The organism is Myxococcus sp. AM011 (genome assembly GCF_013372595.1).
Classification (GTDB): Bacteria; Myxococcota; Myxococcia; order Myxococcales; family Myxococcaceae; genus Myxococcus; species Myxococcus eversor.
Map to the genome: position 1 here is coordinate 1 of NZ_JABXEM010000040.1, position 53,827 is coordinate 53,827.

A 53,827-nucleotide genomic window follows, 5' to 3' on the forward strand; every position below is an offset into this window, starting at 1 on the left:
CTCTTCCCCCAGCCCCCATCCCCTCGCACACGGTCATCAACGCGCGGGCACAGGGTGAGCGACTTTCCGCGCAACAATTCCACCTCGTCCTGCTGGACACCGAGCGCGCCGGCACCGTCTTCCCGCTCGCCACCGAAGCGCTTCGCGTGGGCAAGGCGCCCGACAACGACGTCGTCATCGACCACCCCACGGTGAGCCGCAACCACCTGGTGGTGCGTCGCCAGGGCGACCGGTTCCTGGTCCAGGACCTCGGCTCCACCAACGGCACCTTCCTCGACGGTGCCCAGGTGCGCGAGGCGTACCTGCGCCCCGGCGCGCTGCTCGAAGTGGGCGACGTGCGCCTGCGCTTCAGCCCCCAGCTCGCCCCCGTCCAGGTGGAGCCCACGCTGGAGGACCGGCTGGGAGACCTGGTCGGCCGCAGCCTGCCCATGCGGCAGATTTTCGCGCTGCTCCAGCGCATCGCGCCCACCGACTCCACGCTCCTGCTCGTGGGCGAGACGGGCTCCGGCAAGGGCGCCGCCGCCAAGGCCATCCACAAGTTGAGCCCGCGCGCGCCCGGGCCGCTCGTCGTCTTCGACTGCGCCAGCGTCTCCGACTCCCTCATCGAGAGCGAGCTGTTCGGCCATGAGAAGGGCGCCTTCACCGGCGCCGTCAGCCAGCGCATCGGCTGTCTGGAGCGCGCCAACGGGGGCACGCTCTTCCTGGACGAAATCGACGACCTGGCGCTGGACCTCCAGCCCAAGCTCTTGCGAGCGATTGAAGACCGCGAGTTCCGGAGGCTCGGCGCGTCCACGCCCATCACCTTCGACGCGCGCATCGTCGTCGCCAGCAAGAAGGACCTCTGGTCGGAGACGCAGGCGGGCCGCTTCCGCGAGGACCTCTACTTCCGCCTCTCCGTCTTCACCGTGAACCTGCCGCCCCTGAGAGATCGCAAGGAGGACATCCCCCTCCTGGTGGACGCGTTCGCCGGAGAGGGCCTGTGGCTGCGGCTGCCGGAGAAGATTCGCGAGCAGTTCAACGGGCACACCTGGCCGGGCAACGTGCGCGAGCTGCGCAACGCGCTCGAGCGCGCCCGGCACATGGTGGATATCCCGGAGCTGGCCGGGGACACGCTGCTGCGCGAGTTCACCCGCGAGCCTCCCGCTCCCGCCGGTGACTTCCTCCCCGCCGAGTTCACCGGGCCCTTCAAGGTCTGCAAGGACGAGCTCATCCGCGCCTTCGAGCGCGAGTACCTCACCCGCCTGCTCGGCCGGGCCAAGGGCAACATCGCCCGCGCCGCGCGAGAGGCCGAGCTGGACCGCAAGCACCTCTACTCGTTGCTGCACAAGTACGGCCTGGTGCAGAGCGAGGGCGACTGAGCGTCACCGCGCCGGAGCACACGCGGCGTCCAGCAGCTCCGGCCGGTATTCGAAGTGCATCGTGTCGTAGTGGTACCAGCGCCCGCCCCAGATGAAGCCCTCCGCCTCGAAGGCGTCCACCAGCGCCTGGGGCACCGCGTTGCGCCAGCGCACCGGCGTCCGGGGCCGCTGCCATTCCCAGTAGTGCGAGCGCGCGGTGTTGAGGTCGATGGACACGCCATAGGAATGCGCGCTCCGCCGCGTCGTGTTCGCGATGTTGCGCCAGGCGAAGGTTCCGCCCACGCCCTGGAGGAAGGGCGCGAGCGAAGGGTCCTTCGCCACCAGCGCCTCCAGTCTCGCGGCGAGCCGCTCGAAGGCCGGAGCCACCTTGCGGTGCACCTTGAGCCGCTGGCCGAGGAACACGAGCGGCACCACGTCCACCTTCTCCTTCGCGGCGCCATACGTGGCCTCGAACAGCGGCTCGAAGCGGATGCGCCCGGGGTCCTCGTCCTCGCGAGTCACGGGCGCAATGGGCACCGCGCGGTAGGCGATGGAGAGCGTGTCCTCCAGGTCCGGGGCCTCCAGCTTCCGGGAGAATGACTTCTGCTGTCCGTCGTCGAACGGGAAGGAGCGGCCGTCCGGCAGCGTGAAGCCCCAGCCCGTGTCGAGCCGCACCGGCGTCAGCACCGGATACCACTTCGCGAGACAGGTCAGCGCGGCGGGTGGCGCTTCGACAGGGGGAGCGGCCTCGGACGGCGTCGCCGCCTGGGACAGGAGCCCCATCACCCAGGCTCGCGTGAAGAAGTGGACGAGAATCACCCGGGCATCCTCGCACCCCAGGGTCGACCGAGTGGTGAGCATCGGACGGGGAGACGAACGGGGCGCCGCCGCGAAGACCCGACGTGGCATGGTGGGTCCGCCTTCGCAGTCCTTCCATCCTCCCGAGGAGGGTTCATGATGAAGCGTCCGTCTCCGTGGCTCGCCGTGCTGTGCGCCGGTTTCATCTCCATGCACACGACCGGGTGCTTCGGCAGTTTCAAGCTCACGCAGAAAATCTGGCAGTTCAACAAGAACATCTCAGGTCAGAAGTTCGTGCAGTGGCTGATGTTCCTCGTGCTCGTCATCATCCCCGTCTACGAGATTGGGACGCTCATCGATGCGCTCATCATCAACAGCATCGAGTTCTGGAGCGGCAACAACCCCGTGTCGAGCGCGGACGGAGGCGACGGCGACACGCGCGTCGTCCGGCTGAGCCCCACGGACGTGCTGCGCATGTCGCGCGACGCGGAGAGCGGCATCATGAAGCTGGAGCTGGAGCGCGAGGGGAAGGAGACCCTCATCCGCTACTTCGAGCCGCTGGAGAACGGCATGGCCGTGCGCGACGACGCGGGCGCGCTGCTCGTCCGCGCGGAAGGCGCCGCGGACGGCGCGGTGGCGGTGACGGACGCGACGGGCACCACGCTGACGGTCCACGGCTCGGAGGCCGTGGCGCTCGCGCGGCGCATCTACGAGGAAGGTGGCACGACGGCGCTCGCCCGGCACACCGTGGCCCAGGCCACCGTGTCGCGAGGGCTGGCGTTCAACACCTGCGCGGTGCCGTAGGCCTTGCTCCACACGGAGGAGGGCGGTGTCCCTCCTTCGTGGCGGCTCGCGCTTCGAAGCCAGCGTGGTGACGCCCGAAACTCCAGGCGTCACCCCGGGGACACTCGCGCTACGGGACGACGACGCTCCCGTCGAGCGGCTCACCCTCTTCCGGGCCGAAGCCCGCATCCAGCGCCTCGGAGGAGAACGTGCCCTCCAGGCTGCGACCGGCGCCGTAGCCGTCGCCCTTCTTGAAGGACATGGAGAAGTCCCCGCGCGTCTGCTCGCCGGGGTTGCCTCCGGACTCCAGTTGCAAGTCCCCCTTCTCCACCGGCGCGAAGACGCGCGACGGCTCGCCCGCGTTGAGGTGCACCACCGTGGCGCGCGCCAGCCCGGAGGGCGTGTTGCCCGCCAGGTTGATTTTCGCGCCCGGCCGCAGCTCCAACCCTTCCGTGGACACGGTGAGCCGCACCACCAGGTCCACGTCCAGGTCGTTGTTGCGGAAGTAGCTCACCTGGAGCGCCTCCGCGTTGCGGAGAATCTCCACGCGCGACACCTCCAGCGGGAAGAGCTCCGACACGCTGCCGGACAGCGAGTTGTCCGGACGGCTGCACGCCACCATTCCGGCGCCGGAGGCGAAGCCCGCCAGTGTCAGCGCCGCCAGGGCGCGGACCGCATTTCTCATTGCTCCACCGCGAGCGTCAGCACGCCCTTCCTGGTGAGCGCCGCCACCGGGATGCGGTACAGCACCACGCGCTTGCCCGTGGAGAGGAAGCCCAGCTTCGGCGACCAGCCGCCGTTGGTGTCCACCACCGTCTCACGCCAGTTGCCGGCGATGCGCGCGCTGATGAGGAGCTGGTCCTCGTTCGGGTTGCAGCTCGTGTCGTTGCGGCCCGTCTCCGACGAGCAGAGGTAGTGGGCGATGTGCGGCTCGTGGTTCACCGGGTCGAACGCGAGCGACGGATACCAGCCGCCCGTGCCCCGACCAAACACCGGGTCCGGCGTCGACCACTCGCCCGTCGTCGCGCAGCTCGTCGCGCTGGGGCTCGGGCAGTCGTAGTACTGCAACACGTCGCCCCGGGAGGAGCCGCGGTTCTGCACGGCGATGCCGAAGCCCTCCGTCGAGTCGTACGCGATGGACGGGCCCAACTGCGTGTTGCCCACGCTCTCCGCCGTGGCCACCTGCACCGGCGGCGTCCAGGCCGCGCCGTCCGCGTTGCGCCGCTGGAAGACGATGCCCGCGCCTGTCGCCTGCGCGCCTTCCTTCACCTGGTCATGCACCACCGCGGGCTGCGCGCCCGCCATGATGAGGCCGATGTGGCCGCCGTAGCCCGCCTTCGTGTCGCCCGACGAGGCCAACATGCGGAACGTCCAGCTCGTGGGCCCGCCGCTCGCCAGCTCCAGGTCCGCCGACTCCCAGTCCTGCCGACCGAAGTTGCCGTTGTGTCCGTCGCGATACGCGACGAGCGCCTGATTGCCGGAGAAGACCATGGACGGGTTGAGCCCGATGAGGAAGCCCACGTCGCTCAGCGGGTTGCCGATGGGCGCCGCGTTGGAGCGCGTGGCGACCACGCGCTGCGTCCACGCGCCCGCCGCCGAGCGGAAGGAGACCGCCAGGTCACTCTGGAGCCAGAACGTGGAGTCGTCCCTGTCACCGCCCAGGTACGTCACCGCCGGCTGTCCATCCGGACCGAAGGCGAGCGACACGCCGTACACGCGCTGCACGGTGACAATCTTCTCCACCGGCCCGAGCACGCCCGCGTTGAACTCGCGGTAGCGCAGGTCGTAGTTCACCACGCTGCCCGTCATCGTCCCGTTGTTCACGAAGTACGCCATGCCGATGCGGTCCTCGGGACCGATGGCCATGGCGATGTTGGAGATGGGGTTGAACTCGCTCGGGTCCGCGTCCACCTCCAAGCGCGTGAAGCTCGAATCCGTGGGTCCCGGCCCGGCATCCGGGCGACCCGCGTCCGGATTGTCCGGATTGGAATCCTTCCCGCATCCCAATGCCAGCGCCAATCCCAGTGCCCAGACATGCCGTCTCATCTTCAGTCTCCTTGCGTTGTCGGCCCTGCACATCGTCGTTTCATCCTACGTCACCACCACGCCCGAGGAAGCAGGCGAGCCATGCATCCCGACGCGGCGAAGCGCCGCGCGCTGGGTTACGCTCGCGCACCTATGCCCCGTGCGCGTCCCCCTCGTCAGCGCCTGTCGCGGCGCTCCTTCATCCGGCGGCTGACCTTCCTGGGCGGCGGTGTCGTGCTGCTCGGACCGCTGGCCTGCAAGCGCTCCTCCGAGGAAGCCCCCAAGCCCGCGGTGGACCCCGGCCCCCTGGGCACCGCGCCCGGCGGGCAGCGGACCCACACCTTCTCCTCGTTCGAGCTGGCCGTCGTCGCCGCCGCCGCCGAGCGCATCCTCCCGCGCGACGAGGACCCCGGCGCGCTCGACGCCGACGTGCCTGTCTACATCGACCGCATCCTCCAGACACCGGAGATGCAGCCCATGCGCGACGACTTCCTGGAGGGGCTCGCCGCGCTGGAGCGCCGCTCGCAGCGCATGTTCCAGAAGGGCTTCTCCGCCATCACCCCCGCCGAGCAGGACGAACTGCTCACGCTCTTCAAGGACAGTCCACCCCGGAGCGGCGAGGCGCACTTCCTGGAGCTGCTCACCGTGCTGACGCTGGAGGGCTTCCTGGGTGACCCGTCCTACGGCGGCAACAAGGGCAAGGTGGGCTGGCGGCTGATGGGGTTCGATGCCGTGGGCACCATCGCCATGGCGCCGCCCGAGGGCTACGACGGACCGAAGTGCCTGCGCGAGTGCGGGGTTCACAAGTGAGCCTGCCCCAGGTCGACATCTGCATCATCGGCAGCGGCGCGGGCGGCGCGCCCATGGCGCTGGAGCTGGGCCGCGCGGGCTTCAAGGTCGTCGTGCTGGAGAAGGGCCCCCACTACCGCCCCCAGGACTTCGTCCACGACGAAATCCTCAACAGCCGCCGCAACTTCTTCATGCCGCTGCCCTGGGAGGAGCCGCACCTGGTGCGCAAGGGCGCCAAGGGCAAGTACGAGCGCAGCACGGCGGCGTGGACGGCCAACTGCGTGGGCGGTGGCACCGTGCACATGAGCGGCTTCTTCTACCGCCTCAAGCCGGTGGACTTCCGGCTGCGCAGCACGCTGGGCGCGGTGCCCGGCAGCACGATTGCCGACTGGCCCATCTCCTACGAGGAGCTGGCCCCCTTCTACGACAAGGCCGAGCAGGAGCTGGGCGTGTCCGGACAGGCGGTGGCCCACCCCTTCGCGGAGCCGAGAAGTGGCCCCTACCCGCTGCCGCCCCTGGACGTGCACCCGGTGGCGGGGGAAATCGACAATGCGTGCAAGGTGATGGGCTGGCACTCGCTGCCCACCGCGCGCGGCATCATCAGCCGTCCCTACAAGGGCCGGGCACCGTGCGCGTACTGCGCGCTGTGCGGCAGCTACGGCTGTGAGATGGGCGCCAAGAGCGGCACGAACGCCAGCCTCATCCCCGCCGCCGTGGCCACCGGCAACGTCCAACTGCGGCCGGGTTGCATGGCGCGCACCGTGGAGGTGGACAAGAAGGGGCGCGCGCGCAGCGTCATCTACGTGGACGCGGACGGCGTCACCCAGGAGCAGCCGGCGAAGGTCATCATCGTGTCGTGCACGGCGGTGGAGAGCGCGCGGCTCCTGCTCAACTCCACCTCCAGCCGCTTCGCGAGCGGCCTGGCCAACGGCAGCGGGCTGGTGGGCAAGAACCTCATCTTCAGCTCCTTCGGCGAGTCGCAGGCGACGTTCCGGATGTCGAAGCAGGCCGAGAAGCGGCCGTGGCTCAAGGACCCGGGCCCCTTCGTCAACCGCAGCATCCAGGACTTCTACCTGATGCCGGACGAGCGCTTCGGCTTCCGCAAGGGCGGCACGCTGGGCTTCATGTGGACGCACCCCAATCCCATCCATGCCGCCACGGGGCTGGCCGGCAGCGGCGCCTCCGCCGTCTTCGGCAAGGCGCTGAAGGACCGGATGCGGGCGTACCGCGACTCGCGCATCCTCCAGTTCGAGGTCTACGGGGAGTTCCTCCCCACGCCCGGCAGCTACGTCGGCGTGGAGGGCTCCGTGAAGGACAAGTACGGCATCCCCGTGGCCGCCATCACCGTGGAGCGCCACCCCACGGACCTGGTCGCCACGCGCTTCCTCGTCGAGCGCGGCGAGGAGGTGCTCCTGCGCCTGGAGCCGGACGAGCTCAAGCGCACCAGCACCTCCGGCGAGACGACCATCCTCCAGCACGGCACCTGCCGCTTCGGCGACGACGCCGCCACGTCCGTGCTGGACAGGAATTGCCGCGCGCACGAGGTGCCCAACCTCTATGTCGTGGACGGCAGCTTCATGCCCACCGGCGGCAGCGTGCCCTCCACGCTCACCATCGCCGCCAACAGCTTCCGGGTGGCCAGCCACCTTGTTCGCGCGTTGAAGCAAGGCGTCGCCTCCGGCGGTTAGCGATTGCGCAGGGGCGTCACGTCGACCTTCACGGCGTAGCGCGCCTGCATGTCGGACTCGAACTCGATGAGGTGGTCGCCCACGCCGGTGACGTCCGCCTCCTTCGTGAAGACGCTGAACTTCTCCATCGAGTCGAGCACCGCGCGCCCGTCCGCCGCCAGCCGCGTGCGGGCCCGGCACCCCTCCTCGTGGAAGATGACCACCGTCTCCTCGCCCGCGGCGGTGACCTCGTCCAGGTAGAAGCTCACCTTGACGTGCGACGCCTCCGGCACCTGGACGATGAACTTGCTGCGACCAGGGAAGCGACCCTCTGTATAGCCTTCCGCCCCGAGGATGCAGCCGGCGACGCTGCCACACACGGGCCACGTCTCATCACAGGCATCCTTCACACGCGGGCCAATGAAGTCGTCGCGCGTGTCGCCACAGCCCACCAACGACAACATGAGCAGGAATGCACCGGCGCTCTGGGCCTTACGACAGAACACTGTTACAACATTCATCATCTTCGACCCTCTAGCGAGGAGTGAACGTCCATGCGACTGCGCACCCCGTGGCTCCCCATTCTCTTCTTCTCACTCGCGGCCTGCGGTGAGAGCGCCGACCCACTTCCCAAGGCCCCGCAGCTCATCACGGACCGCGACGAGATGTCTTTCGACCGCGAGTTCAACTCTGGCACCTTTGTCGGAACGAGTGGCTTCAACTCGGTCCAGGTGACGAACCAGGGAGAGGATACGCTGGAAGTCACCGACATCACCCTCAACGCTCCGTCCGTGTTCACGATGAAGGTCTCCAATGACTACACGGCCGGCACGCCCCTGCGGGTGGAGTCGAAGAAGCGCTTCTTCATCGAGGTGACCTTCAAGCCGCGCGAGGCCCAAGCGTATCAGGGCACCCTCACCATCAAGTCCAACGCGGCGAACCTTCCCGACAAGGTCGTCGCGCTCAACGGACTGGGTGTCGCGCCTCCGGCTCCCTGAAGCTCCCCCGGGTGGAGGGTGACGGGCACCACCCGCCACCCCACCCAAGTGGGTGTCATCCGCTCGCCCGCCCGCTGTGTCTCGCGGGCAATCACACACATCCAGCCAGACAGCGGGCGACGGCCCTTTGCAAGCCGGGTCTCCCCGCACCAGCCACCCACGCCGAACCAGGTGGCCGCGCCTCACGCGGGCCACCCTGCTCCCCTGAAGACTCAGGGCTGACGGGTGAAGACGCAGCCCCCGCGCGGCGCGACACCACCGTCCGGCGTGCCCGCGTCGTCCAGCCCCGGGCACTGCGTCGCGACGCCGCCATCCCGCGTGTACGACTGGGGATAATCGCCGTAGCCGGTGCGCAGCGTGTACTCCACCTGCTCGTAGGACGTGCGCTCGGACGCGGACACCTCCACGCGCATCTTCCCGCCACGGATGAAGCGCGGCTCCAGGCAGCCGCACGCGTACGGCGCCAGGGTGACGACGGTGGAGCCAGGGCGCTCCTCCAGCGTGTACAGCGGCTGGAGGCTGCTCACCGAGGCGTTCGCCGACGTGTGCCAGGCCCGCAGCGCGTCCGAGCGGTAGCCCAGCGTCAGCGACTGGTTGCGGCTGCCCGCCCTCACCGCCACGCACCCCTCGCCCATGCCGCTGTCCGGCACCGTGCCTCCATCGGCGCCCGCGACGGCGTCGCCATCACAGAAGGTCAGGTCCAGCGCGAGGCCGTGCACGGAGCCACCGTCCTGCTGCTTCGCCACCTCCCACTGCACCAGCCACGCGCGGTCTTCCGGCGCCGGCACGGAGGGGAGCTGGAACAGGTAGGAGTCCACGTCCGACGGCACCGCGTCGTAGTCCATGGGGCCGCGCACGCCCCGGCCGTTGACGCGGTCATCGCCGTTGCGCAGCCGCCCGTAGCCATGCGACAGCCGGCCGGTGACGGTGTACTCCGCCGTGTCCGGAGGCGACGGGTAAGCCGAGGTGGAGGCCAGGGGCTTGGAGACGGGCGACTCCGTCGACGTCCCACCAAAGCGGCTGACCTCGTCCGCGTCCTCCGCCTCCCAGGTCACGTCCAGCCGGTAGTCCTTGTCATCCGCCCAGTTGGTGCCGTCGTCCTGGACGTTGAAGTAGTACGTCGCCGTGGCCGCGTGCGGGGGCACCGGGATGACGCCCTCGAAGTTGCTCAGGTTGGTGAAGCGCGGGTTGTTGGCCGGCTCCTCGCGCAGCGAGTGCAGGCACATGGGCGCCGGCAAGTCCTGGCGCTGGCAGTAGCCCTGCACCAGCGCGACGATGTCCGGATTCTCTCCGTAGCCCTTGGGGCACGCCGTCGCGTCGTTGGTGCACGAGGTCCGCCACTCCTCCAGGTTCGCCCCCTTCGTCACCAGGGTGAACACGAGCACCTGGCGGTCCGGTGTGTCGGGCAGCGGCGGGAAGCGGCCGCCGGTGGCCAGCGGCGCCATGCGGTAGTGCAGCCGCGTGGGCACGGTGGAGGCAGGCAACTGCACGGCGTACCAGTCCTGGTCCCCGATGTAGCCAATGCGTCCCGTGAAGGACGTGGACGACGCGGGCGACGGGGTGGCCAGGCCTCGCTGCAGCGCGTCCGCGACCTTGTCGTTGCCAGGCGCCGTCTGGTCCTGGGCGTCCGCCTCGTCCAGCACGCGGATCTCCACGTCATACCCCTGGCGCACGTCCCCCTGCGACGTGTCCCGGTCGCTGATGCCCCGGTAGCCGCGCACCACCAGCATCCACTTGCCCGCGTGCTCCGCCTTCACCTTGCGCGCCGTCGCCAGCACGCCCGGGCGCACCTGCGGACGCACCTCGCCCTCGTCCTCCTTCTCCTCCTTGGTGAGGAAGCCGGGGCGCAAGAGCTGGTACGACAGCCGCCAGTTGGGCACGAAGCCCAGGTCCGGCGCCGTCACGCTCACGTACGCCACCTTCCCCGTCGGCAGGTCGAAGGTGTAGCGGTCCACGTCGTTGTCCGTCGCCAGGAAGCCCGACACCGTCCCCACCTGCACGCCCGCGCCCTGCGCCACCAACGGCAGCGGCGTGGCGGCGGTGATGGCGTCGTTGGGCTCGTGCGTGTCCGGGTTCTCGGTGATTTGCAGCGTCAGCCGGTAGGGGTTGCGCGCATCGAACTTGGGCTGGGAGACGACGTCCGGCGCGTCCTGCACCAGCACCAGCAGCGTCTTGCCCTTCAGGTCATCGCGCAGCGGCACCACCATGTCCACCGGCTTCGGCGCGCCCTGGCCGTGCTTGTCGTCCTTCTTCGCCAGCGAGCCTTCCGTCCCGTCAGGCAGCGGCCCCAGCACGCTGATGGACAACTGCACCGCGGTGCTGGAGGCCACGTAGAGGCCGTTCAGGTTGAGCAACGTGCGCGCGCTGGTGTTGGCGGGCAGGACGATGCGGTACCAGTCCTGGTCGCCCTCGCGCGTCGCGCCTTCCTTGACGAGCAGGCGCTCCAGCGGGACGCCAGGCTTCAGCTCGCACTCGGCCAGCGTCAGCGCCTCTTCCCGGCTGTTGCAGAGGTCCTGCACCTGGGGCGTGCCCGCGTCATCCTTGTCATCGCCCCCGGAGGAGCAGGCGGCGAGGGCGAGCAGCGCGAGCGACAACAGTCGGACTTGGGTCTTCATGGGAGCGTCGATTCTCACGGCGTCGGAAGCGAGACGTCGGCGCGGCCGGGGCAGCCGTCGACGAAGTCCTCGGGGGCTACGCGGATGATGCCGTCGGAGGGGGACTTGATGCCGCCCACCGGGTAGCGCACGGTGTCCACGCGGAAGGTGCGCACCAGGGTGCGCGCGGTCGGGTCGTCCGCGGGCACCATCGCCACGGACAACGCCACGTTGTTGAAGCCCGCGCCGCGCGTGACGATGCCCGCGTCATCCGCGGCGGCGATGGTGGGCGCCAGCAGCACGTTGTCCACGCGCAGCGTGTAGCACTGCCGGCCCAGCTCATCCGGAGGGCCGTCCGCCTCGAAGGCGTACCGGTAGCCCTCCGCCGCGAGGTTCGCGGTGTCCACCTCCAGCGGGCGGGTGTGCAGGCGCAGCTCCTGGCGGCTGGTCAGCCCGTCGTTGTCCGGGTCCTCGTCCAGGTCGTTGCTCGCGCCCTGCGTGCCGCCGCGCCACTCGATTCCGTCCGGCACGCCGTCGCGGTCGCTGTCCGCCAGCGTCGCGTTGGTGCCGATGAACTGCTCGTCGCAGTCCAGGAGTCCGTCACAGTCGCTGTCCGAGGCGCGCAGGAGCGGAGGACAGCCCTTGTCCAGGCCGCCACCGTCCGGGTCCGCCACCTGCGTCGGGTCGAAGTCCACGCCGCGGTCGCGGAAGTAGACCTCCACGCCGTCGCTGAAGCCGTCACCATCGGTGTCCATCAGGTTGGGGTTGGTCCCCACCTCGGCCTCGCGCGCATCAGACAGGCCGTCCCCGTCCGTGTCCGCCTCGTCCAGCGGGCTGCCCGGCGGCGCGGAGAAGTTGGTCGCGATGACCTCCTTCACGATGAACGTGCGCCGCACCTGCCCGAAGGAGAAGTCCAGGAAGTTGATGGGCTCGTTGTTGCGGAAGTCGCGGAAGTTGCCACCGCCCAGCGCGGCCATCTTCTCCAGCCGGTCCGCGTTCTGGTTGATGATGAGCAGCGGGCAGCCGCCGTCTCCGGACAGGTCACACACCGACGACACCGGCTGCGTGGGGTTGAAGACGTGCACGGTGTTGACGCGAACGTCCTCCACCAGGTCCCGGAGCTGCCGGATGCGCACCACCGCGTCACCCTGGAGCAGCTCGTCGTCCTGGTCCGTGGTGGGACGGCCGTCCGACAGGAACACGAGCGAGTAGCGCGCCTGCGCCAGCGCCTGCTGCCCGCCCGGCTCCAGCCGGCTGCGCGCGATGTCCGTGTTGATGAGCGAGTAGATGTCCGACAGCGGCTTGACGAAGTCCGTCGAGTCCCGGTTCGGGGAGTTGTCCGGGTTGCGGAAGGTGAGCAGTTGCTCGGTGAGCTGGCGCAGCCGGGCGTCGTCCATGGAGGACACCTGCACGAAGCCATCCTCCGGCGGGTTTCCCGGCGCCTGGGTGAGGAACGCCGTGGTGCTGCCGGCGAAGAGCACCACCGCCAGGTAGACCTCCGGGTCTCTCGGCAGGTTCTGGATGAGGTCCACCAGCGCGGTGGCGCGCGTGCCGTCCGGGTCGCTCACGCGCATGGACTGCGAGGCGTCCATGGCGATGATGAGCTTGATGGGGCGCACCACCTCGTTGGAGCCGACGGTGCAGAAGCGGCCCTGCAACGAGATGGCCCGGTCCACGGGGACTTCCACGTCCCGGCGCGGGTCATACAGATACGAATCGGAGCAGGCCACCACCAGCACGAGGGCGACGAGCAGGCCCGCCAGGACACGTCCAGCCACACTCACGGGGTGAATCCTCCCTGCTGGCCCGCGGGCGGCGAGCCCACGCATCGACCCTGGTTCTCCCAGGGGTTGCCCATCTCCGTGGGCACCATGAAGTTGTCGTTCGTCAGCGTCAGCTCCGGGCCCACCGGGACGCGGATGCTCGGCGGCGCGTACTGGGACCAGGCACAGGCCGAGCGCCACACACCGTAGTCGGTGGCCACGCCGCTCTCCGGCGCCTCCGCGAACCACAGCTTGAAGAGGTTGAAGCCCTGCTTCGCCCCCACGCGGTCCGGCGTCGTCACCATCTGGAGGTTGGTGACGGTGTAGTCGTAGCAGATGCTGCCGTTGGGCAGCACCTCCGCGATGCGCGTCTCATACTGGAAGCCGTTCTTCTCGAAGAAGGACCTGTCCCGCCGCGTGGGGTCCGTGCCCGCGCGCAGCTCCACCTCGTCCGGCAGGCCGTCACCATCCGTGTCCAGGCCCGCCACGCTGGGCTCCAGCGGGTTGAGGCCCCAGCGCGCCTCGATGCTGTCGGGGATGCCGTCGCCATCACTGTCGACGATGGTCTCCCGCGTGCGCAGGTACCCTTCCGCGAACTGCGACAGGCCATCTCCGTCCGTGTCGCGGCACGTGCAACGCGGCGTCAAGGGAGAGTCCGGGTTGCACCCGCGCGCGTCCAAATCGTTGGCCGGCTTGAAGCCCTGGTCCTCGCGGCGATGCTCGAAGCCGTCGCTCAGGCAATCCCGGTCGCTGTCGGCGTTGAACGGGTTGGTCTTCAGCGTGAAGGAGTTGTCGATGTCGTCCGGCACGCCGTCGCCGTCGCTGTCCACCACCCGCGAGTCCAGCCCCGGTCCGGAGCTGAGCGGCTCCACCAGCAGCGTCTTCATCACGTTGCGCGACGCGAAGGACGAGTAGTCCAGCGCGCCCAGGCCCAGGTTGGAGATTTCGGCGGTGTCGTTGAACTCCTGGTACACGCCGTTGCCCATCTCCGCGAAGCGCGTCAGCAGCCAGGAGGCGATCTTCTTCGCCGCCGCCGGGTACTCGGCCTGCGGCACGCCCGGGTAGATGCCATAGATTTCCTGGCAGATGGGGCCACACGCGCGCACGGCCTCCTGGTTGAAGAGCAACACCGTGTGCATGCGCACGTCACCCACGTTGTACTGGTCCTTCAGCTCCATCAGCCGGCGCACGTAGCTGAAGAGCTGGTAGTTCTGGTTGCGGTCCGTCCCAATCTCGAAGCCGTCAATCTGGTCCGTCGTGTTCGTCGCGTTGCAGAAGCTCACGATGGAGTCCGCCCACGTCAGGTCCGGGTTGTCCGGGTTGGCGTAGACGCTGAGGTTGTCGGTGGCGGAGCAGCGCGGATACGGCGTGCCGTCGGTGAGGAAGACCACGACGTAGCGGGTGCGCGGCAGCACTTCCGGGTTGGACAGCGAGACGGCGTTGATGTCGCTGGCGATGAGGCTGTAGGCGTACGACAGGGCGCCCTGGTAGTCGGTGCCCTTGCCCAGCTGGCTCTGCAGGCCGTCGATATAGGTGTCGATGTTGGTGTCCGGCCGGGCGAAGCGGTCACCCGTCGTGGCGGGGGGCCAGACGTTGCGGACGTTCGTCTCGAAGGGGGCGACGGACACCTGCACGTTGCCGCCCGCGGCGTTGACCTGCCGGAACTGCGCGACCAGGCGCTTGAGGGCGCGCACGCGCGCGGGCTCGGTGACGCCGGGAGGGATGATGGCCTGGACCGCGGCCTGCTGGCAGAAGCCGCTGTCCAGCTGCGCGCCGGGCGGGTCGGAGATGCACATGCTGCCCGACTCGTCGAGCACCACCACCACCTTCACGGGGAAGCCGGCGGGGTTGGGCGGGCGCGTGCAGACGCGCCCCTGGAGCATCACCCGGTCATCGACGTGGTTCTGCAGTTCCGTTCGAGGCTCGAGCATCGAGTCGGTACAGGACAACAGTCCCGTGGCCAGGAGGCCCGCCGCGAACAGCGGGTAACGAAGAAGGCGGCGCATAGGGGAACGACCTCCTGGCAACACAGACAGCGGGATTTACTGCTCGCGGCGACGACGGCGCATCAGCACGCCCAGCAGCGCGGCGCCAAGGGCCGTGGCGCTGAAGCCCGCGGGCACGGAGCTGCAGTTGGAACCCTCGTCATCACCCTTGCCCACCGTCAGCACGAGGGTGGAGGTGGCGACGCGGCTGTCCGGGAAGACGCGGTCGGCGAAGGCCAGGCGGGCCTCCACGGTCAGCTCGTACGTGCCCTCGGTGTCCGGCACGAAGTTGGGGACGCTGCCGTCCACGTAGGTGTACTGCCAGTTGCGGCTGAGCGTCACCGCGCCCTGGGGATTCTCCACCACGGCGTTGGAGCCGTCGGGGCGCCTGGTCACCGTCCAGCGGTACTCCATGGCCGCGCCGTTGCGGTTGGCGAACAGCGGCGGACGCAGCGTGTCGCCCGACTTCTCCAGGCGCATGGTGCCACCGGCGCTGACCGTGAAGGGCGACTTCGGGTCCAGGCACTTGTCCTTCTGGGTCGGGTCCACCACGAGGCAGTAGAGGCTGTCACACGCATCGCCCAGGCCGTCGCGGTCGTCGTCCGCCTGGTCGCGGTTGGCCACGTCACGGCAGTTGTCGGCCTCGTTCAGGATGCTGTCGTCGTCGATGTCCGCGTCGCACGCGTCGCCCAGGCCGTCGTTGTCCTTGTCGGACTGGTCCGGGTTGGCGATGCCGGGGCAGTTGTCACCGTTGTCGGAGATGTTGTCGCCGTCCGCGTCCACGCGGCACTGGCTGCCATCCGCCGGCATCACCTGGTCCGGGTTGGCCAGACGGGGGCAGTTGTCCGCGCCGTCCGGCACGCCGTCGTTGTCGTCGTCGGGGTCACACACGTCGCCGAGCGCGTCGCTGTCCAGGTTGGACTGGTCCCGGTTCGGAATCAGCGGGCAGTTGTCGGCCGCGTTGGCCACGCCGTCGTTGTCCTGGTCCGGGTCGCAGTCGTCGCCCACGCCATCGCCGTCCGCGTCGCGCTGCTGGAAGTTGGAGAGCCCCGAGCAGTTGTCACAGACGTTGCCGACACCGTCGCCGTCACTGTCCGTCTGGTCGCGGTTGGACGCGAACGGGCAGTTGTCGCGGTCGTCCGCGCGGCCGTCGCCGTCCGCGTCGTCCGTGTAGGCCAGCGTGTCGCCGTCATCCGTGTAGTTCACCCACACGGAGCCTCCGCAACCACAACCACAACCTCCTCCCTCCTCCTGAGGGCGGCCGCAGCTATCGCCGAGGCATTCCGGGTTGTCCGGGTTGTCGTTGGACTGCGCCTGAGCGGTGCTGGGGTTCACGACCAGGAAAGCTCCGAGCAGCAGCGCGGGAGCAAGACGAACGAGTGACATGGTGACTCCTTTCAGCCCCGGGCCATTAGCAAGAGACGATCCGCACCTTTGCCCGAAGCGAACTCCAGTGGTTTCAGGCATTTGTGCACGGCGCATCAGGGTGAGGACCGGGGGTGTGGGGGGAACGCCCCAGTCCAAGCGAGGGGCAGACCCCCCACTTACGGGTGGATCACGTTCCGAGGATGAAGGCCTCGGGGTCGAGGGGAAGGATGCCGGAGGGGGTGCGTCCCTCGTCCTTGTCGTACTGGATGGGCTGGATGAGCAGCGAGCCGATGCCGGCGCCGCGCGGGTCATTGTCCCGGCCGGCCTGGAGGTAGAGGTAGATTTCGTTGGTACCCGCGGGGATGACCTCGCCCGGGATGAGCGGGTGGGGCCGCTCGCGCGTCGCGACGAGGGAGACGTTCTCCACGCGCGTCGCGTAGCAGGTGCGGCCGTCAATGGTGGGGTCCGTCTCCACCAGGTCGTAGCCGTAGCCGCGCTCGCGGTGGAAGTCGAGGTCGGCGCTGAGCGGATCGCCGTGGGCCTCAATCTCCGCGATGTTGGTCAGCCCGTCGCGGTCCGAGTCGAGCAGGTCCTCCGGCACCAGCGGGTTCAACTGGGACAGCGCCTCCACCAGGTCCGGGATGGTGTCGCCGTCGGTGTCGCCGATACAGGGGTTGGTGCCCAGCACGCGCTCCTCGCAGGTGTTGAGCCGGTCGCCGTCCTCGTCCAGGGAGATGCTGCAGCCGTTGATGACGTCGGGGACGAGTGGATCCAACCCCACCCGGACCTCGATGCCATCCATCAGCCCGTCCTGGTCCGTGTCGAGCAGCAACGGGTCCGTGCCGAGCGCGTCCTCGTCCACGTCGGGAAGGCCGTCACCGTCGCTGTCGACGAGCAGCTGGCCGGCGCGCACCACCACGTTGCGGTTGAAGGCGAGGAAGCGCTTGAGCTTGAGGGTGTTCGTGCGCGCCGAGTACCTCAGCCCGCTGAGCGTGGGGGACAGCCCCACCGCGTCCGTCTCGATGACCTGGGTGCCGCCGGCATGGGCGATGGCCGCGACATGCGCGCGCGTGGAGGGGTCCGCCACGGCGCCACGGACATAGATGGGCTGCACCACCACCTCGCCCGCGCCGTACTGCTGGGCCAGCGCCTTGATTTCGCCGGTGACGGCGGTGAGCTCGCACTCGCTGCAGGCGATCTTGTCCGTCAGCGCGTTGCAGGCCGCGTCCAGGCCGATGTTGAAGGCCGGGTTGGAGCAGCTCGTATCCTGGCTGCGTACCACGACGACCACCATGTAGCGCGTGCGGGCCACCTCGCCGCGACACGCCGTCTGCATGTCGCCGGACAGGAGCGTCTTCGCCAGCCGCAGCGAGGAGCGGACGCTGATGGGCCCCGTCTCTTGATAGGTGGCGAAGCGCGGCAGCGCGGCCTGGAAGTCCGCCGCGTCGGAGAAGCCGCCGAGGATTCCGGTGGCCACCGAGTGGTAGGCGACGAGGCCGAACTTCACGAACGGGCCGGAGAAGCGACTGGAGAGCGTGGACAGGCCATCCGTGGCGTAGCCCACGATTTCCGTCTCCACGCCCTCGCCGCCCTGCAGCGCGAAGAGGACCTTGGTGGGAAACGCGTCGCCGCCCGCGAGCGGGACACAGACGGTGCCGGAGAAGTTGGCGCGGTCACCACGGTTGGCCCCACGCCCGTCGATGGCATAGAGGCCCGCGTCGGAGCAGGACAGGAGCAGGATGGGGAGCAGCGGCCACGCGGAGCGCGGAAGGGGGCGCATCGGATGGATTGTAGACCGCAGCCCCCCACGACAACGCAAGTGACAGCGGCGTCCGCGTCGAATTCTTCAGATGCTTGCACACACCGCGGGCCGTAATTTCGCCCCGCCACGGAAAGCCGGACGCGCGGAGTTCCGGCGCGCGCTCACAATGTGAGCAGGAAGGCGAGCACGTCGTCCCGCTCCTCCGCGCTGAAGGCGCGAGCATCACCGTGCGCGGGTCCGGCCGTCTCCAGCACGGTCCTCAAGGGGAAGCGCGTGTCCACCACCAGCCGGCCATCCTTCACCGCGTAGCCCGCGGTGGCACTCGTGAGCAACGGCCACATGTCCCACGTGCCCACCAGCGAAGGCGGCGCCGCGCCCACCATCAAATCCTGGAGCTCGATGCGCAGCGGCAGCGCCACGGGAGTGCCCACATCCAGGTACTGGCCTCGCGTCGCGGGGTCCTGGTCCAGCGTGTAGAGCGGCGCGGGATGGCACGCGAGGCACCCGCCGCGTCCCTCGAACAGCGCGCGCCCGCGAGCCGGACGCCCCACGTGTCCATCCGGGAGCGTCACCGTCTCCAGCGGCGCGCCGTCCTCGCCCCGGTACGGGTTGGGTGGGGTCGCCATCAGCGACGTATAGAGGGTGAGCGCCTCCACCTCTGAAGGAGAGGGGTCCGGATTGTGGAAGCGGTTTCGCGCGCCCACGAAGCTCGCCGTCTCAGCCAGGCTGTGCTGGCTGGCGGGCGTGAAGAAGGGCGGCGTGTCGCGGCTGCCCAGCACCGTCGGTGAGCGGTAGATTCGGTTGGGCTTCGTCTTTTCATAGAAGACGCCGCCGGTGTGCCCCTCGATGTGACACCCATCGCAGGTGATGCCCGTGCGGCCCAGGTCCGCGTAATAGAGGACCTGTCCCAGCCGGCGCTTGGCCTGCGCGCGCGACTCGACGATTGGCAGCCGCCGCGTCACCGCCAGCGGCCGTTTCCTGCCCGCGTCGCGCACGTCCACCACCGCCACCTCGTGGGTGAAGCGGTTGAGGACATAGAGGGTGGCGCCGTCGGGCGAGAGCACCAGCGAGCGCGGCCCCGAGTGCAGCTCCTCGCCCGCACGTCCCTTCGTCGCGAAATCCTCCGCCGGGCGGATGCGCGGCGTCCCTTCCGGAGGCATCAGCGAAATCTTCTGGAGGACGGCGCCGCGCGCCACCGTGTCGTCGCCGGAGATGAGCGCCCGGGCGTCAATCACCCGCACCCAGCCGATTCCTACATCCGCCGCGTAGAGCAGCCCGGTGGCCTCGTCGAGCGCCAGCCCCTCCGTCACGCCCGCGCCGAAGCCCCGGTGTCTCACATAGTCGCCACGCGCCGGGTCGATGACGGCCACGCCGCTGTTGTTGCTCACCTCCATGCGCTGCGGGTTGGGCCCGACATTGGGGCCCAGGCTCGCCATGAAGAGGCGGCCCAGCTTCTCGCTCGCGATGACCGTGCGCGGCGCCTTGCCTCCCATCACCTGGGCGCGGAAGCGCTCGGTGTTGCCTCCGACGATGGCCACGCCCGGCCCGGGCACCACCGTGAAGACGCGCGAGCCGTCCTTCTGACGCAGCAGCTCCAACTGCCCCGTCTGGAGGCTGCCCACCGCGAGCACGTCCTTCCACCGGGCGAGCGCGCGCGGATTGGGGTCCACCGGCACGGCCCACTTTTCGCGACCGTCCTCGAGCGACAGGGCCCGCACGGTGTCCCTCACCTGCTCCGCGACGAAGGCCACGCCCTTCGCGCCGTCCACCTCCAGCCCGGAGGCGCCCAGGGGCGCGGGCAGCACCCGCGGCTCGCTCGCGGAGTCCAGCGCGAACACCCGCAGCTCCGGCTGGTAGCGGTGGACGACGCCCAGGAAGGACTGGCCGCGAGCATCCTTCCACGTGGCCAGCGCGGAGGGCCCGTCCCCCACGGCGAGCCGCTCCACGCGGCCCGTGCCTACATCCAGCGAGTACACCGTGTCCGTGGGCGGCGAGACGATGAACAGCGTGCGCCCATCCGGCGACGCCACCATCCCCGTCAGGTCGGGGAAGGCACGGTCATTCACGATGGTGAGCCAGGCGCTCCCTTCGAGGAGAGTCCCTTCGCCGGGAGCCCCCCCGCCCGACACCAGCCGGGCCTCCACCAGCGCCTGGGGCATGTCCTCCGGCAGCGTCACGTCCGAGGGCAGCCGGGTGAAGGCATGGCTCGAATCCACCACCGTCAACGGCAGCTCGCGTGACAGGGGTGGACCGAGTGACAGACGCAATCCCGCTACCAGCCGCGCGCCATGGACGGACAGGGGCTGCGAGGTCTCATTGCTGGTGAGCCGGGGCCCTACCGCCTCCAGCCTGGGCGCGGTTCCCGAGGAGGCCGACGCAGCGGCGTTCGGCGAGGAGGCCCGCTCGCCGCGCGTGCTCAGGCGATAGCCCACGACCCCCGCGGCGCTCCACAGCACCACGCCCACCGCCAGCACTGCCCCTCTTCGCGCCGCGCTCGTCAATCGTGTCCCGGTGCCTTTCGCGAGGAGCATCCTCCCACCTCCGGCGCGAGGCCACGACGATTCTCCTGGTGCTTGCCCGGTTGGGCACCGACTTCAGACACGGAGCGGCACGACATCTTTCCGTTCGGCCGGCAACGAGCAAGTGCTGTCGTGGAGAACGCGCCCCACATGGGGTGGAGTGCCCCCCACACCTGTTGACCCACGTCTCACGAACAGCCCTGGAGTGTGCGTTGACAGGTCCATACACGCATCGCTTAACCTGTTGATGATGCGACGCTTCCTCCTCTGCATGGCCGTCGCCCAGCTCCTCGGCATCGGTACGCTGTTCATCCCGAGCGACGCCTGGGCCCAAGGCCGCGGCCGTTCCGCGAAATCGGCGAAGGCGAAGGCTGGCAAGAAGGCCAGCTCCAAGACTCCGCCCAAGATTGAAACCAAGGGCGCGCCCGTGACGGACCCGGTGACGGGCGAGTCGGACGCCACCGCTTCCTCGGCGCCGCCGCAGCGCGGCCCGTCCCGCATCGACTTCGACGACCGGCTCATCCAGGGCCAGACGAACAAGTCGGGCGCCGTCTATCTCTATGACCGCAAGGAGCTGAAGACGCGGTCGATGATCCGCGAGCGCGACAGCTTCCGCGCCGAAACGCTCGCCACGGTGTACGACCAGTAGGGCAGCACCGCCCACCAGCCCTTGAAGGGAGCGTCACCGTTGAGCGGCCAGCCCAGCGTCCTGCAAGTCGTCATCCTCCGCGACGGACTCCTCGTTGGGACGGAAGTCTTCGTCCCCGGCACGTATGCGCTCGGTTCGGACCCGTCCTCGGACCTGAGGCTGGAAGACCCGGCCGTGGAGCCGCGCCACGCGTTGCTCTACTTCCAGAATGGCCGCGCGGCCATCCAGGACGCGGGCACCACCACGGGCCTGTTCGTCAACGGCCACCGCGTCACCGCGTGTGAGATCCGCTCGGTGGACGAGGTGCTGTGCGGCCCGTTCGTCCTGAAGACGCGCGTGCTCGCCCAGAAGCCGCAGGAGGCCAAGCCGCAGCCGCCGCCAGAAGTGGCCGCGCTGTTCGGCACGCCGCAGCCCGCGCCGCCGCAGCCCATGGCCCCCGCGCAGCAGCAGGGCGCGCCCGTGCGCCAGTTGCGCCCCAACGCTTCGCCCGCGCAGCCGCTGGCCACCACCGTGCCCGCGATTCGCGCCGTGCCGTCGCCGCAGCATCACCCCGCGCACGCGGCGACGCAGGCCAGCTTCCCGCAGCAGTCCGCCGCGCCCGCGATGGTGCCCCTGCCGGCGCCCGTCGCCCACGCGCCGCAGGCCTCCATCAACGCCCAGGCCCACGTGGCCGCCGCGCCCCAGCCCGTGCCGATGCAGGCCCCCCAGCCCGTGCCCGCCGGCACCGTGCCGTCCGTGCGCCGCCGCGTGACGCAGGAGCCGCCGCAGGCCGTCAACACCGGCATGCTGCTGGCGGATGACCTGCTCGCGGACGTCGCGTTGGACGCGCTGCCCGAGCCGCAGGGGCCGCTGCTCCAGGAGGCTCGCGCCACGGTGTCGCGGCCCACGCACGCGCCCCGCCTGGACCCGGGCAAGGGCGCCCCCCAACTCTACCTGGAGCTGTACTGGGGCACCGTCCGCCGCGACGCGCGCCGCTTCAAGCCGGACAAGAAGCTGCCGGTGAAGGCCTCGCTGGACCTCCCGGAGGCGATGCCGCTGTGGGGCTTCACGCTGCCGGAGAGCACCGGCCCCTTCACGCTGGCCGAGTCGGCCAACGGCGCCTTCCGCCTCTTCGTGCCTCCGGGCACCGAGGTGGAGAAGAGCGGCACCGACGGCCGCTTCACGCCCGTCACCGGCGCCGCGCTGGAGTCCGATGGCAGCCGCCGCTTCATCACCCTGCGCGAGGGCGTGGGCGCCCGGCTGACGCAGGGCCAGATGTCGCTGGTGGCCTACGCCGCGCCCATCCCCGCGCGCGTGTTCATCAACCCGCTCAAGGGCCTGCCCTGGCTGGCGCTGTCGACCTTCGTCCTCTTCGCGGCGGTCATGGCCGCGTTCATCGTGCTCAAGCCCGCGACGCCGGAGACGGCGGACTTCACGCAGAAGAACCTGCCGCCCGTCGCGCTGCGCCTCATCGCCCCCGAGCCGAAGAAGAAGGAAGAGGCGAAGCAGAAGCTGGAGGCCATCAAGAAGAAGGCGCCGCCCAAGGAGAAGATCGCCGAGAAGGCGCCTCCCAAGCCGGTGGAGAAGGCCGCGCCCGTGCAGCAGCAGCAGCCCGCCAAGCCCGTGGCCGCGGAGAACAAGGCGCTCAAGGCGCTGGCCAAGCTGTCCGCCGCGGGGCCCGCCACGAATGACCTGCTCGCCGCCGTGGACAAGCTGGGCAGCGGCCCGGGCAGCAAGAACGTGAAGAACTCCAACTACAAGCTGTCGGGCCTCATCGGGAAGGCGCCCATCGCCAACGCGGGCCTGGGCACGTTCGGCCTGGGCGGCGGCGGCAAGGGCGGCGGCGCGACGCTGGGCGCGGAGCTGCTGCGCGGCAAGGGCGGCGGCGGCATCGGCGCGCTGGGCGTGGGCTCGGTGGGCAAGGGGAAGGTCGGCGGCACCGTCACGCGCGCCACCGCGCGCAGCATCGCCTCCACCCAGGGCACCGTGGACCGCGAGGCCGTGGCCCGCGTCATCAACAGCCACCTGAACGAAGTGCACGGCTGCTACGAGCGCGCGCTGCTCAAGGACCCGGGCCTCGCCGGCAAGGTGGTGCTGGAGTGGACCATCGGCGCCAACGGCCGCGTGGCCGCGGCGAAGACGAAGTCCTCCACGCTGCGCAATGCCTCCGTCGAGGCGTGCATCCTCACCAATCTGAAGTCCTGGACCTTCCCCGCTCCCAAGGGCGGCGTGGTCATCATCACCTACCCGTTCCTCTTCAACTCCGTCGGCTACTGACGCGGGCTCTCCCCACCCGCGTTTCGTTCCGCTCATCCGCCAGGAAGCCCCCACCGTGCGATACGCCCTGCTCATCCTCTTGTTCCTGGCGCCCGGCCTTGCCCGCGCACAGGCCGAGGCGCTCGAGAATCCCGGCGCCGTCTCCGCCATCCAGGAGCGGCAGTACCGGATGAATCACGAGCTGTACCTCGGGGTCGGCGTGCTGCCGGCCGACGCCTTCTACAAGGGCCTCACCGGAAGCGTCTCGTACACGTACCACTTCAGCGACACCTTCGCGTGGCAGGTGGGCCGGGGCACCTACAGCTACAACATCCAGACGTCGCTGCGCCGTCAGTTGGAGCGCGACTTCGACGTGGCCCCCACCGCCTCCGCGTTCGAGGACCAGGTGCAGTGGATGGTGGGCTCGGACCTCGTGTGGAGCCCGCTCTACGGCAAGACGGCGGTGCTCAACAGCTCCGTGCTGCACTTCGAGGCGTTCCTGATCGGCGGCGGCACGGTGGTGAAGATTGATCGCCAGGACGGCTTCCGCCCCGCCATCAACCTGGGCCTGGGCGTGCGCATGTTCTCCGGCAAGACGCTGTCCTTCCGCCTCGACGTGACGAACAACGTCGTGTTCGCGGGGGCCTCGCGCATCATCAACGTCCCCGTGGTCCAGCTCGGTACCGCGTTCAACTTCGGCGCCACGGAATGACCTCTCGCTCACTCATCGCCGCGCTCGCCAGCGCCGCGCTCGTCGTGTCTCCAGCGAGGGCCCCCGCCCAGTCTGGCGGTGGCTCGCTGCCCATGCCACCGCCGCCCTCTGGCGCGAAGGCCACGCCCGCCGCCGCGTCCAAGCCCGCTCCGGGTACGCCCGCCGCCGCGCCCGGCGCGAAGCCCGCGCAAGGTGCGCCCGCCGCGTCCGGCGCGAAGCCCACGCAGGGCACACCGGCCACGCCCGGCGCCGAGGCCGGTGCGCCGGCAACCGGCACCGAGGGCACGCCCGCCGCGACGGCTCCCGCCACCGACAAGAAGCCGCAGGCCGCCGCCGAGGCGCCGCCGCCCGTCCCGCAGAAGGTGGACCCGGGCGTCTTCGACCAGGCGTTGAAGGACTACTTCGACGGCAAGCCGCGCGCCGCCGCCGGGCCCCTCTACGCCTGGCTCCAGGCCGCGCCCAAGACGGACGACAACTACGCCTGGGCGCAGTACTTCCTCGCCCGGAGCCTCATCGACCTGGGGCTGACACACGCGGGTGCGTCGTACCTGGCGCGCATCGCCCGTGAGCGCTCCAACCCGAACGTCATCCCTCGCGCGCTCGACACGCTGAAGGAGCTGACGGACCGGCCGCACGACGACGTGATGATCGACGAGCAGGTCTTCGGCGCGTTGGACCTGGGCTTCCTCCCCGAGGAGACGGGCGCGTACGCGCACTACCAGCAGGGCCTCGTGGACCTGCGCGTGGGCAACGAGCGCTGGGCCAACACGCACTTCGCCAAGCTGTCGGAGACGAGCGCCGAGGCCAGCCGCGCGAAGTTCGCGCTGCTCGTCACCCGGCTCAAGCAGGTGAAGGAGCCCTCCGAGGAGCTCATCGCCGACTTCCTGGGCCTTTCCAAGGACGAGAAGCTCACCCGCGAGGCGCGCAACGAGGCGGCGCTCGCGGTGGCCCGTCTGCGCTACGAGCGCCTGGACTACCCGGGCGCGCTGGAGGCGTACAACCTGGTGAAGCTGCCGGAGCTGGACCCGGGCCGCGCCAGCCTCTACCTGGAAGAAGCGTGGACCCGCTACAAGCTGGGTGAGCTGCGCGCGTCGCTGGGCATCCTCACCACCCTGGACGCGCCGTCGTTCCGCGACGAGTTCCTGCCGGACAAGTACCTGCTGCGCGCCCTCATCTACCGCGACCTCTGCCACTACCTGCCCGCCAAGCGCGCCGCGAAGGAGCTGACGCGCAGGTTCGCGGACTCGCTGGAGGCGGTGCACAACCGCGACGACCTCACCCAGGACATCCGCCTGCGCCGCGCGGCCAACTCGCACGGTGGCACCCAGCGCGCCTCGCGCTTCGTGGAGACGCTGGACCTGGAGGGCGAGCGCCTGGGCCGCTACGCCGGCAGCTTCGGCGACCGGCTCTTCACGCACCTGACGAAGCTGTACGACTTGTCCCGCGCCGAGGCCGTGCGCGTGTACGACGCGCGACTGGCGGAGGCCGTGCGCCAGGAGGCGGACACGCTCTTGCGCGCCGCGGAGCAGGTTCGACTGATGGAATACGAAGTGGGATTGAAGCTGTACGAGCGCGTGAAGAAGGGCGCGAAACTCGTGGCGCCCGAGGATGAGCAGCTCCTGACGCCCGACAGCGTCGCCTTCCGCTTCGACGGCGAATACTGGAACGACGAGCTCAAGTCGTACCGGGTCAGCATCGAGAGCCGCTGCATCGAGGAGACCCCATGACCGGCCACCTGACCGGCCTGATTACCGCTGCCCTGCTGGCGGCGTCCCCCGGAGGCGCGGGCCGCGAGGGCCCTGGCCTCAACCCGATTGTCTCCAAGGCGAAGGAGCGCGACGAGTTCATCGCCAAGCTCAAGCGCGACATCTTCAAGGTGGACCGCGCCATCGGCGAGACGGAGAAGCTCATCTCCAAGAGCCGCAACGCGCCGTACCTCCCGGACCTCCAGTTCCGGCTGGCCGAGCTGTACGTGGAGAAGAGCCGCTACGTGTACTACCTCCAGGCCGAGTCGCGGCCAGAGGGAGCCTCGGGCGCCATCGTCTCCCCCGAGACGCGGCTGATGAAGCAGAAGGCCGTGCAGATGTACTACCGGCTGCTGCGCGAGTACCCGGACTTCAAGGACGGGGACCAGGTGACGTTCTACCTGGCGCACGAGCAGCGCGAGCTCGGTCAGTTCGACGAGATGCTCAAGACGCTCGGCGACCTGACGCGCAAGTTCCCCAACAGCCCGCTGCGGCTGGAGTCGGAGCAGATTCTCGGAGACCACTTCTTCGACAAGGCCGACCTCGTCGAAGCCGAGCGCCACTACCAGGCGATTCTCGAGGCCCCGCCATCCCCCGTGCACGACCTGGCCCGCTACAAGATGGGCTGGATTCGCGTCAACCAGGCCAAGCACGCGGAGGCGGTGACGTTCTTCGAGGCCGCGGCCGCCAGCGCCCCGCTGCCGGGCATGGACGTGAAGAAGGCGCTCAACGTGAAGCGCGAGGCGCTGCTCGACCTCGTCTACAGCTACACGGAGGCGAAGCCCCCCAAGGGCGCGCTCAACTACTTCGAGAAGCTCAGCGAGAGCCGCGCCACCTACGCGCTGGCGCTCGACAAGCTGGGCAACCGCTACTTCATCAAGCAGCAGTACGAGTGGGCCATCCCCGCGCTGCGCAAGCTGATGGAGATCCAGCACGACCCCGAGCTGGATTTGGAGCGAGGCCAGAAGCTCTACGACGCCATCAAGGCGTCCAAGGGCAAGGTGCTGCCGGAGCCCGAGGACCTGCGCATCCTGGTCCGCGCGGCGGTGCAGTCCAAGACGGACCCGGAGCTGGCGGAGGTGGACCGCAAGAAGCAGCTCGTGGAGCTGGAGGAGATGGGGCGCGACCTGGCCACCCTGCTCCACCTGGCGGCGCAGAAGAAGGAGGAGAAGGAGCTCTACCTGAGCACCGCCGAGGCGTACGAGGCGTACCTGAGCCTCTTCCGTCCCGACCAGTACGTGCGGCCGATGATGAAGAACCGCGCGGAGGCGCTCTTCTCCGCCAAGGACTACACGCGCGCCGCGCGTCAGTTCGAGGAGCTGGCCCGCTACGAGGCGAAGGCGAAGGACGTCAAGGGCGAGGAAGAGGCCCTCTACGCCGCGCTGCTCGCGCACTTCTCCACGCTCAAGCCGGAGGAGGCGCTCAAGCGCAACGCGTATGAAGTCGCGGACGCGCGTCAGGCGATGAAGCTGCTCGGCGCGGAGTACGTGTCGCGCTACCCCAAGAGCCCCAACGTCCTGGACGTGAAGTTCAACATCGCCCGCGCCTTCTACGAGGACGGCGACTACCCCAAGGCGGCGGAGCTGTTCACCGCCTTCGCCCTCACCCATCCGCAGCACAAGGAAGCCACCGTCGCCGGCAACCTGGCGCTGGACAGCTTGCGGCAGGTCAACGACTTCAAGGGCCTGGACGAGACGGGCAAGAAGTTCCTCACCTCGCCGCTGCCCGGCAACTTCCGCGCGGAGGTGCAGAAGATCCTCACCCAGAGCCGCGCCGAGGCGCTGGACGAGCTGGCGCTGCAGAGCGCCCAGGAGACGGGCGACGTCATCCAGGGTCTCGTGAAGGTGGCCGACGAGAACAAGAACAGCGACATCGGCGAGAAGGCCCTGTACGGCGCCTTCACGGCGGCGCGCGAGAAGCGCGACCTGCAGGCCGAGCGCGAGCTGGGCACCAAGCTGTCGCAGGACTACCCCAAGAGCCAGTACATGTCGGACGTGCTCCTGACGCTCGGCCGGCACGCGGCGGAAGCGGCGGCGTTCGGCGAGGCGGCCACGTGGTTCGAGCAGGTGGGCCAGAAGCTGGGCGCGGACATCGCCGGCGTGGATGGGTGGCTTGCCGGCGCGCGGCTGCGCATGGCGCTGGGTGAGTACAAGGAAGCGGCCCGGAACCTCGAGACGGCGGCGGAGGTCTCCGGCGCGCGCAAGTCGGAGGTGCTGGTGCTGCTGGCCGAGGCGCGGCTGAAGGCGAAGGACTACCCGCGCGCGAAGCTGGCGGCGGACTCCGCGCTGAAGCTGAACCCGCGCAGCGCGGGAGCGGCGGCGGTGCTGGCGGAGGTCCAGGCCGTCACCGCGCCCACGACGTCCGCGGACGCGCTGGTGGCCACGCTCACCACGGCGGTGCAGGGCCCCGACGGCCAGACGGAGGAGGCGGCCAAGGGCCTGTGGTACCTGGGCGAGATTCTCTACCGCGGCTACAAGGACCTGCCGGCGGACAAGGTGGAGGAGAAGGTCGCCGCGCTCCAGAGCCTGGAGGGCATCTACACGCAGGCCGCGTCGCTGGGCTACCCCGAGTGGGCGGTGGCCTCGCTGTGGCGGCTGGCGCTGGCCTACGGGCACATCGCGGACGTCGTGGAGTCCACGCCGGTGCCGGCGGGCCTGTCCGCGTCGGAGTCGCAGCAGTTCCAGGCGGCGGTGAAGGAGCAGGTCGGCCCGCTGAAGTCGCGCTCGGAGGAGGCGTTCAAGGCGTGTCTGTCCCGCGCGGAGTCGCTGGATGTCTTCAGCGCCGCGGTGGTGGGCTGCCGCTCGCGGTCCGAGCAGGCCGCGCTGCCGGTGCCCCAGCCGGGCGCGCCCACGCAACTGGCCGCGCTGGATGACCTGCGCAAGAAGGCCGAGCGCACGCTCAGCGTGGAGTCGCTGGAAGCGCTGGGCATGGCGTACCTGGAGGCCCGTCAGTTCGGCGTGGCGCAGTTGACGTTCGGCCGCGTGACGGAGCTTCAGGACACCAAGGCCTCGGCGCACTCGGCGCTGGGCTGGGCGCTGCTCAACATGGGTGACGCCATGGGCGCGCGCGCCGCGTACGCCAAGGCGATGGACTCCGACCCCACCTACGACAAGGCGCGCCTCAACCTGGCCGCGCTGCGCTGCCGCTTCGGCGACGTGGACGGGGCGCGGCGGGACCTGGCCGTCCTCAAGGACGTGGGCTCGCTCAATGGAGCGGACGTGGACACCGCGGGCTGGAAGGCGTGCAAGTGAGCGCGCGTCTTCACCCGACACGCGCGCACGGCCTGAGGGCCCTGGCGAGCCTGGCGCTGGTGGCCGGGCTGTGCGCGTGTAGCGACGAGGGCGGCGCGCTGGAAGGCAGCGTGTCGCCGTTGTTGGACCTGAAGTACAAGCGCGCGGAGGCGGTGCTGGCCGAGGGGGAGCTGTCCATCAACTTCGTCACGCCCCAGGGCTCCGGGGTGAACACCGTGCTGAAGGTCAGCGCGCGCGTGGGGGACATGATTCCCGAGGGCTACACCGGCGGGCTCACCATCAACCTGGCCGAGGCCCTGGAAGGTGGCGCGCAGCGCGGCGTCATCGGCCGCAGCGTGCTGGATGAGCCCGTGCGTGCCTTCCCGCAGTTGGAGCGCGGCACGCTGGTGGTGGACACCCTCCCCACCGGGCAGGGCCAGCGCGTCACGGGTGACTTCCACGTCACCTTCATCAACGGCATCGACATCTATTCCGGCCGCACCATCTTCGGCAGCTTCGAGGCGACCGTTCCATGAAGCACATCGTCCTGCTCACCCTTCCGCTCTTCCTGGCCGCGTGTGGCCCCAGCTACGGCATGAAGGTGCCCGGCTCGCTGGTGAAGAAGCTCCCGTTCGAAGTCCGCATCGAGCTGCTGGAGGCGGAGAACGAGCTGGCGCTCGCCGTCGACAAGGTGGACGAGAACAACAACGAGATTGACCGTGCCCGCGACAACATCCGCCGCGCCCGCTCCCGCCAGGAGGCGGCGGAGGACGAGGTGGACCGCGCGACGGACGAGGTCTCCCGCGAGGTGGCGAAGCTGGCCATCGAGGAGTCCGAGGCCCGCGTGGAGTACCTGCGCGCCAAGCAGCGGCTGTCGGTGGGCCTGCGTGACGTGTCGGAGCTGTCTCGCAACTGCGCCTTCGCCAAGTTCGAGTTCGCCAAGCTGACGGCCGCGCGCAAGGCGAAGGTCGAAGGCAGCGAGAAGCTGGACCCGAAGGAGTTCGAGGAGCAGGTGGCCGAGTGTGAGGCGGAGGTGAAGGAAGAGCTCGCCGACCTCTCCGAGGAACAGAAGGAAGAGAAGACGACGCGAGAGGCTTGGGAGGCCAAGAAGACGGCCCTCGCCAAGAAGACGTTCGACGCGCGTGCCAGTCCCTACGTGGAGAACCTGTGATGACGAAAGCCGGCGTCCTAGTCCTCCAGTTGCTCACCGCCCAGGCGCCTCCGCCGGACGCGGCCGCGCTCGAGCGCACCGCCGCGGTGGAGAGTGCACGGCTGCGCGCGTCTCCGGACGACGCGGATGCGCTCTACCGCCTGGGCACGGCCTTCCTCGCGCTGAACAAGCCGAAGAAGGCCGTGGAGCCGCTGAAGAAGCTGGTGGAGGTGGAGCCGGACCTGATTCCGCCGAGGCTGGCGCTGGGTCGGGCGCTGCGGTTGGCGGGCGACGCGGAGGCGGCGCGCACGCTGTTGGACCAGGCCATCGCGGCGTTCCCCGAGGACGCGTCGCTGCGCTCGGAGCGGGGCCTGCTGGCCCGCGTGCTGGACGAGAATGATGTGGCCATCAGCCAGTACTCGATGGCGGTGGAGCTCTCTCCGAAGGACGCGGAGCTGCGCTTCAACCTGGGCGAGGCGCTCCAGCGCGCCAACCGCACGGACGACGCCATCGAGGCGTACCGTGAAGCGCTGAAGATGGACTCCAAGCTGAACGTCGCTCGCGTCAACCTGGGCAAGGCGCTGGCGGAGAAGGGGCTCAACGGCGAGGCCAAGGAGACGCTGCGCGAGGCCACGCGCGAGAAGCTGGGCGACGCGGAGGCGCACTACAACCTGGGCGTCCTGCTGCTGCGGGAGAACGACTTCGACGGCGCCATCGCGGAGTACCAGCGCGCCATCGCCGCCGACCCGAAGCACGCGCGCGCGCAGAACAACCTGGGCGTGGCGCTGAACGAGAAGGGCGACCCGCGCAAGGCGACCGAGGCGTTCCTCAAGGCCATCGCGGCCGACTCGAAGTACGCGGAGGCCCACTTCAACCTGGGGCTCGCCTACTACCAGCTGGGCGACAACGTACGCGCCACCAAGTCCTTCGAGAAGGCGCTGGTGCTGGAGCCGCGTCGGTCCAGCGGGCCGTACACGCAGCTGGGCCACCTGTACCTGGAGCAGGGCAAGAAGAAGCAGGCGGTGGAGGCGTTCAAGAAGGCCATCGAGAAGAGCACCGACGACGGGAAGCGGACGACGGAGGCGTATCAGGGCCTCGCGCGTGCGTACCTGTCGCTGGGCAAGGCCGAGGAGGCCGTGGCCACGCTGAAGACGGCGGTGGAGGCGTTCCCCAAGGATGCCGCCGCGAAGTCGGGCTACGCCGAGGCGTTGAAGGCCAAGGGTGACCTGGACGGCGCGATTGCGCAGTACGAGGAATGCATCGCGCTGGCGCCCACGGTGGAGAACCGGCTGGCGCTGGCGGACACGTACGCGAAGAAGCGCGTGTCGGCGAAGGCGCAGCCCTTGTACCTGGAGATCCTGAAGGAGGACCCGAACCACCGCGTGGCGAAGCTGGCCCTGGCGGACCTGCTGATGGCCATGGGGGACTATCCGGGCGCGGAGACGTACCTGCGGCCCAAGGAGGGCGAGGAGGCGGACACGGCGGCGCTGGCGCGGCTGGGCATCGTCCACTCGCGGCGCGGTCGTCCGGACCTGGCGGTGACGGAGCTGGAGGAAGTGGTGGCGAAGGACCCGGCGCAGATTGAAGCGCGGGCCGAGCTGGGCTTCCTGTATCTGCGCGGTGGCGACGGCGCGAAGGCTCGCAAGGTGCTGAGCGACGCGCTGGCGGTGGAGCCTCGCAACTCGCTGTTGTTGCTGTATCTGGGGCACGCGCTGTACCAGCAGGGCAACGCGAAGGACGCGGAGAAGTCTTTCCGGGGCTCCTCTCAGGTGGACCCGACCTTCGCCGAGCCGCACAACGCGCTGGGGCAGCTCCTGGAGGCGTCGAAGCGGCTGGATGAGGCGAAGCAGGAGTATGAGGCGGCGCTGAAGCTCCAGCCGAACCATGAGGACGCGCAGCTCGCCTTGAAGCGGCTGGGTGCTTCAGCGAAGGCGGAGTAGGTACGACGGCTTCGCGAGGCCCTTCCCGCTCCGGCGGGGAGGGCTGACGTGGAGCATCGTTCTTCGCGGAGCCCGCTCGACGGCTTCGCATGGCCCCACCCTCATCGTGGAGCCGTAGCGGCAGCGACCGGCTACGTGGGCATGCCCAGCAACACCGCTCCGACGGAGACCAGGGCCGCGCCCGCCAGCTGGCGACGTCCGAGTCGTTCACCCTGAAGCGCGGCCAGTGCCAGCGCGAAGGCGATGGACGTGTTGCGCAGCGTGAGCACCGCCCCTGCCCCGCTGTCGTTCAGCGCCGAGAGCAGCAGCGCGAACGACAGCATGCAGATGGCTCCCGCGAAGACGACCAGTCCGGGACGGCTCCATGCTTCTCTCTGGAGGCCGGCCCATCCCATCTGTCGACTCCGCTCCAGCAGCAGCACGGGCAGCGCGACGAGCAGGCCCGTGGTGAAGAGTGCCGGAGGCTGCGCGCCTTCGGAGAGCGCCATCTTGTAGCTCAGGTGATAGCCCGCGATGGCCACCGCCGACAGCGCGGCCCACGCGACTCCGGAAGCCGCGCGCCCCGTGGGCCGAGACAGGTGCATCACCGCGAGCCCACCGCCCAGCACCACTGCTCCCGTGACGGTCCACGCGGAGACGGACTCGCCCAGGGCCAGCACGGACACGGGCCAGACCAGCAACATCGCGCCGCCGCGTGACACCGTGTACGCGAGCCCCAGCGGAGCGCGGTTCAGCGCACGGGAGAGCGCCGCCAGATAGACGCTCTCACACGCTCCTGCCCCGAGCGCCCAGACCAGCCCCCTCGTGGACGGGAAGGCCTCTCCTCGCATCCCGAGTGCCCACAGGCCACCGCCCACCACCGCCACCATGATGACGCCCACGACGCCCGCCTCGGGGTTCGGATGCCGCTTGAGCATCGCGTTCCATGACGCGTGGAGGAACGCGGAGACCAGCACCAATCCCAGGGCAGCGGTTTGCAACGGACGTGGCTCCTCGACCGCGGAAGTGAGCCCGTATGTAGCGCGTCCCAGCGCGTCTCGCAGTCCTCATGCGGCGGGGGCGGCATTCCCGCTGGAAGCCGCGAAGAACCTTGGCGTCCCCTCCGAGGGGAAACGAGCAGGCGTGGCGCGTGCGGCGGACACCTGATGACGCTGAATCGGGAGATGACTGTTCGGAAGCGATGCCTCGCACGCGACGAAGCAAGCAGAGCCGGCTCCGGGAGCGACGGCCGCCGCTCCGCGAAGCGCCTGCATCTCAGGGCACTGCGCTCTGCCCGCGACGAAGCAATCAGCTCACCCCGTCCTCTGCGAACAGGGCGATACCAACTCAGGGAGCATCATCCTCATCGGACTCCGGCGCATCGCCCGAAACGAAGCGCGCTGGCAGCACGGGGCCCGTGGGCGACGGACGCCTGTCGACGAGACTCTGTCGTCCGAAGGTGTAGCGCGCCTCCGCATGGGCACCGAAGGCCGAGCCTTCCGCATGGGCCACCAGCACGAGGTCCGTCGGCGGCACCACGCCCTGCATCACGCTCACCACACAAGGCACCGCGCGCACGTCCTCCCCAGTGCCTTCCGGGAGAACGAACTCCGTCATCCCTTCGACGAGCCGCGCTTCCGGCGGCAGCACGATGCTCACCGCGATGGGCACGTTGAAGCCCGCCCTTCGTTCGACCTCGGCCACGAGCCGGAGCCCTCCCGCCTCGGCGTCCACCACGCGCCAGCTCACGCGCATCGGCGCGGGCACTCGCGTGGTGAGCCCCGCCAAGGAGCCTCCGCTCAACTCCGTGGCCGTGGTCTCTTCCGGGGATTCTTCCGTGGGTTCTTCGCCCACCACGACACCTCGCCTGGGCGCGATGTGGACGGCCTCGCGCCCCTGTCGTTCCCCACCCGAGTTCACCTTCGGTGGTGACGCGGTCGACACATGTGCCGCCGACAGCGTTCTCGAAGGTAACACTGGAGCAGCCTGAGTCCGCGTCGTGAGCCGCGATGCATCCTCGTCCTGACGAGGCCCGTGTGATGGCGCGTCATCTCGCTGGGAGAAGGGAGGCGGAGGCTCGGGAGGCTTGCGCGGCTTGCCTCGGGCTCGCTCCACCCCTGAGGCCACTCCCGCCGAGAGCGCTCCAATCAGTGCCAGGGCCAGCACCGCACCCGCGATGCGTCGTCGCGAGGTCATGAGCACGCTCCCTCGCGAACCCGGGCAACGAGCCCCACCATCGAAACAACACCCCGGTGAACGAGGGCCTCCTGACCGTCCCGCCAGACACGCTTCATCATCGACACCACGGACTCCAGAACGGGCCCCTGCTTCACCAAGATGCGCATCACGGCTTCACCGGCACAGGGGGTCATGACTGGGATACGGATACGCCACGGTCGGCTCGGTGGCGGCGTCCATCAAGGCGCGCGGGTAGCCCTTGCACATCAACGTGTCCAGGAAGTCCGCGAGACACGGCGCGGCCTCCGCCGTCTCCACCACGTCCACCTGCTTCCCCTCCACCATCCGCCACGTGTGCTTGCGATACCCCCGCGCCCACGGCGCCAGGTTCATCGACGGAGCCGCGAGCGCCTCATACATGGCCTGCCGTGACGACGTGCCAGTGCCCAGCCGATAGAGCATCGCGGCCACCTCGTTCTCTTCAATCGGCTGGAGCAGTCCCTCCTCGGGCCGCGGTCGAGACCACGAGGCCAGCTCCGGCGAGCGCGTCTCCAGGTCCAACCAGAACATCGTCCCGCCCTGCCTGTCGTAGTAGCGGGGATTGCCGCGCGTGTCGGAGCTGAACCACGTGGCCCATCCCTCGCTCCACGCCTGTCCCGGGAAGGTGGGCACGCCGACGTAATGAGGACCACCCTCGGAGGGACTCGTCCCATGGCTCGCCATCGCCCAGTGGCCCAACTCGTGGAGCACCATCGCCTCGGACCACCACGCGGCGTCAGCGTCTCCCGGCAACCACAACTGTGCGCCCCAGCGTCGCCCCGCCGCCGTCACCTGCCACGGCGCGAAGCACGCTCCACAAGACCATGTCGTACCGAAACCCAACCACGCCACCACGGGCAGCCCGGTGCGTCCATAGCGCTCACGCGTGCTGTTCCACGCCGCGCTCACCGCCTCGAACACCGCCGCCGCGCCTGACCCCTCCGACTCCTCGATGGCGACCACGGGCGACTCCAGCAGCGCCTGCGTCGGCCGAGCCCAGCTCCACAATCGCGCGGAGGCACCTGGCGTCACGGGCAGCACCTGCGCACCGGACAAGCCCGGGTCCGCCACCGCGTAGTCCACCGTGCCCTTCTTCCCCTGCCCCGCCGCGTACACGACGACGAGGTCCTCCGGGCCCACCTCCGTCGGCAGGCGCACGGTGAAGCGACCCACCCCGTCCGTCACCCCCAGGTCGATGAGCGAGCCTGCCTGAAAGGACGCGACGAGGAAGCCACGCGCCGGCACCCACTCCGTCTCCGACGTCCAGTCATGGAAGGCCGCATCGGGCAGGCGCCGCTCATAGCGGGCGATGCCACTCAGCGTCCGTCCCGGTGCACCACACCAGCCCCGGTTCCCCTCCGCGACACAGCCCGCCTCACACGGCTCCTCCAGCCAACGCCCCGCCGAGCATCGCTCCACCGCCCCCGTGGCCGAGCAACGCGACGTGCTCTCCACACAGGCCGCACCGACCTCACAGCGAGCACCGCCACCCGACTCGGATTCGACACAGGCCTCGCCCGCCGCGCAGTCCACGCGCGAAAGCTGCCCGTCGGCACAGCGCTCCACCACGCGCGGCCCCAGACACCGACCTCCAGTGGGAAGCGCGGAGCAGTCGGCCTGCGCCTTCACCGACTCATCGGGTGCGCCGGAGCACGCGGCCAGCCGGCAGGCTTCATCGGAAGCCTCGCAAGCCGCATCACACGACGTCTCCTCCCCCGAGCCCGCGCCACCACAGGCCAGCAGCGTCACGCCCAGCGCCTAGAGCACGAGCGCCCACCCACCCGTGCGAAACACCGACTTGAAACCCAACGCCGTGCCACCTCCACGCCCGCCACGCTGGTGACGGGTTCGCGGCAGGACAACACGGTCTCCTCGAAGGACAGCATGAGCAGGAGGCGCGGGGGTCCCCTGCCTGCCCGCATCCGCGGTGAAACCATGTCAGCCATCCGACAACGTCAGCCTGCCCGTCTGCTTGAGCCTTGGAGGCGAGCAGGCAGCGAGACGTGACGCCGCATCAAAAAACGCTCCTCGCGGGGGCGGGCGCCCGGCGGTGCGACATGGAGGGAGGCCGGGTTCGCCGCACACCCCCGCGAGAAGCAACCTGCGAAACTCGAAGCCATCCGCTCACGCAGGAGGCGGAGCCCGGCCTGACGGAATGATGAAAGGCGCGGGTGAATCCGGATACTCGACGACACGGACCTGGAGACCGAAGGTGCTCGCGATGAGGTCCGGTCGAAGCACCTGAGCGGGAGCCCCCAGTTCCACCAGCTTGCCGTCCTTGAGGACCGCGATGCGGTGCGCATAACGCGCGGCCAGGTTCAAATCATGAAGCACCGCGAGCACCGCGCCGCCCTGACGTGCGAAGCGCGTTGCTTCCTCCAGGACGAGATGTTGATGCGACAAGTCCAGGCTCGAGGTCGGCTCGTCGAGCAATAGATAGCGATGACCGTGCGCGGGCGCTTCCCAGAGTTGCGCGAGCACGCGCGCGAGCTGCACCCGCTGCCGCTCTCCACCCGAGAGCGAGGTGTACGGCCGCGACGACAGGTGCCGGATGTCCATCACCTCCAGCGCGGCCAGCGCGGCTTCCATGTCCACGCTCCCCTCGCCCCGCGTCGCGTGAGGACTGCGTCCGAGCAGCGCGACCTCCAGGACGGTGAAGCCAAACCCGAGTGACGACTCCTGGGGAAGCACGCCCAGCCGCAACGCCCGCTCCCGGGGTGGCCACTTCAGCAGCGGGCGTCCATCCAGCACCACCTCGCCCACGGTACAGCTCAGCTCTCCGCAGAAAGCCGAGAGCAGCGTGGACTTGCCCGCGCCATTCGGCCCCACCACGGCGAGGACCTCGCCAGGCACCAGCTCCAGCGACACCGGCCCCAGCGCGCATCCCCGGCCACGCCACACCTCGACTCCGCGTGCCTCCAGGCTCATGACAGCCCCTTGCCGCGCGCCAGCATCGAGACGAAGACAGGAACGCCCAGCATGGACGTGAGCGCACCGACGGGGAGCTCCTGGGGCACCGCCCCCGTGCGAGCCAGCACGTCCGCGACGACGAGCAACGCCGAGCCCAGCAAGGCAGAGGCCCCCATCAACCGCCGGTGGTCCGGCCCGAGTGCGAGCCGAAGCAGCGCCGGGACGAGCAACCCCACGAAGCCGATGATGCCCGAGACGGACACCGCCGCGCCGACGCCCAGCGCCGCCGCGAGGATGAGCCGTCGCTTCAGCTTCTCCACGTCCACGCCCAGATGCCACGCCTCGCGCTCTCCCAGGAGCAGCAGGTTGAGCGAGCGTGAATCCCTCAGCAGCAACACCAGCGCGATGAGCAGCGGCACCGTGGACGCCACCACCACGCTCCACGACGCGCCAGCCAGACTGCCCCAGGTCCAGAAGGTGATGGTGCGAAGCTGTGCGTCCGTGGCCATTTGCGTGAGCAGGCCAATCCCCGCCGCCGCGCCCGCGCTCACCGCCACGCCCGCCAGGAGGATGCGCGCCGTCTCCGTGCGTCCACCGCCACCGCCCAGCCGCTGCGCGAGCACCGTGGCGCTCAGCGCGCCCAGGAACGCCGCGCCCGGTACCACGAGCAGACGGAACGGACCCAGCCGCGAGCTGAGGGCCACGTCCATGACGATGGCCGACACGGCGCCCAACGCCGCGCCGCTGGAGGTCCCCAGCAGGCCCGGCTCCACGAGCGGGTTGCGGAACAACGCCTGGAGCGCGGCGCCGCTGGTGGCGAGCACCGCGCCCACCATCACCCCGAGCACCACGCGTGGCAGGCGGATGGACAGCAGCACCGCCTGCTGCGTCGGCTCCAGCCGATAGCCCGTCTCCAGGCCCAGCGCCTCCAGCACACTTCCAAACAGCCCCAGCAGTGGCACCCGGAACGAGCCCACCGAGAGCGACGTGAACGTGGCGACCACGAGCACCGCGCCCAGCACGAGCCACGGGCGAGGACGCCCGCCGGGCACCTTCACCTGCTCCCGTGCCGGGTAGGTCGCGGGAGCGGGAGCCACGTCCGAGGCGCTCATGTCCCGTCCTGCGCCGGAAGCCCCATGCCGTCCTGCAAGCGCTGCACGGCCTGGCCCAGCTTGGGCCCCAGGCTCATGAAGTGGACATCCTCGATGGTGGTCAGCGTCCAGCCCTTCACCTGGGACAGGCCGGGGACCTGCCGAAGCCCCTCCTCACCTCCGACGGCCTGCAACGTGCCGCCGGGAAGCAGGATGATGTCGGGCGCCGCGCCCACCACCGCCTCGGCCGTGAGCGGCCGATGGCCGGTGTAGTCCGTCACGGCATTCACGCCACCCGCCAGCCGGATGAGCTCATCGGTGGCCGTGTCCTTGCCCGCCACCATGAGGGCGTTGGCGCCCCGGGCATACAGCGCGAGGATGCGCTTGGGCTTCGCCTGCTTCGCCGAGGCGGTCCGAGCCGCGGCGCGCCTCAGGTCCGCCTCCAGCTCCGCGACGAGCGCCTCACCCTCGGACACCCGGCCCAGCTTCGTGGCGAGTGTCCGGATGCGCTGCCGTGCCGCATCCAGCGTGGGCTGGTTGGACAACACGACGACGTCCATTCCCGCCGTGCGAAGCTGCTCCAGGACGCCCGGAGGTCCCGCCTCCTCGCTCGCCAGCAGCCACGACGCGCCAAGCGCGAGCAGGGGCTCCGCGGCCAGCGCGCGCTGGTAGCCCACCTTCGGCCGGCTCCGGGCCACGGGCAGCGCCAGGCTGGTGTCGTCGACGCCCACCACCTGCGCGCCCGCGCCAAGCGCGAACACCGTCTCCGTGACAGCGGGCCCCACCGTCACCAGCTTCGGCGCGGCGGCGGCCGGTACCGTCTTCGCCGCGGCGGGTGCCGGAGCTGTCTTCACTGCTTCGGACGCCGGTGCCGTCTTCGCCACGGCGGGTGCCGGTGCCGTCTTCGCTGCTTCGGACGCCGGTGCCGTCTTCGCAGCGGCGGGAGCCCGCGCCATCTTCGGAGCAGCGGGGGCGGCAGGCGCGACGGCCAGCGCGGCCTGCGACATCAGCAACGCCGCCAGGAGCACGGTGACGCGCTTCATGATTCCGCCCCAGTCGCGGGCAGCGCGGCGATCAACTCCTCCATCAGCGCCCGCCATTCGGGCTGCTCGGGGATGCCGGGCTTCCGCTTGCCGAAGAGCAGCGCGATGTTCTCACCGGCCGCGTCAAACAGCTCCAGCGAGGTGACGACGCCATCACGCGTGGGCTTGCGGACAACCCAGGCCGTGTGGATGTGGTCCGTGCGCAGGTGCAGGTTGAAGCTCGGGTCCAACACGTTCATCCACGGGCCCATGGCGCGCACGGTGTGCACCGGGCCGGTGTGAATCTGGATGGCGCCGGGGTTGCCCACGAACACCATGATGGGCTGGCCCGAGGCCGCCACCTTCTCCAGCGTCCACGTCAGGGACGCCGGGGCCACGGGCGTGGTCAGCTCGCTGCCCACCAATCGGAGCGCCTGCGTCCGCGCCACCTTGAAGCGACGCAGGAGCGGGAAGAAGTCATGCGTGTCCTGGAGCCCGCGCCAGCCGGACACCAGGCCCTCCACGTCGATGTCGCCATCCGGCCGGGGAACCTCCGGCGCGGAGGCCGCCTCCACCGGCACCACGCGCGACTGTTCCGCGTGGGTGTAGTCCTCCACCAGGCGGTCGTACGCGCCGACGCCGGACTCGGCCTCCAGGTAGATTTTGTGCACGGCCATGCCCGTGCCGTCGAAGAAGTGCAGGCTGCGCCGCGTGCCCTCCGGACGAGCCTCACGGAACGCGAAGCCGAAGCGCCAGCGCATGAGGAACAGCCTCAGGTCGATGTTCTCGTCCAGCACCAGCGCGACAGCCCCGTTCACCTCGACGTTGCGGTACAGGCCGCGCTTCTCGTGCACGGCGCTCTCGTTGCGCGTGAGCGTCATCACCTTGCCCAGCGACTCCAGGCGAGGCAGCAACGTGTCGAGACGCAGGTCCAACCGGACGACGTCTTCACCCACACCGGTGGCGAGCAACTGCGCCTCGCTCACGCCAAGTTGTTCGGCCGCATCACGGATACGCGTGCGCGGCTGGGCCTCGAGCAGCGACTGCCAGCGCTGACGGAGGGCGGTGGGCTCGGAGGAAGACGCCGTGGGAGCAGGTTGGGAAATCATGGCAGACACCAGGGGAGAGGAGGACTTCGACTTCAGTGAGACACTTCGACAGGGGAACCACTGGGAGAGACGCCATCCTGGAGCGCGCCTCCGGAGACGGGCGCCGTCACCTTCGTCCAGCGCAGCTTGAGCATCGCGGGCGTGCCGGCGTCGTCGTAGTAGGACAGCATCTCCACCTTGAAGTACGCCCTCGAATCGGAGCGCACGACGTACACCTGCGCGCGCGGCGACAGCTTGTGCGTCGTCACGTCGTAGGCGTACCAGCCACCATTGGCCTGGAAGACGGTGTCCGGGTCCGAGCCCTCGTCGGCGCCGTCATCCGCGTCGACCGCGAAGCCGCTCGCGGGCGCCTGCGTGAGCTGGAGGAAGTCCTGCGAGGGCAGCACCGCCACCTCCACGCCGCCCGTGCCATTCACGCCACCTCGCGAGCGGATGCCGAAGCGCTGGAAGGACAAGTCCCACGCGGCGTCCTCGCTCGCGCTCACCTGCAGGCCCGTATCCAAATCCAGGCCCACCCAAGCCTCCTTGCTCGTGGCGTCGACGACCGTGGTGATGGAGCCGTCCGCATTGCCCACGTGGCGCACGTGCGTGCCATTGGCCGGCACCTCGACTTCCGACGGGTCCGGCGTGTTGTCATCGTCATCCCCCGGCGTGGGGACCAGGTCGTCACCACAGGCGGACAGCAGGCCAGTCAGGCACAGGACCGCGGCGGCACGGCCGAAACGGGACACAGAGAAGAAGGGGGGGCGGGACATTCGGGCTCCTTGAGTTTTCGAGAGGGACTCACAGCCGGAACGAGACGCCGGCCTGGAAGGTGCGAGGCGGAATGGGCAGGTCCGTGGGGTTGCCCGCGTCCGCGAGGTTGGAGCCCAGCACGAAGAACTGGAGCGACTCACGCGCCCTCCAAGCGATTCGGGCATCCACCGTGACATAGGCATCGGACTGGTAGGGATTGGCGACACCGTCACCGTCCGTATCCGGATAGAAGGGCCGCTTGCCGACGAGCGCCGCGCGGACCCACGTCTCCAGACCCCACTCGCGGTGACGCCACGTGGCCTGCGCGGTGAGCCGATGAAGCGCCTGGCCTTCCAGCGCCCGGTCCAGTTCCTCGTCGTGTCCGTCAGTGAGCGTGTAGGCCACCTCGCCGGACAGGCGCCACGGGAAGCGCTGACGCAGGCCCAGCTCGCCGCCCCTCACGCGCGCACGCGCCACGTTGGTGTACGTGAAGAGCTGCTGCGCCCCACCCTGCTCCAGCGTGGAGGCAATCATGTCGCGCAGCGAGTGCTGATACGCGCTCACCCAGAGGAGTGACGCATCCGACGGCCGAACTTCCGTGGACAGGCTGAAGCTGCGCGAGCGCTCCGGCTTCAGGTCCGGGTTGCCGCGCACCACGTAGCCGACGGTGGGGTTCTCGAAGTCGATCAGCAGCTCCTGGAAGCCCGGCGCCCGGAAGCCCCAGCCGTAGCTGCCGCGCACGGTGAGCCACGACAAGGGGTCAATCTTCGCCGCGAGCCGAGGCGTGACGGCCGTGCCGAATTGCGTGTCCACATCCACGCGCGCGCCCGGAACGACGACGAGCTTGGGCCCCGTCGCGAGCGTCCAGCTGTCCTGCGCGTACAGCGACGCACGGCCCCGGTCTCCCCCGCCCGTCTCCAGCCGGTCCGCGACCAGCCACTCGCCCAGGAACTCCGCGCCGACGACGAACGCATGTCGCTCGCCCACGCGCGCGTCGAGCTGCGTGCCCAGTCGACCCTGCTGCTCGCGCGTGTCCTCCACCGTGTCCAGCGCGGAGGCGCGCCGCTGGTCTCTCAGGTAGCGGCGCTGGAAGTGGGTATAGGAGCCCTCCACCCGCAGCGTCGCGTCGCCGTTCAACTTCCACGACGGCGCCAGCCGCGAGGTGATGGACGTGTCGCGGCTCGCCCGGTCGAACACCGCGCCCGCGACGCCCATGTCCACGCCGCGCTGGGTGCGCCGCGAGAAGCCGGCGGAGCCCTCCATCGACAGCGGCCCTTCGCCCTTCAGGTCTCCACTGGCGGAGACGTCGAAGCCCTCCAGGCTGCTGCCCGTGGTGCCCACGTCGGCGGTGTCCAGGTCGTAGGAGGCGCGGCGCTGAAGGCCACCGCTGAGACGAAGGCCCCAGCCGTCGCCCCGCGCCTCGCCCGTCGCGTCCAGGTCCAGCCGCTCCAGCGCGCCATAGGCCGCGCGCAGCTCGCCACCGAGCGGCTTGCGCGCCCGGCGCGTGATGAAGTTCACCACGCCGCCCACCGCGTCACTGCCGTAGAGCACCGACGACGGGCCCTTGACGATCTCCACCTGCTCCACGTCCTCGAGCGACAAGCGCGACAGGTCCACGCTGCCCGCGACACGACCCGCGACGCGCTCTCCGTCCACCAGCACCAGCACGTACTCGGGACCCAGGCCCTGCACCTGGAGCGACGCTCCGGCGAAGGTCTGCACCACTTCCAATCCGGGATGCGCGGCGAGCAACTCCGACGCGTCCCGGGCGCCGCTCGCGACGATGTCCGCGCGGGTGATGACCTCGGTGGCCACGGGCGTCTCGCCCAGGCGCTCCTGCGTGCGCGACGCCGTCACCACCGTGCGCGCCACCGGGACGTCATCCTGCTCGGCGGATGTCGAAGATGCCGAGGTCGTCGAGGCCCCTGGACCCGCGACGACCTCGGCCTGCTTCGACACTTTCTCCTCGGCCTCGGAGTCGCTCGACGCGGCGGAGACGGGCTCCTCCGGGACGGCTTCACGCGAGACCTCGGAACCGCTCGTCATGGAGGAGTCGGACTCCGCCGCGACGGGCACAGCTTCATTCGTGGACGCATTCGACGAAGGAGCTGGCTGCTCCGCCTGGGGCGACGCGCGGCCCCACGCCACATCAGGGGCGGCACACGCCAGCACGAGGAGACACCAACTCCCACGCATTCCACGTCCTCCAACTCATGGCCGATAGGACTCCCTCTGACGGAGTCCCCGCGGGGCACTGGGCTCGAGGGCCTCTGGCCTCAGTCAACTCTCGACACACCCCGGGCCTTGTCCCGCCCAGGCACTCCCACCCGCTCAGCCGCGTGCGGCCGTCGCGCTCGCACCACCCGGCGGCCGCTCCAGCGGCACCACCCGCGTGCGGTGGCAACGACGGCACTTCAGCTCCACACCCTCCGGCACCAACCTCGCCAGCAGACTTCCGCACAGACACCGCAACTCGCCCGCTTCACCGCCCTGCTGGCATCCGTCGCGCATCACCACTCCGCTGTCTGAAACGCGACGGACGATATTGATACTCATTATCAAAGTCAAACGATTCAGACGAACAGTGTCCTAGGGTGTACAGGGTGGCCAGGAAGCGGACTGTCAGTGGACTTTGAGGCGGACGACGGCTTCACGCGGGACGCGGGGCTTGGGCGTCACCATGCGCGCGATGCCGTAATAGAGCTGGTCCTCGGTGTAGACCTTGCGCACACGTCGGTGCGTCCCCGGGACGTAGGCGGGGCCCGGGCGCTCCAGCCACTGGAGGACGCGCACCTCGCCGGTGAGGGCCAGGGCGGAGAGCAGCTCCGGAGGGCACATCTTGAGGTAGCGACGCACGAGCGGGCGCAGCTTCCGGGCGAAGTCCTTGCCGAGCACGGCGTGGCGCCGGCCCGAGTGCAGGGTGCCGTCGAAGCGGCGCGACAGGTGGAAGAGCTCGTGCAGCACCGTCTCCAGGCGGGCCTGGGCGGTGGAGCCCCTGAAGAAGAGGGGCCGCAGGGTGATGCAGTACAGCATGCGCCGGCCGCGGATGCGGATGACGGGCTTGCGGCGCCCGGTGCGGTCCGTGGACTTGCCGCCCCGGAAGCACAGCGGCTTCACGGTGCCGCGAGAGGCACGGCGCGCCTCACCCGCGACCACCAGGATGCGGCCCGCCTTCACGTGGGCGAACTCCGGCAGCTTCGTCGCGATGTCCCGGATGAGGGAGCGGACCGTCTTGTTGAAGTTGGGGCGGCGTCGGACCACGAGTGGTGGACAGTCTAGCGGAAAAGCCCTTGGGGGCGGCTTCCGGGGTGCACACAATGTCTAGCGTGATGCGCTCGACTTCGCCCGTCGTCCAGCTTGCCGCACTGCTCCTGGTGGGGATGGGGTGTGCCTCGTCCCCCACCCGGCCGGCTGGTTCCGCCACCCTCACCGCTCAGGACACGTCCGTGGTGTCGCAGGGGCTGACAGAGGCCACCCTGCGCTACAGCGCCCAGGTGGCCAGCGCCGCGCCCGGCGTGGTGGAGCGCGTCGACTACGAGCTCGTCTCGGAGGGGAAGGTGCTGAAGAAGGGCACCCTGAAATTGGAGACGCGGCTTACGCCGGGCACTCCCGGGGACGTGTCTTTCGAAGAGCGCGCGGCCTACGTGCAGAGCGCGGAGGACCTGGCGCGGCTGAGCGCGCAGGGCGGCACGGTGCTCCTGGCGTTGCGCGGGGTGCTGGTGGTGCGCACGGGCGACGCCGAGGAGCAGGTGCCCTTCGCCGCGAGTCGCGCGGTGCGCGTGCCCCGGCTTCCCACCATCGTCGTGGAGGAGCTGGACGGGGCGCGCTACTCCGCCGAGGAGGTGCAGTTGAACCTCCGGCTGGGCATCCGGAACCCCAACCCGTTCCCGCTGAAGCTCAGCGGGCTGACGTGGCAGATGGCGGTGGCGGGCAAGGCGCTGGACAGTGGGACGCTGGCGCAGTCGGACAGCGTGGATGCGTCCGCCACGGGGGTGTACCCGGTGGAGGTGGCGGTGACGAAGGACTCGTGGGGGCCGGAGGTGAAGGCGCTCATCTCCCGGGGGGTCCTGCCCTACGGGGTGACGGGAGAGCTGACCGGTCCACTGATGCGGGTGCCGTATTCACTCTCGGGCGAGGTGAAGCTGAACGTGTCCCGGTAGAGTGCGCGGTGCGTGCCCATCTACCTGTTGAGTGACGAGCACCCGGAGCTGTTCCCGCCTCCGGAGCGCGCTGACAAGAGCGGAGTGCTGGCCGTGGGCGGGGACCTGAGCCCCGAACGGCTGCTGGCCGCGTACTCGCGCGGCATCTTCCCGTGGTTCAGCGAGGGAGACCCCATCCTCTGGCACTCGCCGGACCCTCGCTTCGTGCTGACGCCGGACTCGCTGCATGTGGGCCGCAGCCTGCGCAAGGCGATGGCCCGGGGCGAGTACGAGGTTCGCTACGACACGGCCTTCGCGCGCGTCATCACCGAGTGTGGCCGCGTGACGCGTCCCGGGCAGAACGGGACGTGGATTACAGACGAGATGCTGGAGGCGTACGTCGAGCTGCACGAGCGGGGCTTCGCGCACTCGGTGGAGGCGTGGCAGGGCGGCGAGTTGAAGGGCGGCCTGTACGGCGTGTCACTGGGCGCGGCGTTCTTCGGTGAGAGCATGTTCGCGCTCGCGCCGGACGCGTCGAAGGTGGCCTTCGTGTCGTCGGTGGAGCGCTTCAAGGAGTGGGGCTTCCAACTCGTGGACTGCCAGGTGGAGACCGAGCACCTGGCGAGGTTTGGCGCGGAGTCATGGCCGAGGAAGCGCTTCCTCACCGCGCTCCACAAGGCCCTGCGCGAGCCGACCCGGCAGGGGAAGTGGACGGAAGCCCCCGCGCGGTGAAGGGCGCTCGGACTCAGCGCTTCACCTTGCACGGAGACAGCGTGCGCCGGGTGAGAATCAAATCCTCCTCCGTCGGACTCCCGTAACGCACCGCCTTCGGAGCGGCCTTCGGCTTCGCGGCCTCGTGCATGTAGAGCGAACCGAGGTCCCGACTGAGCACGAACCTCAGCCCCGAGCTGTCATGCAGGCCTCCGAAGAACTGCGTGCCCCCATTGCGCAGCAGCGCCGGGGTGAGCGAGCCAGGCGGACGGAAGAGCAGCAACGAGAGGTCCTCGGTGGGCCAGTCGCACGGGTCCTTCTTCCCCTTGCGCTCCATCCACGACACCGTGAAGTCGCCCACCGTGGTGGTGTCATCCCAGCTCGTGCCGATGCGCTCCCACAGCCGCAGGCACTCCGGCGACTCGCAGTCGCGCACGGGGATGAACTCCAGCACATCGGGCGGCAGGCCCTCTCCGTCCTTGCCCGTCTCGCGCTCGGTGGGCCTGCGCAGCTTGCACCCCGTGGGCTCATCCTTCTGCCGCAGCGCCACCGGCGTACCGGACAGGCGCCCGGGCGGCAGCACGTCGCAGTCCACTTCAATCTCCGCCATGAGGAACGTCTTGCGGTCCGCGTCCGTCGCCCCCATCCGCGCCGCCCACCAGTGGACGGGCAGCGCGCGACAGGCCGGCGCGTCCGCCTTGCCGAACACCCACAGCGGGATGGTCGGGTCCGGTGCGCCGTACCTCCGCGCCTCCTCCTCCGGCACCCGCTTCACACCCGAGCGCTCCCGCTCACGGCCCTTGAAGAAGGTGTCCTTCGACTCGGGGATGATGGCCTGGTGCACCAGCCAGCCCGAACCCTCCATGCCTATCTGCGCGCGCGGCGTGAAGGGCACCAGGTCCGGGCGCTTCGGACAACCCCGCTCCGGCTCCGTGGGCGCGGTGAGTGACGCCTCACCATCATCGAACTGGGCGCTCGCCCCCAGCGGCGCGAGCAGCGTCAGGCCCAACACCAGTGAAGTCGACCGCATCGAGAATCGCATCGGCTCCTCCAGAAGACCCCGGCGACATGACGCACCCGCACGTCACGGCCGGTCCGGATACTTCGCGCCGTCATACCTCATGCCGGCCTCCTCACGGCACACCCTGAAACGTCCCCGGCGTCGACCCTTCCCACGCGGACACGTGCTCCGCGCACACGACAGGCGAAGAGCCCGCCGTCGCGATATGAACACGTCGGCGTCCCACCGACGCGGACACACCCCACTCTCCTCAGGATGAGCTCCATGCGTGCCCTGTTGATGCTGGCCGCGGTGACCCTGGCCCTGACGGCCTGCAGCGACGACAAGCCACCACCGACTCCGGAGCCCTCGGGCGGGGCGGACGAGGGCGACTGGAAGGACACGGGCGCCTTCGCGGCGTGCACGGTCGACACGGCCTCCAATACCTGCGGAAGCGTGACCAGCTTCGGCACGAGCGGCTGTAGACCCGGAGAGCTCGCGACGCTGGAACTGGAGGGCGTCTACACCCTGCACGTCCGCGCGAGGAACCCGCGCTACGGAAACACCTACAGCTTCTCGTCCCAGTCCATGCGGCTGGCCTCCACCGGCACCCAGTACGCCGGAGGCCTGACGCTGGACGCGCGACAGGTGGGCGCGGGCGGCAACGTCTACATCTCGGGCTCTCGCACGGAAGGAACGAATGGCGTCCGTCGCCGCTCGTTCCTTGGCTGCCAGTCGCCCGAGACCGACCGGTTGCAAGGCTGCTACGTGGAATGTCTCAACGGACGCGTGGAGGGTGAGGGCACCTTCGACGCGGTGAAGGTCACCGCCCGCGTGGACGAGCCGGAGTCCTCCGGCATGGAGCGGGTGTCCGAGACGGCCGTGGCACCCGGCCTGCCCGTCGACGTGTACATCGCGCATGGACACGCCTACGTCGTCGCGCTCGGCGGCGGCCTCTTCGTCTACGACGTGAGCAATCCGAGCCAGCCCGTGCTGACGGAGCACATCCAGCGCACCAATGACACGTACTGGAACGGCGTCTGGGCCCATGGCAACGCGCTCTACGTGGCCAGCGGCGTGCGCGGCGTCATCGTCTTCGACCTGACCGACCCCGCTCACCCCGTGGAGGTGTTCTCCACGGGCACCCGCACCAACGTGCACACCGTGTTCGTGTACGAGAACACGCTGTTCGCCGCGTCGCCCGCGCCCACTGGAGAGGTGCTCGTCTACGACGTCACCCAGCCTTTGTCTCCGGAGCTGACAGGCGCCTTCCAGGCCGCGGGCTTCGACGCCGCGAGCTCCTACGGGCCGCACGACATGTTCGCCTTCGAGGGGCGGCTCTACGTCAACTTCTGGCGCGCCGGCTACGTCATCGGCGAGCTGAACCCGAGCGGGACGCCCCGTCAGCTCGGCTCCTACCGCTACGCGCACTCCACCAGCCACGCCAACGCCGTCGCGCGCTATGGCGAGCGGCTCATCGCCTTCGAGGGGGGCGAGGACTGGGGCGCGCACCTGCGCGTGCTCGACGTGACGGACCCGGCCTCGGTGAAGCTCATCGGCGAGCACCGGATGCGCGACTACGTCTCCATCCACAACATGGTGCTGTCCGGGACGAAGCTCTACGTCGCCTGGTACCACGAGGGCGTGCGCGTGCTGGACGTCTCCACCCCGGAGAGCCCGCGCGAGATGGCCCACTACAACACCTTCCGGCCGGACGACGCGGGACGAGGCGAGAGCTTCTACGACGGCGCCATCGGCATCCGAGTGCCGGGCGATGGCTTCATCTACACGGTGGACACGTCGCGCGGACTCCTCATCCTGCGCGAGACGACGCCCTAGCCTCCGCGCTTCTTGCGCGGCGCCTTCTTCGGAGGCGGAGAGAGGATCTCCACCTCCACCGGCGGCTCCACCTGGACGGCGGGGCCCGCGTCCGGCACGGCGGCGGGAGGTTCCGGGGCCTTCAGCTCCACCCGGTCCTCCAGCGGCACGCGGCCCACGGAGCGGCGGAACAGCTCCCACAGTGAGCGGCGCCAGTCCTCGCGGCTCGCGGTGCCCGTCACCACCAGGCCCGCGCCGCTGTAGCTCGCCTCCAACCCCAGCGGCTGGAGCGCCGAGACGACCGAGGCGAGCTGCTCCTGGAGCGCCGGCACGTCGAAGGTCAGCTCCAACTCCCGCGCCACGTAAGCGTCCGTGCGCAGCACCTCCAGCAGCGCGGCGCGACACGCGGCGTCCTTCACCGTGGCCGTGAGCGAGCGCTCCGCGCCCTGCGTGGCCTTCACGTCCGGACACGCCTTGCGCGCGGAGGCCAGCTTGGGCGCCACGTCCTCCGCGGGCGGATTTCCCACCGTGAGGCGCCACACCGCGAAGCGCCCCTCCGCGAACAGGAGGAGGAGCGTGCGCCCTTCCTTCTGACCGGTGAGCAACAGTTCGTTGGTGCCCGGGAGCACCTCCGCGCTGGCGATGGAGGCGTCCTCCACCTCCACCCATTCCACGGCCGCCAGCTTCTGGAAGCGCTCCTTGCCCGCCTCCAGCGGGAGGACCATGTCCACCGGCCACGCGCCAGCGACGGCGGGCACGAGGAGGGCCAGGAGTGCTCCAAGGGAATACACGCGAGCGGGCATCGGGGCTCCAGCGGGGTGGAACGGACCCTTAGCACGGGTTAAGAACGGGCCTCTATGCCTACCTGGGCCCTCTGGGTCGCCTGCCTGGCGCTGTGCTTCGTCAGGTCTCTGGTCGCCGCGGCGGAGTCCGCGCTTTACGGAACCTCCGACCTGCGCGCCCAGGAGTTGGCGGAGCAGCATCCCGGCGCGTCGAGCCGCCGCGTCCTGCGCCACAAGACGGAGCGCGAGGCCACCGCCACCGCGCTGCGCCTGGGCACGCTGCTGAGCGGCTTCCTCGCCGCGGCCATCGGCGCCTTCGTCCCGCCGCGCATGCTGGATTTGACGCGCTACGGTGAGGCCGCCTGGTTGCCGGTGGCCACCGTCGCCGCGGGCGCGCTGTTCGTCGGCGTGCTGGCCAGCCTCATGGAAGTCACCATGCGCGGGCTCGCCAACGCCAACCCGGAGCGTTGGGCGATGCGGTTGTCCGGCGTCGTGTCGCTGCTGGTGACGGTGCTGTATCCGCCCATGCGCTTCGTGCTGGGGGTGCTCAACCTGGTGGCGCGCACGTTCGGCCGCACGCTGCGCTTCGAGCCCCCGCCTCCGCCGCTGGAGGAGTTGGAGAAGCTCCTGGCCGCGCAGGCGGCGAAGAACGAGGTCGACAAGAGCGCCCCGCAGCTCATCCGCTCCATCTTCGAGCTGTCCGACAAGCGCTGCCGTGACGTCATGGTGCCGCGCACGGAAGTCGTCACGGTGGACAGCACCATCTCCTCCGAGGACCTGCTGCGACTCCTGGCCGAGGAGAACCACTCGCGCATCCCCGTGTACCGGGACGACGTGGACCACATCATCGGTGTGTTGCACGCGCGCGACATCATCCCGCTGCTCCAGCACCCGGAGCTCATCGTCCTGCAGGACATCATCCGCCCGGCGCACTTCGTGCCGTGGATGAAGCCCATCGGCGACCTGCTGCGCGACATGCAGAAGCGCAAGATTCACATGGCCATCGTCGTCGACGAGTACGGCGGCTTCATGGGAATCGTCACGCTGGAGGACATCCTGCGCGAAATCGTCGGCGACATCGGCGACGAGTTCGAGGTGGAGGAGAAGCAGGTGGAGAAGATGGCCGACGGCAGCTTCATGGTGGACGCCGCCATGGAGGTGGACCGCTTCACCCAGGCCTTCGGCTTCCCGCTGCCCGAGGGCGACTTCGACACGCTGGGCGGCTACCTGTCATCGCTGGCGGGACACCTGCCCGACGTGGGCGAGCGCTTCACGTACAACGGCTGGCAGTTCGTCGTGTCCAACAAGGAAGGCGCCCGCATCGACCGCGTGCGCATGTCCCGCCTCAAGAGCGCCACGCCCGGCAAGGAGCCCCGCGCCAAGGAGACTCGCGCGGAGTCCTCGGCCGCCAAGTCCTGAGCGGCACGGCCCGCGCGCTTCAGTCGCCCGCGCTGTCGAGCGGCGGCACATGCGTCAGCTTCTGCGAGCCCTGCACCCGGAAGGGCGCGCGCCGCTCCGTGCGCCCGAAGCGCAGCACCACGCCACCGCGCACGCGCACCGGCACCGCCGCATCTCCGGTGACGGCGGTGACGCGCTCGGCGGCCAGCGGGAAGAGCACGCGCAGCGGAGCATTCCCATCGGGAGGCAGCGCCGCGTCTACATGCTGCTGCCCCGCGGCGACTCGCCGTCCGTCCACCCACAGCTCGAAGTCCACCGACGTGAGCGTGGCCGCGTCCGACGACGGGTTCTTCACCTGAAGCCCCACGTCGAGCACGCCCGAGCCGTCCGCATGGAAGTCCACGCTCAGCGACTCGACCCGCACCGCGTCGTCATACGCGCGCGGCTGGAAGGGCACCGCGCCCAGGCACCCGGAGCCCACCAGGGCGGCACCCATCAGCACCGTCAACAGCTCGCGACGCGCGCGCATCAGCCGCCCAGCAGGGGCTGGAGTGCCTCCACCGTGAGGGGCCAACCCGCTCGACGGGACAGCGCCTCCAGCGCCTTGATGAACTCCGCCGCCGTCTGGAAGCGCCGCACCCGGTCCGCGAACAGCGCCTTGCGCACCACCTGCACCGCGTAGTCCGGCAGGTCCGACGTCACCGACGACAAGAGCGGCACCCGCCCGTCGCGCACCCGGTGCATCAGGTCCGACTCGTTGTCCCCGGTGTGCAGCCGCCGGCTGGCGAACAACTCCCACAGGATGACGCCCACCGCGTACAGGTCCGTGCGCGAATCCACCGCCTGCCCCAGCACCTGCTCGGGGCTCATGTACGGCAGCGTGCCGCGCAGCGCCCCCGCGTCACCGCGCATCATCCCTTCCACTTCCGCCACGCCGAAGTCCGTCACCTTCACGTCTCCGTTGATGCCCAGCAGCACGTTGGCCGGATTCACGTCGCGGTGGACGATGGTGGCGCCGTTCTCCCCCACCTTCGCCCGATGGATGTAGTCGAGCGCCTTGAGCATGCACCAGGCGATGTAGCAGGCGGACTCGGGCGGCATCGCCGCGCCGGCCTTGAGCAACAGCTCCTGCATGTAGCCGAGCGTCCGGCCACTCACGAGCTCCTGCACCATCAGGTAGTCCGGCCCCGCCTTGAACAGGCGGAACGTCCGGACGATGTGCGCATGTCTCAAGCGCACCGTCAGCTTCGCCTCGTCGACGAAGGCCTTCACATAGGCCGTGTCGCTGCGAAACGACGGATGCAGTCGTTTGATGACGACTTCGTCTGGCTCGCCGGGCGACCTCTGCGTCGTGGACCGGGCTCTCGCCTGGTACACCTCCGCCATGCCGCCGACAGCCAACCGGCCGACTACCTCATAACCACCCAGGTCCGGAGCTTCCGCCACGGCACAAGCCTACTGCGATTTTCTATCCGCACCCATTATTCAGCCACGAGACCTGAATACAGGCTCTCGTACCGGGTGGCGGACGCGTCCCAGGAAAAGTCCTTCTCCATGCCCCGTCGCCTGAAATCCGCGAGTCGGGGCGGGTCCGCGTAGAGGGAGAGGGCCCGGCGGAAGGCGGCCAGGAGGGCGGCCCGGTGGAAGGCCTCGAAGAGGATTCCGTTGCCGTCCAGCCCTCCCTCCACCGTATCCACCAGCCCGCCGGTGGCCCGGACGATGGGCACCGTCCCGTAACGCAGGGAGTACATCTGATTCAGGCCGCACGGCTCATACCGGCTGGGCATGAGGAAGAAGTCCGCCCCCGCCTCCACCAGATGTGACAGCGCCGGGTCGAACCCCAGGTGCACGGAGACCTGTTTCGGGTAACGGGCCTGCAACGCGCGCATCCCCTCCTCCAGCGGGCCCTCGCCGCTGCCCACGCCCACGAAGCGGATATCCGCCTGGAGCGCGGAGGGCAGCGCCTCCAGGAGCAGGTCCATGCCCTTCTGCCACGCCAGCCGGCTGACGATGGCGAACACCGGCGCGTCGCCCGCCGGCAGCCCGAAGCGCTGGAGCAGCTCGCGCTTGCACACCGCCTTGCCCTCCAGCTCCCGGGGCGTGAAGCGCGCGGGGAGGAACGGGTCCGTGGCCGGGTTCCACTCGTCGGTGTCCACGCCGTTGAGGATGCCGTGCAGCCGGTGGGCGCGGCGGCGCAGGAGGCCGTCCAGGCCATAGCCCTGCTCGGGCGTCTGGATTTCACGCGCGTACGTGGGCGACACCGTGGTGAGCGCGTCGGCGAAGACCAGGCCCCCCTTGAGCAGGTTGACCGTGTCGTAGAACTCCAGCCCCCCCTCGGAGGTGAACAAGTCCCACGGCAAGCCGAGGTCCGCCATCGCGTCCTTGGGGAACTGGCCCTGGTACGCGAGGTTGTGGATGGTGAACACGCTCTTGGCGCGGCCCAGCGCGGTGGCCTGGAAGCCGCGGCGCAGCGCCACCGGGACGAGCCCCGTCTGCCAGTCGTTCGCGTGGATGATGTCCGGCGCGAAACCCACCCGCTGGGCGGCCTGGAGCGCGCCCACGGACAGATAGGCGAAGCGCCGGGGGTTGTCGCCGAACTCGCCCGACGCATCGCCGTACAGGCCCTGGCGGTTGCCGAAGAAGTACTCGTTCTCCAGGAAGAGGACCTCCAGCCGCTCCGACACCCACGCGGAGAGGATGGGGCCGCCCTGCTCTCCAAAGGGGAAGCGAAGCTGGAGCGACTGCCCCGTGGGCGACAGCCGCCCGGCGTCCCGTAGGTCACGGTAACGCGGGGTGACGACCTTGACGTCATGGCCCAGGGCGGCGAGCGCGACGGGCAGCGCCCCCGCCACGTCCCCCAGCCCACC

Annotated in this window: 43 protein-coding genes; 17 read left to right on the forward strand and 26 right to left on the reverse strand. The window is 69.7% G+C overall.

Annotated features, from left to right (window positions below):
• A partial coding sequence (locus HUW62_RS10995) for a sigma 54-interacting transcriptional regulator (protein ID WP_176434388.1) occupies nt 1-1,358 on the forward strand: 1,358 nt, incomplete at its 5' end.
• 3 nt (nt 1,359-1,361) lie between these two features.
• On the opposite strand, the gene HUW62_RS11000 is transcribed toward HUW62_RS10995, so the two are convergent.
• Nucleotides 1,362-2,156 (reverse strand): M15 family metallopeptidase, encoded by a 795-nt coding sequence (locus HUW62_RS11000; RefSeq protein ID WP_240356450.1) that lies wholly within the window; start codon nt 2,154-2,156, stop codon nt 1,362-1,364.
• A gap of 138 nt (nt 2,157-2,294) precedes the next feature.
• On the opposite strand from HUW62_RS11000, the gene HUW62_RS11005 reads away from it, so the two are divergent.
• A complete protein-coding gene (locus tag HUW62_RS11005; RefSeq protein WP_163866582.1) occupies nt 2,295-2,939 on the forward strand; it encodes a DUF3332 domain-containing protein in 645 nt (214 codons plus the stop codon).
• A gap of 109 nt (nt 2,940-3,048) precedes the next feature.
• Here the strand turns inward: HUW62_RS11005 and HUW62_RS11010 are convergent, their stop codons facing one another.
• Together HUW62_RS11010 and HUW62_RS11015 are read right to left on the reverse strand one after the other, a co-directional pair.
• A complete protein-coding gene (locus HUW62_RS11010) occupies nt 3,049-3,603 on the reverse strand; it encodes a hypothetical protein (RefSeq protein ID WP_163866497.1) in 555 nt (184 codons plus the stop codon).
• Nucleotides 3,600-4,964 carry a hypothetical protein gene (locus tag HUW62_RS11015; protein WP_163866496.1) on the reverse strand — a complete coding sequence of 455 codons (1,365 nt, stop codon included), beginning with the start codon at nt 4,962-4,964 and terminating at the stop codon, nt 3,600-3,602. The genes HUW62_RS11010 and HUW62_RS11015 overlap by 4 nt, the downstream gene beginning before the upstream one ends.
• Nucleotides 4,965-5,045: 81 nt before the next feature.
• Between HUW62_RS11015 and HUW62_RS11020 the strand changes: the two genes are divergently transcribed.
• Together HUW62_RS11020 and HUW62_RS11025 are read left to right on the forward strand one after the other, a co-directional pair.
• Nucleotides 5,046-5,753 (forward strand): gluconate 2-dehydrogenase subunit 3 family protein, encoded by a 708-nt coding sequence (locus HUW62_RS11020; protein ID WP_240356449.1) that lies wholly within the window; start codon nt 5,046-5,048, stop codon nt 5,751-5,753.
• Nucleotides 5,750-7,420 (forward strand): GMC family oxidoreductase, encoded by a 1,671-nt coding sequence (locus HUW62_RS11025; protein WP_176434389.1) that lies wholly within the window; start codon nt 5,750-5,752, stop codon nt 7,418-7,420. Before HUW62_RS11020 ends, HUW62_RS11025 begins: the two co-directional genes overlap by 4 nt.
• Here HUW62_RS11025 and HUW62_RS11030 read toward each other — a convergent pair.
• Nucleotides 7,417-7,905, reverse strand: a complete 489-nt coding sequence (locus tag HUW62_RS11030) for a hypothetical protein (protein WP_368670384.1) — start codon at nt 7,903-7,905, stop codon at nt 7,417-7,419. The two genes, HUW62_RS11025 and HUW62_RS11030, sit on opposite strands and share 4 nt — an antisense overlap.
• Nucleotides 7,906-7,953: 48 nt before the next feature.
• Between HUW62_RS11030 and HUW62_RS11035 the strand changes: the two genes are divergently transcribed.
• Nucleotides 7,954-8,397: a hypothetical protein gene (locus HUW62_RS11035; RefSeq protein WP_176434391.1), complete on the forward strand. Its 444-nt coding sequence runs from the start codon at nt 7,954-7,956 to the stop codon at nt 8,395-8,397.
• A gap of 212 nt (nt 8,398-8,609) precedes the next feature.
• Here the strand turns inward: HUW62_RS11035 and HUW62_RS11040 are convergent, their stop codons facing one another.
• The 6 genes from HUW62_RS11040 to HUW62_RS11065 form a co-directional block, all read right to left on the reverse strand.
• Nucleotides 8,610-11,012: a hypothetical protein gene (locus tag HUW62_RS11040; protein ID WP_176434392.1), complete on the reverse strand. Its 2,403-nt coding sequence runs from the start codon at nt 11,010-11,012 to the stop codon at nt 8,610-8,612.
• 14 nt (nt 11,013-11,026) lie between these two features.
• The gene (locus tag HUW62_RS11045; RefSeq protein WP_163866492.1) at nt 11,027-12,775 is read right to left on the reverse strand and encodes a vWA domain-containing protein; all 1,749 of its coding nucleotides are present in this window, start codon (nt 12,773-12,775) and stop codon (nt 11,027-11,029) included.
• A complete protein-coding gene (locus HUW62_RS11050) occupies nt 12,772-14,760 on the reverse strand; it encodes a vWA domain-containing protein (protein ID WP_163866491.1) in 1,989 nt (662 codons plus the stop codon). Before HUW62_RS11050 ends, HUW62_RS11045 begins: the two co-directional genes overlap by 4 nt.
• A gap of 36 nt (nt 14,761-14,796) precedes the next feature.
• Nucleotides 14,797-16,125 (reverse strand): thrombospondin type 3 repeat-containing protein, encoded by a 1,329-nt coding sequence (locus HUW62_RS11055; RefSeq protein WP_163866490.1) that lies wholly within the window; start codon nt 16,123-16,125, stop codon nt 14,797-14,799.
• Nucleotides 16,126-16,294: 169 nt separating this feature from the next.
• Nucleotides 16,295-17,887, reverse strand: a complete 1,593-nt coding sequence (locus tag HUW62_RS11060) for a thrombospondin type 3 repeat-containing protein (protein ID WP_176434393.1) — start codon at nt 17,885-17,887, stop codon at nt 16,295-16,297.
• A gap of 143 nt (nt 17,888-18,030) precedes the next feature.
• Nucleotides 18,031-20,400, reverse strand: a complete 2,370-nt coding sequence (locus tag HUW62_RS11065) for an MtsA protein (protein WP_176434394.1) — start codon at nt 20,398-20,400, stop codon at nt 18,031-18,033.
• Nucleotides 20,401-20,635: 235 nt separating this feature from the next.
• Here HUW62_RS11065 and HUW62_RS11070 point away from each other — a divergent pair, with 235 nt between their 5' ends.
• The 8 genes from HUW62_RS11070 to HUW62_RS11105 are packed head-to-tail and all read left to right on the forward strand — an operon-like array spanning nt 20,636 to nt 32,049.
• Nucleotides 20,636-21,037 carry a hypothetical protein gene (locus tag HUW62_RS11070; RefSeq protein WP_240356447.1) on the forward strand — a complete coding sequence of 134 codons (402 nt, stop codon included), beginning with the start codon at nt 20,636-20,638 and terminating at the stop codon, nt 21,035-21,037.
• 39 nt (nt 21,038-21,076) lie between these two features.
• Nucleotides 21,077-23,293, forward strand: a complete 2,217-nt coding sequence (locus HUW62_RS11075) for an AgmX/PglI C-terminal domain-containing protein (protein WP_176434396.1) — start codon at nt 21,077-21,079, stop codon at nt 23,291-23,293.
• Nucleotides 23,294-23,348: 55 nt separating this feature from the next.
• Complete coding sequence (locus tag HUW62_RS11080) at nt 23,349-23,984, forward strand: outer membrane beta-barrel domain-containing protein (protein WP_163866487.1); 636 nt, start codon at nt 23,349-23,351, stop codon at nt 23,982-23,984.
• On the forward strand, nt 23,981-25,711 hold the full coding sequence (locus tag HUW62_RS11085) for a hypothetical protein (RefSeq protein ID WP_176434397.1): 1,731 nt from the start codon (nt 23,981-23,983) through the stop codon (nt 25,709-25,711). The genes HUW62_RS11080 and HUW62_RS11085 overlap by 4 nt, the downstream gene beginning before the upstream one ends.
• A complete protein-coding gene (locus HUW62_RS11090; protein WP_176434398.1) occupies nt 25,708-28,980 on the forward strand; it encodes a tetratricopeptide repeat protein in 3,273 nt (1,090 codons plus the stop codon). Before HUW62_RS11085 ends, HUW62_RS11090 begins: the two co-directional genes overlap by 4 nt.
• A complete protein-coding gene (locus HUW62_RS11095) occupies nt 28,977-29,495 on the forward strand; it encodes a hypothetical protein (RefSeq protein WP_176434399.1) in 519 nt (172 codons plus the stop codon). The genes HUW62_RS11090 and HUW62_RS11095 overlap by 4 nt, the downstream gene beginning before the upstream one ends.
• On the forward strand, nt 29,492-30,130 hold the full coding sequence (locus HUW62_RS11100; RefSeq protein WP_176434400.1) for a hypothetical protein: 639 nt from the start codon (nt 29,492-29,494) through the stop codon (nt 30,128-30,130). Before HUW62_RS11095 ends, HUW62_RS11100 begins: the two co-directional genes overlap by 4 nt.
• On the forward strand, nt 30,130-32,049 hold the full coding sequence (locus HUW62_RS11105; RefSeq protein ID WP_176434401.1) for a tetratricopeptide repeat protein: 1,920 nt from the start codon (nt 30,130-30,132) through the stop codon (nt 32,047-32,049). The genes HUW62_RS11100 and HUW62_RS11105 overlap by 1 nt, the downstream gene beginning before the upstream one ends.
• Nucleotides 32,050-32,180: 131 nt before the next feature.
• On the opposite strand, the gene HUW62_RS11110 is transcribed toward HUW62_RS11105, so the two are convergent.
• The 11 genes from HUW62_RS11110 to HUW62_RS11160 form a co-directional block, all read right to left on the reverse strand.
• The gene (locus HUW62_RS11110; protein ID WP_163866481.1) at nt 32,181-33,029 is read right to left on the reverse strand and encodes an EamA family transporter; all 849 of its coding nucleotides are present in this window, start codon (nt 33,027-33,029) and stop codon (nt 32,181-32,183) included.
• A 346-nt stretch (nt 33,030-33,375) separates the two neighbouring features.
• Nucleotides 33,376-33,885, reverse strand: coding sequence for a hypothetical protein (locus HUW62_RS11115; RefSeq protein ID WP_176434402.1), 510 nt, complete (start codon nt 33,883-33,885; stop codon nt 33,376-33,378).
• A gap of 495 nt (nt 33,886-34,380) precedes the next feature.
• Complete coding sequence (locus HUW62_RS11120; protein WP_368670385.1) at nt 34,381-35,994, reverse strand: hypothetical protein; 1,614 nt, start codon at nt 35,992-35,994, stop codon at nt 34,381-34,383.
• 375 nt (nt 35,995-36,369) lie between these two features.
• Entirely contained in the window at nt 36,370-37,173 is an 804-nt protein-coding gene (locus tag HUW62_RS11125; protein ID WP_176434403.1) for a heme ABC transporter ATP-binding protein, read from the reverse strand.
• The gene (locus HUW62_RS11130) at nt 37,170-38,267 is read right to left on the reverse strand and encodes an iron ABC transporter permease (protein WP_176434404.1); all 1,098 of its coding nucleotides are present in this window, start codon (nt 38,265-38,267) and stop codon (nt 37,170-37,172) included. The genes HUW62_RS11125 and HUW62_RS11130 overlap by 4 nt, the downstream gene beginning before the upstream one ends.
• Nucleotides 38,264-39,289, reverse strand: coding sequence for a hemin ABC transporter substrate-binding protein (locus HUW62_RS11135; protein ID WP_255203364.1), 1,026 nt, complete (start codon nt 39,287-39,289; stop codon nt 38,264-38,266). Before HUW62_RS11135 ends, HUW62_RS11130 begins: the two co-directional genes overlap by 4 nt.
• The gene (locus HUW62_RS11140; protein ID WP_217911258.1) at nt 39,286-40,377 is read right to left on the reverse strand and encodes a hemin-degrading factor; all 1,092 of its coding nucleotides are present in this window, start codon (nt 40,375-40,377) and stop codon (nt 39,286-39,288) included. The genes HUW62_RS11135 and HUW62_RS11140 overlap by 4 nt, the downstream gene beginning before the upstream one ends.
• Nucleotides 40,378-40,409: 32 nt before the next feature.
• The gene (locus tag HUW62_RS11145; protein ID WP_176434405.1) at nt 40,410-41,132 is read right to left on the reverse strand and encodes an HmuY family protein; all 723 of its coding nucleotides are present in this window, start codon (nt 41,130-41,132) and stop codon (nt 40,410-40,412) included.
• Nucleotides 41,133-41,160: 28 nt separating this feature from the next.
• Complete coding sequence (locus tag HUW62_RS11150) at nt 41,161-43,158, reverse strand: TonB-dependent siderophore receptor (protein WP_176434406.1); 1,998 nt, start codon at nt 43,156-43,158, stop codon at nt 41,161-41,163.
• Between the two features lie 285 nt (nt 43,159-43,443).
• Complete coding sequence (locus HUW62_RS11155; RefSeq protein ID WP_255203365.1) at nt 43,444-43,668, reverse strand: hypothetical protein; 225 nt, start codon at nt 43,666-43,668, stop codon at nt 43,444-43,446.
• Between the two features lie 66 nt (nt 43,669-43,734).
• The gene (locus tag HUW62_RS11160; protein ID WP_163866473.1) at nt 43,735-44,373 is read right to left on the reverse strand and encodes a hypothetical protein; all 639 of its coding nucleotides are present in this window, start codon (nt 44,371-44,373) and stop codon (nt 43,735-43,737) included.
• 56 nt (nt 44,374-44,429) lie between these two features.
• Between HUW62_RS11160 and HUW62_RS11165 the strand changes: the two genes are divergently transcribed.
• Complete coding sequence (locus HUW62_RS11165; RefSeq protein WP_176434407.1) at nt 44,430-45,272, forward strand: LEA type 2 family protein; 843 nt, start codon at nt 44,430-44,432, stop codon at nt 45,270-45,272.
• 12 nt (nt 45,273-45,284) lie between these two features.
• The gene (aat, locus tag HUW62_RS11170) at nt 45,285-45,983 is read left to right on the forward strand and encodes a leucyl/phenylalanyl-tRNA--protein transferase (protein WP_163866471.1); all 699 of its coding nucleotides are present in this window, start codon (nt 45,285-45,287) and stop codon (nt 45,981-45,983) included.
• Nucleotides 45,984-45,996: 13 nt separating this feature from the next.
• Here the strand turns inward: aat and HUW62_RS11175 are convergent, their stop codons facing one another.
• Nucleotides 45,997-46,992: a hypothetical protein gene (locus tag HUW62_RS11175; protein ID WP_240356445.1), complete on the reverse strand. Its 996-nt coding sequence runs from the start codon at nt 46,990-46,992 to the stop codon at nt 45,997-45,999.
• Nucleotides 46,993-47,247: 255 nt separating this feature from the next.
• Here HUW62_RS11175 and HUW62_RS11180 point away from each other — a divergent pair, with 255 nt between their 5' ends.
• Nucleotides 47,248-48,801 (forward strand): LVIVD repeat-containing protein, encoded by a 1,554-nt coding sequence (locus HUW62_RS11180; protein ID WP_255203366.1) that lies wholly within the window; start codon nt 47,248-47,250, stop codon nt 48,799-48,801.
• On the opposite strand, the gene HUW62_RS11185 is transcribed toward HUW62_RS11180, so the two are convergent.
• The gene (locus tag HUW62_RS11185) at nt 48,798-49,583 is read right to left on the reverse strand and encodes a pilus assembly protein N-terminal domain-containing protein (protein ID WP_176434409.1); all 786 of its coding nucleotides are present in this window, start codon (nt 49,581-49,583) and stop codon (nt 48,798-48,800) included. The two genes, HUW62_RS11180 and HUW62_RS11185, sit on opposite strands and share 4 nt — an antisense overlap.
• A gap of 54 nt (nt 49,584-49,637) precedes the next feature.
• Here HUW62_RS11185 and HUW62_RS11190 point away from each other — a divergent pair, with 54 nt between their 5' ends.
• Nucleotides 49,638-50,981 carry a hemolysin family protein gene (locus HUW62_RS11190; protein WP_163866467.1) on the forward strand — a complete coding sequence of 448 codons (1,344 nt, stop codon included), beginning with the start codon at nt 49,638-49,640 and terminating at the stop codon, nt 50,979-50,981.
• 19 nt (nt 50,982-51,000) lie between these two features.
• Here HUW62_RS11190 and HUW62_RS11195 read toward each other — a convergent pair whose 3' ends face one another.
• From HUW62_RS11195 to glgA, 3 genes are all read right to left on the reverse strand, one after another.
• A complete protein-coding gene (locus HUW62_RS11195) occupies nt 51,001-51,489 on the reverse strand; it encodes an LEA type 2 family protein (protein ID WP_163866466.1) in 489 nt (162 codons plus the stop codon).
• Nucleotides 51,489-52,406 carry a serine/threonine-protein kinase gene (locus tag HUW62_RS11200; RefSeq protein ID WP_163866465.1) on the reverse strand — a complete coding sequence of 306 codons (918 nt, stop codon included), beginning with the start codon at nt 52,404-52,406 and terminating at the stop codon, nt 51,489-51,491. The genes HUW62_RS11195 and HUW62_RS11200 overlap by 1 nt, the downstream gene beginning before the upstream one ends.
• 35 nt (nt 52,407-52,441) lie before the next feature.
• A partial coding sequence (gene glgA / locus HUW62_RS11205; protein WP_176434410.1) for a glycogen synthase GlgA occupies nt 52,442-53,827 on the reverse strand: 1,386 nt, incomplete at its 5' end.

What these genes read in the sequence shown, in the direction of transcription:
- HUW62_RS11150 (WP_176434406.1), bottom strand. Translation starts at nt 43,158, where the DNA reads ATGACGAGCGGTTCCGAGGTCTCGCGTGAAGCCGTCCCGGAGGAGCCC.
- HUW62_RS11145 (WP_176434405.1), bottom strand. Translation starts at nt 41,132, where the DNA reads ATGTCCCGCCCCCCCTTCTTCTCTGTGTCCCGTTTCGGCCGTGCCGCC.
- HUW62_RS11050 (WP_163866491.1), bottom strand. Translation starts at nt 14,760, where the DNA reads ATGCGCCGCCTTCTTCGTTACCCGCTGTTCGCGGCGGGCCTCCTGGCC.
- HUW62_RS11035 (WP_176434391.1), top strand. Translation starts at nt 7,954, where the DNA reads ATGCGACTGCGCACCCCGTGGCTCCCCATTCTCTTCTTCTCACTCGCG.
- HUW62_RS11085 (WP_176434397.1), top strand. Translation starts at nt 23,981, where the DNA reads ATGACCTCTCGCTCACTCATCGCCGCGCTCGCCAGCGCCGCGCTCGTC.
- HUW62_RS11195 (WP_163866466.1), bottom strand. Translation starts at nt 51,489, where the DNA reads ATGCGCGCGCGTCGCGAGCTGTTGACGGTGCTGATGGGTGCCGCCCTG.
- HUW62_RS11020 (WP_240356449.1), top strand. Translation starts at nt 5,046, where the DNA reads ATGCATCCCGACGCGGCGAAGCGCCGCGCGCTGGGTTACGCTCGCGCA.
- HUW62_RS11070 (WP_240356447.1), top strand. Translation starts at nt 20,636, where the DNA reads ATGATGCGACGCTTCCTCCTCTGCATGGCCGTCGCCCAGCTCCTCGGC.
- HUW62_RS11185 (WP_176434409.1), bottom strand. Translation starts at nt 49,583, where the DNA reads ATGCCCGCTCGCGTGTATTCCCTTGGAGCACTCCTGGCCCTCCTCGTG.
- HUW62_RS11065 (WP_176434394.1), bottom strand. Translation starts at nt 20,400, where the DNA reads ATGCTCCTCGCGAAAGGCACCGGGACACGATTGACGAGCGCGGCGCGA.
- HUW62_RS11100 (WP_176434400.1), top strand. Translation starts at nt 29,492, where the DNA reads ATGAAGCACATCGTCCTGCTCACCCTTCCGCTCTTCCTGGCCGCGTGT.
- HUW62_RS11040 (WP_176434392.1), bottom strand. Translation starts at nt 11,012, where the DNA reads ATGAAGACCCAAGTCCGACTGTTGTCGCTCGCGCTGCTCGCCCTCGCC.
- HUW62_RS11125 (WP_176434403.1), bottom strand. Translation starts at nt 37,173, where the DNA reads ATGAGCCTGGAGGCACGCGGAGTCGAGGTGTGGCGTGGCCGGGGATGC.
- HUW62_RS11005 (WP_163866582.1), top strand. Translation starts at nt 2,295, where the DNA reads ATGAAGCGTCCGTCTCCGTGGCTCGCCGTGCTGTGCGCCGGTTTCATC.
- HUW62_RS11060 (WP_176434393.1), bottom strand. Translation starts at nt 17,887, where the DNA reads ATGCGCCCCCTTCCGCGCTCCGCGTGGCCGCTGCTCCCCATCCTGCTC.
- HUW62_RS11105 (WP_176434401.1), top strand. Translation starts at nt 30,130, where the DNA reads ATGACGAAAGCCGGCGTCCTAGTCCTCCAGTTGCTCACCGCCCAGGCG.
- HUW62_RS11155 (WP_255203365.1), bottom strand. Translation starts at nt 43,668, where the DNA reads ATGAGTATCAATATCGTCCGTCGCGTTTCAGACAGCGGAGTGGTGATG.
- HUW62_RS11130 (WP_176434404.1), bottom strand. Translation starts at nt 38,267, where the DNA reads ATGAGCGCCTCGGACGTGGCTCCCGCTCCCGCGACCTACCCGGCACGG.
- HUW62_RS11015 (WP_163866496.1), bottom strand. Translation starts at nt 4,964, where the DNA reads ATGAGACGGCATGTCTGGGCACTGGGATTGGCGCTGGCATTGGGATGC.
- HUW62_RS11190 (WP_163866467.1), top strand. Translation starts at nt 49,638, where the DNA reads ATGCCTACCTGGGCCCTCTGGGTCGCCTGCCTGGCGCTGTGCTTCGTC.
- HUW62_RS11010 (WP_163866497.1), bottom strand. Translation starts at nt 3,603, where the DNA reads ATGAGAAATGCGGTCCGCGCCCTGGCGGCGCTGACACTGGCGGGCTTC.
- HUW62_RS11135 (WP_255203364.1), bottom strand. Translation starts at nt 39,289, where the DNA reads ATGAAGCGCGTCACCGTGCTCCTGGCGGCGTTGCTGATGTCGCAGGCC.
- HUW62_RS11055 (WP_163866490.1), bottom strand. Translation starts at nt 16,125, where the DNA reads ATGTCACTCGTTCGTCTTGCTCCCGCGCTGCTGCTCGGAGCTTTCCTG.
- HUW62_RS11175 (WP_240356445.1), bottom strand. Translation starts at nt 46,992, where the DNA reads ATGCGGTCGACTTCACTGGTGTTGGGCCTGACGCTGCTCGCGCCGCTG.
- HUW62_RS11165 (WP_176434407.1), top strand. Translation starts at nt 44,430, where the DNA reads ATGTCTAGCGTGATGCGCTCGACTTCGCCCGTCGTCCAGCTTGCCGCA.
- HUW62_RS11090 (WP_176434398.1), top strand. Translation starts at nt 25,708, where the DNA reads ATGACCGGCCACCTGACCGGCCTGATTACCGCTGCCCTGCTGGCGGCG.
- HUW62_RS11180 (WP_255203366.1), top strand. Translation starts at nt 47,248, where the DNA reads ATGCGTGCCCTGTTGATGCTGGCCGCGGTGACCCTGGCCCTGACGGCC.
- HUW62_RS11140 (WP_217911258.1), bottom strand. Translation starts at nt 40,377, where the DNA reads ATGATTTCCCAACCTGCTCCCACGGCGTCTTCCTCCGAGCCCACCGCC.